Below are 55,331 nucleotides of genomic sequence, written 5' to 3'. Positions count from 1 at the left end.
TGATCAGCGCACAGCCGGCAGAGGCCGGTCCTGCCTGCCTGCCGGCAAAGGTTGTCCACAACGCCCGCGGATCGGCCCAACAGCCGGTGCGCGGGCTTGCTTTCATGGACCGTTTCCTGTCAGTTTGCAGCAGATTCCAGCCTGGGTTCGGCAGCGCGGAAAATGACCGTCGCTGTTTCACTCTCAAGCAATTCGAGCCTTTGTCGTCATGCGTGTAATCCTCGAACGCTCCAATCTCCTGAAGTCCCTCAACCACGTCCATCGCGTGGTCGAACGGCGCAACACCATCCCGATCCTTTCCAACGTCATGCTGGCGACGGAAGGCAACAGCCTGGAGATGAAGGCGACCGACCTCGACCTGGAGATAACCGAGGCGACACCCGCCCAGGTGGAGCGCGCCGGCGGCACCACCGTGCCCGCCCACCTGCTCTACGAGATCGTGCGCAAACTGCCCGAGGGCGCGGAGGTCATGCTGCGCACCGACGACGACGGCAGCGCCATGTCGGTGGTGGCCGGCCGCTCGAGCTTCCGGCTGCAATGCCTGCCGCAGTCCGATTTTCCGCAGCTCACCGCCGGTTCGTTCAGCCACATCTTCCGCATGGATGCCGCCGTGCTGAAGAAGCTCATCGACAAGACGCAGTTCGCCATCTCCACCGAGGAGACGCGCTACTACCTCAACGGCATCTACCTGCATGCGGTCGAGACCGGCGGCAAGCTGAAGCTGCGTTCGGTCGCCACCGACGGCCATCGCCTGGCGCGCGCCGAGATGGACGCACCCGCCGGCACCGAGGGCATGCCCGGCATCATCATCCCGCGCAAGACCGTCAACGAGTTGCAGAAGCTGGTTGATGTGCCGGACGTCGCTGTCGCCGTCGAACTGTCCGACACGAAGATCCGTTTCACCATCGGCGGCGTCATCCTGACGTCCAAGCTGATCGACGGCACGTTCCCGGACTACCAGCGCGTCATCCCGACCGGCAACGACAAGAAGCTGATCATCGACCGCGAGACGTTCGCGCGCGCCGTCGACCGCGTCTCGACCGTGTCGTCGGAGCGCGGCCGCGCGGTAAAACTGTCGATCGCCGACAGCCAGGTGACGCTTGCCGTCAACAATCCGGATTCCGGCAGCGCCACGGAGGAACTGGCCGCCGAGTACGAGGCTGACGCCATGGAGATCGGCTTCAACGCGAAATACCTGCTCGACGTGGCGGCGCAGCTCGGCGGCGAGAACGCCCGCTTCATGTTGGCCGACGCCGGCTCGCCGACGCTGATCTACGATACCGCCGACGAAGACACCTTGTACGTGCTGATGCCGATGCGCGTCTGAGTGCGCGTCGCCCTTGATCCGATGAACGATACTCCGGCGCCGGTCCGCCTCACCAGGCTGCGGCTGACCGATTTCCGCAACTACGCGTCGCTCGACCTCGCGCTGCAGCCCCGGCCGGTGGTGTTTGCGGGCGACAACGGCGCCGGAAAGACAAATCTCCTCGAAGCCATCTCGCTGCTGGCGCCCGGGCGAGGATTGCGGCGCGCCACTTATGAAGAGGTCGCGCGCGCGGGCAGCGAGGGCGGCTTCGCCATCCACGCCGTGCTCGACGGGCCCTTCGGCCTGACCGAGATCGGCACCGGCACGATGGGCTCGGCCGGGTCGGAGGGCGGGCGAAAGATCCGCATCAACGGCGCCGCCGCCAAAGGCGCCGACGCGCTGCTCGAATGGGTGCGGGTGGTCTGGCTGACGCCGGCGATGGACGCCCTCTTCACCGGACCGGCGGCGGATCGCCGACGTTTTCTCGACCGCCTCGTGCTCGCGGTCGATCCCGGCCACGGCCAGCGCGCGCTCGACTACGAGAAGGCGATGCGCGGCCGCAACCGCCTGCTTGCCGAGGACAGCCGCGACCATCGCTGGCTGTCGGCAATCGAGGCACAGATGGCCGAAACCGGCGTGGCCATCGCCGCCGCACGGGTCGAGTTGCTCCGGCTTCTGGCCGCCATGATCGGGCGCATGCCCTCCGACGGGCCGTTCCCGCAGGCCGACATCGCGCTGTCCGGGGCCGTCGAAGGCGCTATCGCGACAAGCTCCGCCACCGAGGTGGAAGAAGGCTACCGCCGCAGCCTCGCCGGCGGCCGCGCCGCTGACCGCGCCGCCGGGCGCACGCTGGAAGGCCCGCACCGTTCCGACCTCCTCGTCCGCCACCGGCCGAAAGACATGGCCGCCGAGTATTGCTCCACCGGCGAGCAGAAGGCGCTTCTGGTCGGCATGGTGCTCTCCCATGCGCGTCTGGCGGGCGAGATTTCCGGCCAGGTGCCGCTGGTGCTGCTCGACGAAATCGCCGCGCATCTCGACATCCGCCGTCGCGCCGCGCTGTTTGCGATCCTCGACGACATCGGCTGCCAGACCTTCATGACCGGCACGGAGGCCTCGCTGTTCTTCAGCCTTGCCGGCAGGGCGCAATTCTTGACGGTGGAGAAGGGCCGAGTGTTCGAGGCGGGGTGACCGCGCGGGGCCTTGCGTCTCGATTGCGCGCACGACAACCTGCGCCCCTTTGGCGTTCGCGCCGCGCGCGCCATGCTGGTAAACCTGCCTTGGGGGTGATTCGCGACGGGGACTGCGCATGGAGCGCCTGGCTGGGCGTATTATGTTGCTGTGGGGGTGGCGCCGCGCTTTTGCCGCGTTCCTGGCCGGCGCTTTCGCGGTGCTGATGCAGGCGCCTTACGATTTCTTCGCCGCCGGCTTCGTCTCGTTCCCGGTGCTGGTCTGGCTGCTCGACGGCGCCACCGCGCCGGCGTCGTCCGGGCTATTGCGCCGCTTCCGGCCGGCCTTCGCCGTCGGCTGGTGGTTCGGCTTCGGCTATTTTCTCGCCGGCCTGTGGTGGATCGGCGGCGCGCTCCTGGTCGAGGCCGAGAACTTCGCCTGGGCCCTGCCCTTCGCAGTGCTCGGCGTGCCGCTGATGCTGGCCTTTTTCTACGGCTTCGCCACCGCCCTGGCGCGGCTGCTCTGGAGCGACGGCATCGGCCGCATCGGCGCGCTCGCCTTCGGCTTCGGCGTCGCCGAATGGCTGCGCACCTTCCTGTTCACCGGCTTTCCGTGGAACGCCATCGGCTACGCGGCGATGCCGGTGCCGCTCTTGATGCAGAGCGTGTCGGTCGTCGGGCTGATCGGCATGAACGCGCTCGCCGTGTTCGTCCTGGCCATGCCGGCGCTGCTTTCGGGCCAGCGCCACCTGCGCTTCGGGCTGTCGCTGGCGTTGCTTCTCGTCCTCGCCCATGCAGGCTTCGGCTCCTGGCGGCTGGCCCAGACCGAGCAAGGCGACCGTAGACTGGTCGTGCGGGTGGTGCAGCCCAATGTCGACATGTCGCGCAAATGGGACGCCGCGGAAGAGGACAAGGTTTTCGGCGACCTGATGCGCATGAGCGCCGAGGCGCCGGCCGAGGGCCGGCCGAAACCGCAACTGATCGTCTGGCCGGAGACCTCGGTGCCCTTCCTGTTCACCGACCGTCCCGACGCGCTCGCCGCCATCGGCGCGATGCTGACGGAGGGCCAGATGCTGCTCGCCGGCGCGGTGCGCTCCGAGGGCGACGGCTCGCAGGGCGCGACGCTTTACTACAATTCAGTGGTCGCCATCGACGCCGGCGGGGAAATCGTGAATGCGATAGACAAGATTCACCTCGTGCCGTTCGGCGAATATCTGCCTTTCGCCGATGTTCTGGAGCGTATCGGCCTCAAGCAGATCGTCGCCGGACCGATGAACTTTGCTGCGGGGACTCTTCGCAAGCCGGTCGCCTTGCCCGGAAACGTGCTGGCTACACCATTTATCTGCTATGAAATCATTTTCCCGAAGCTTGTGGCTATTGACGTTTCATCCAGTGATATTATTGTGAATGTCACGAATGACGCGTGGTTTGGAAATACGCCTGGTCCCTACCAGCATTTCCGTCAGGCGCAGGTCCGGGCCGTAGAGACAGGACTGCCAGTCGTGCGGGCCGCGAATACGGGCATATCCGGTGTGATCGACCGCCGCGGCCGCGTGATCGATGCCTTGGCGATAGATGCCCGGGCCTATTTCGACGTCGATGTTTCGTTGCCGGCGCAGACCGGCCGACCGGCATTGCGGGCCGGGTTTGTCGGGCTCGTCATCGTCGGGCTGTTCGGCCTTATTTCGGCGGGAATCGCCGTTGCACGACGCATCGTGCGGAATTGACAGACTGTATATTAGAAACTCATATTCTACCGGCATTCGGCCATGGTACGACGTGGCGTGCCTGGGCCGGAGGGGAACGATAACAAACCCAACAAGCCGCGAACGGCGAGGGAAAGATGGACGGTAAAGAGAACAAGAAGAAACCCAACCCGACCGATGTGCACGTCGGCAGCCGGATCAGACTTCGCCGAAACATGCTTGGCATGAGCCAAGAAAAACTCGGCGAAACCTTGGGAATCACTTTCCAGCAGATCCAGAAATACGAGAAAGGCACCAACCGCGTCGGCGCCAGCCGGCTGCAGGCGATTTCCGAGATTCTCGGTGTCCCCGTCTCGTTCCTGTTCGAAGATGCGCCGGGGCATGAAAGCGCCGCCAAGGGCTTCGCGGAAGACAGCACGGCAACGCTGGCGCTCGATTTCGCCACCAGCACCGAAGGGCTCCAACTCAATCGCGCCTTCGTGCGCATCAGCGAGCCCAAGGTGCGGCGCAAGATCATCGAACTGGTGAAGGCGCTGGCGGCCGAGGAACACGAGTAGCCGGCGATCCAGGACCGGATCGTCGGCCTTCTTCCCACGTCCGACCGAAAATATCCGTCCGGCTGGAATCCGTCGCCTCCGGCATAGGCCGGCGTCGCGCTGGGGCGTCAGAATCGTTCCTGCGGGGTGTCGCCATGCCACCGTTGCTTGCGGACAATGGACAAAAGGCTTTCCGAACACCTATCCTCCTCGCCTGCAAGCGGCGAGGAGGGGATTTTGAGGATCGCGATGACGCCCTCGGCTTTCAGGCTGATGGTGGTGTTGAATTTTATCGTTCCAATGGCCGGACTGGCCATCGAGATCACGGGGTCGCCGTTCACCCTTGCTATGCCTGTCACGAGGTCCGAGGGTATCCTGTTGGCGATGCTCGTGGCGGTTCTGGCGCTAATCGTGGCCATCACCATCGGCCTCTGTCTTTTCGCCAGATGGTCCAGGCCCGCGGCTCTGGCGCTCACCGCGTTGGGGCTTGCGGCGATCGCTTTCTCCGACCCCTCTGCGAACGATGGATACGTCGAAGCGCTATCGGAACTGTCGTCCTTGCTGACCGGCGCGGTCCTCGCGGCGGCATACTGGTCCCCGGTCGGCAGGCTGTTCGAGCCCGGCAGTGCCGAGGCCGACCTGGAGAGCGTGTTCAGCTAGCGGGCAGCGATTTCGAGTTTTGGAGCATCGGATTTCCAACTCTCGCTGTCGACGCCCTCCGCGAAAACCCGCTAGACAGGCGGCATGACCGATCTGCCACTCCTGCTGACGATCGCCGCAACCTTCTTCGTCGCCGGCACTGTCAAGGGCGTCACCGGCATGGGGCTGCCGGTGGTGGCGATGGGCGTGCTCGGCGCGCTTCTGTCGCCGCTTGCAGCCGCCAGCCTGCTGATCGCGCCGTCCTTCGTCACCAATGTCTGGCAGCTTGTTTCCGGACCGGATTTTTCCGGACTTCTCCGGCGGCTGTGGCCGATGATGCTCGCCATCGTCGCCGGCGCGGCGCTTGGTTCCTCGGTGCTTGCCGGCGGCAGCACGGTGCTCTCCACGGCAGCGCTCGGCGCCACGCTCGTCGTCTACGCGGCCTACACCTTGCTTGCCCGGCAGCTCCGCGTGCCGGCGCGGCTGGAACCAACACTGTCGCCGGCGATCGGCTTCGCCACCGGCCTGGTGACCGGCAGCACCGGCGTCTTCGTCATTCCGGCCGTGCCCTATCTGCAGGCGCTCGGCCTCGAAAAGGAGGATCTCGTCCAGGCGCTCGGGCTTTCCTTCACGGTCTCGACCATCGCGCTTACCTCGGCGCTGGCGCTGCGCGGTGCGCTCGTCGTCGACAATCTGGCGCTCTCGGTGCTGGCGGTCGTCCCGGCTCTGGCCGGCATGGCGGCCGGGCAATTCGTCCGCCGCAAGGTCAGTCCGCAGACCTTCCGGCGCTGGTTCCTGGTCTGCCTGCTGCTGCTCGGCGCCGAAATGTTTTCGCGGCCGCTGCTGTGAGCGGCTCCAGCCACACGACCGCCTTGAACCGGCTTCCACATGGGCGAGTGTGGCGTTCCGGGCAATTCAAGGCATTTAATTCCAAACTGGCCCACCTCCCTTGCCGCTCGCGGGCTTGACGCGTCGTAGCCGTCCCCGCTATCGGGTTGCGGCCCGGCGTCCTGCCGACGCGGCCTTTCAAGAGGGGACACCCGTGACTCGCCAGAACTATCTCTTCACGTCCGAATCCGTGTCCGAAGGACACCCCGACAAGGTATGCGACCGTATCTCCGACGAAATCGTCGATCTGGTCTACCGCGAAGCCAAGAAATCGGGGATGAACCCCTGGGATGTGCGCGTCGCCTGCGAGACGCTCGCCACCACCAACCGCGTGGTCATCGCCGGCGAAGTGCGCGTGCCCAAGTCGCTGCTGAAGCAGGACAAGGAAGGCAACGTCCTTGAGGACGCCAAGGAATTCCCGATCATCAATCCGTCGAAATTCAAGTCGGCCGCCCGCAAAGCCATCCGCGACATCGGCTACGAGCAGAACGGTTTTCACTGGAAGACCGCCAAGATCGACGTGCTGCTGCACGGCCAGTCGGCCGACATCGCCCAGGGCGTCGACAACGCCGCCGACAAGCAGGGCGAGGAGGGCGCCGGCGACCAGGGCATCATGTTCGGCTACGCCTGCAAGGAAACGCCGGACCTGATGCCGGCGCCGATCTATTATTCGCACAAGATTCTCGAACTGCTCGCCGCAGCCCGCCATGCCGGCAAGGGCGAGGTCGGAAAACTCGGCCCCGACGCCAAGAGCCAGGTCACCGTGCGCTACGAGAACGGCACGGCCGCGGAAGTCACCCAGATCGTGCTGTCCACCCAGCATATGGACGGGAGCTGGGATTCGAAAAAGGTGCGCCAGGTCGTGGAGCCCTATATCCGCGAGGCGCTGGGCGATCTGAAGATCGCCGACGACTGCAACTGGTACATCAATCCGACCGGCAAATTCGTCATCGGCGGCCCGGACGGCGACGCCGGCCTCACCGGCCGCAAGATCATCGTCGACACCTATGGCGGCGCGGCTCCGCATGGCGGCGGCGCCTTCTCCGGCAAGGACACCACCAAGGTGGACCGCTCTGCCGCTTATGCGGCGCGCTACCTCGCCAAGAACGTGGTGGCCGCCGGGCTGGCCGACCGCTGCACCATCCAGCTTTCCTACGCCATCGGCGTCGCCCAGCCGCTGTCGATCTATGTCGACCTGCACGGCACCGGCAAGGTCGACGAGGCCAAGCTCGAAAGCGCGCTGCGCACGGTCATGGACCTGTCGCCGTCCGGCATCCGCAAGCATCTCGACTTGAACAAGCCGATCTATGCCAAGACGTCCTCCTACGGCCATTTCGGCCGCAAGCCGGGCCGCGACGGCTCCTTCGCCTGGGAAAAGACCGATCTGGCGAAGGCGCTCAAGCAGGCTGTCGCCGCCTGACACAGGCCTGTATGCGATGAACCAGCCGGAACGGCCGAGCCGCGCCACCGAAGGCTTTTTCGGACGGCGGCGCGGCCGGCCCGTGGGGTCGCAGCAGGCCGTCGCCCTCGAGGAGGGGCTGCGCCGCTACCGCATCGACCTTTCCGTTCCGCCGCCCGCCGATCCGGCCGGTCTCTTCCCGGTCGCGGTTTCGGACATCCGCCTGGAGATCGGTTTCGGCGGCGGCGAGCATCTTCTGCACGCGGCCGCCACTGAGCCCGGCGTCGGTTTCGTCGGCGTCGAGCCCTTCGTCAACGGCATGGCGAAATTTTTGGCGCGGGTCGAGGCCGAGCCGCGCCAAAACCTGCGCGTCTACGACGACGACGCCATCCGGCTGCTCGACTGGCTGCCGCCGGCCTGCATCGGCCGGATCGATCTTTTTTATCCCGATCCCTGGCCGAAGAAAAAACACTGGAAACGGCGTTTCGTCAGCCGCGTCAATCTCGACCGTTTTGCCCGCGTGCTGAGACCCGGCGGCCTGTTCCGCTTCGCCTCCGACATTGACACCTATGTCAACTGGACACTGCAGCACTGCCGGACGCATCCGGATTTTTCCTGGCTGGCGAGCGAAGCCGACGACTGGCGCCTTCCCTATGCCGGCTGGCCCGGCACCCGCTACGAGGCGAAGGCGCTGCGCGAAGATCGCCGGCCGGCGTACCTCAGCTTTCGGCGGCGGTGATTTTCGCGGCTGTCGATCTGACCGCCGCGCCGCCGCTCGCGCGAAGTTCGCGCGCATGAAAACGTCGACGCAGCGAATGCCAAATGCCGGAAAAGAGGCGTGGCCCCGCGTTTTTGAGGGTCAGAATGAAGCCCACCGCGCGCTTTTCGCGTCGCGGTTTCGATAAATCTCTGAAATCGTTGAATCTTCCGGACTTCACGCGGTTCACGGCGCGCATCGGCACGCATAGTCAGACGGCTGCGCCGGGATCGCCGACCGTCATCTCCGATGTCGAAAATGCTTGCGGAAACAACACCTTGACGCTCAGCCCCCTGCGGCCAGCCGCCTGCGACAGGCCGAGCGAACCGCCGAACAGAGTTGCAATCTCCTCGACGATCGGCAGGCCGAGCCCCGCCCCCGGTTTTGCCGTGTCGCCACCGCGCGCGAACCGGCGCCGGACCCTCGAAATTTCTTCCGCGCTCAGTCCCGGACCGTTGTCCTCGACCTCCAGCAGAACCCCGTCCGCGCGGGCGACGCGCACCGTCACCTCGGCGCCGGATCCGGCGTAAGTGATTGCATTATCGATCAGATTCCGGATGAGCTCACCCATCAGCAGCGGCTCGGCCCGCACGAACAGTTCCTCCCCGCCCTCGAAGCCGAGATCGATGCCGGCGACGTTCGCCCGCATGATGTGGTCGGTGGCAATATCTCGCGCCAGCGCCGTAAGATTCAACGTTTCCAACGATTTAAGCTTTTCCGAAGCGGCTGCGTCGATCTTGGCCAGCAGCAAAAGTTGCGCCAGGATGCGCTCGGCATGCGCCACCGCCTCGTCGCCGGCCCGCGCCGCCGCCCTTGCCTCCTCCAGCGAGTTCGCTCTCGAAGAAAGCGCCAGTTGCGTGCGGATGATCGCCATCGGGGTGCGCAACTGGTGGCTGGCGTTTCCGGTGAAATGGCGCATCGCCTCCAAGGCCGAATTCAGTCGTGATATGAAGGAGTTGACCGTATCGACCAGGCCGCGCACCTCCTGCGGAACCACCTGCTCGATCGGCTTCAAATCGTCCGGGCTGCGCTCGGCGATGGCGTCCCGCAGCCGGTAAAGCGGCCGCAGCGAGGCCGTCACCGCGAACCAGACGATCAGCGCCGCGCCCGCGATCAGCACGCCCAGCCTCAGCGCCGAACGGATCAGGATCGCCCGCGCCAACTGGCTGCGCGCAATCGTTGTCTCGGCCACCGTCACCACGAAGGGGATGGAACTGGTTCCGGTCGAGGCCGAACGCGCCAGCACGGCCAGCCGGATCGGTTCGCCCCTGAAAGTGGAGTCCGCGTAAGCCGTTGTTTCCCTTGCAACTCCCTCGATGGTCGGCAAGGTCTCGTAGCCGGTGATGAATGTGCCTGGCGGCCCGTCGACGCGATAAAAGACGCGGTCCTGCGCGGCGGAGGTCAGCATCTCCAGCGCCACATAGGGGATATCCACTTCAAGCGCCGCGCCCTCGCCGACCACCACGCGCTCGGCGATCGCCAGCGCCGAACCGGCCAGAACCCGGTCCGAGACCGTGTTGGCGGTGGCGACCGCCTCGCGATAGGTGTCGGCCAGCGCCAACAAGCCGACCAGCACAAGCGGCGCCAGCAGCCAGGCGAGCAGCCGGCGGCGGAGCGAATAGGCCGCGCCACGCCTCATTCGCCGGGTTTCGATCGTTCGAGGTAATAACCGATGCCCCGCGCCGTCCTGACCGTCAGGCCATGCGGGGCGAGCCGTTTGCGCAGGCGGCTGACATATTGCTCGATGGCGTTGGCGCTGAGATCGTCGTCGAAGCCAGCCAGAGACTCGATAATCGCTTGTTTTGGAACGACTTTTCCCGAACGCAGGAACAGCGTTTCGAGCAGGCTGCGTTCGCGGGCAGGCAAGTCGATGGGCACTCCGCCGGCAGAAAACGAGCGGGCATTGAGGTCGAAGGTCACCTCCCCCACCGAGACCGTCGTCGCCTTCAGCCCGACCCGGCGGCGCAAAAGCATGCGCACCCGCGCCTCCAGCTCGTCCACGTCGAAAGGCTTTGTCATGTAGTCGTCGGCGCCGAGGTCGAGGCCGCGCACCCGCTCGTCCAGTTCGCCCCGCGCCGACAGGATCAGCACGCTGACGCCATCCTGCCTGGCTCGCACTGCGCGCAGAACATCGAGCCCGTCCATGTCCGGCAGGTTCAAGTCGAGCACCACGAGGTCGAAGCGTTCCGCAGCTAGCACAGCAACCGCCGCAGCGCCGTCGGCAACCGCGTCGACGGCATAACCGCCGCCCTTCAACACCGCCGTCAGCCCGCGGGCAAGTGCTGCATTGTCCTCCACGACCAGGATGCGCATCGACCCTCCTCACCTTCACATTAGAGCGGGACGAGTTTGGATTGAAGCATCCAGCCAGCGCGGACATGCTTGTGAACATCGCGCCCGCGAGGCATGTTTGCGTGCCATGCGCATCGCCATAGGCATCGTTGCCTTTATTCTCGGTTGCCTGCCGGCGCTCGCCGACCCGCTGGAGTTTCCGGCGCTCGACGGCAACGCCGACGCGCGCACACTCACCGTCTATTCCTCGCTCGACACGCCGATCGCCAGACCGATGATCGCCGGCTTCCAGAAGGCCAATCCGGGCGTCGCGGTGCACTACGAAGAAATGCTGACCAGCGACATCTACGACCGCATCGTCGCAGAGACCGACGCCGGCCGAAAAACCGCGGATTTCGCCTTTTCGTCGGCCATGGACCTGCAGGTGAAACTCGCCAATGACGGCTACGCCCAGCAGAGCGACCTGCCCGGCAGCGCGCACTGGCCGCGCTGGGCAAACTGGCGCAACACCGCCTATGCGCTGACCTTCGAGCCAGCCGTCTTCGTCTACCACAGACCGAGCTTTCGCGACGCGCCGCCGCCGGCGACGCGCGGCCAGTTCGTCGACTACCTCAAGGCTCAAGGCGACAAGGCTTTCGGGCGCATCGCCACTTACGACATTGAGCGCTCCGGCGTCGGCTTCATGTTCCTGTCGCGCGATCAGGAGCAATTCCCGGACATCTGGTCGGTGGTGCGCGCCATGGGCGGGGCCGGCGTAAAGCTCTATTCGACCAGTTCCGCCATTCTGGAGCGTATCGCCGACGGCCGCTTCGTGCTCGGCTACAACATCCTCGGCTCCTACGCCGCCGACTGGGCGGCGCACAATCCGGACATCGGCATCATGCTGCCGGAGGATTATACGATCGTCATGTCGCGCATCGGGCTTGTGCCGCGCCTCGCCGGGAATCCTGACCTCGGCCGCAAATATCTCGACTATTTCATGTCGGACGAAGGGCAAAGCATCATGGCGCGCGAGTTGCACATCGCTGCCGTCAATCCCGACATTTCCGGCGAAAACACCGCCAGTTCCATGCAGGAGGCGATCGGCGGGCAACTCCGTCCCGTGCCGGTCACGCCGGGCCTGCTGGTCTATCTCGACCAGGTGAAGCGGCAGCGGCTGATCAAGCGCTGGAACGAGGCGCTGCGCGGGCAGTAGAATTGTCCGGCAATGTCGGGCATGATCGGCTGTCGGTGTCAGCTAAATGACAGCTTGGCGCTGTAACGTGGCTCCCCAGTTGCCGTGGAGGCGGCAGGCTGAGGGGCCTGCGCAAACCTTGGACGGCAAAGGGGTTCGGGAGGACTTCGAAACATCTCATCGTGGGCTTTGGCCCAGCGACGCGGAACCGGCGAAAGGCTTCGGTCTTGTTCCGTGACCGTTTGGAGACACTCCACACCGGTCGGGGAACGCAAAAAAATGCCATTTCGGCGCGGCCGCACATCGCGGTTGCGCGCTACCCAAGGAGGAAATTCGGTGAAACATTTCGTCTTCGCAACGCTTCTGACCGGGCTGCTCGCCCTGCCGGCGCAGGCTGCCGACTACAAGATCCTGGCGCCAGCCGCTCCCGGCGGCGGCTGGGACCAGACGGCGCGATCCATGCAGGCGGCGCTCCAGGACGAGGGCATCTCGGGAAGCGTGCAGGTCACCAATGTGCCCGGCGCCGGCGGCACGATCGGGCTCGCCCAGTTCGTCAACCAGGCGAATGGCGACCCGACCCAGTTGATCGTCGGCGGCTACGTCATGGTCGGGGCGATCCTCACCAACGCCTCGCCGGTGACGCTCGAGCAGGTGACGCCGATCGCCCGGCTGACCGGCGAATACGAAGCGCTCGTCGTTCCCGCCGCCTCCGACATCAAGGACATGGCCGGCCTGGTCGAGAAGCTGAAGGCGGACCCCGGATCGGTCTCGTGGGGTGGCGGCTCCGCCGGCGGCACTGACCACATCACCGCCGGCCTGATCGCCAAGGCGATCGGCGTCGACCCCACCAAGGTCAACTACATCGCCTTCTCGGGCGGCGGCGAAGCGTTGGCCGCCATCCTCGGCAACCAGGTCACGGTCGGCATTTCCGGTTACGGCGAATTCGCCGAGCAGATAAAGGCCGGCACGCTGCGCATCATCGGCATCTCCAGCGACGAGCGCATCGCCGCCATCGACGCTCCGACCTTCAAGGAGAGCGGCGTCGACGTGTCGATCCAGAACTGGCGCATGGTCGCCGCTGCACCCGGCATCTCCGCCGAACAGAAGGCCGCCATCCTCGCCGACATCGAAAAGCTCAACGGCTCGGCCGCCTGGACGAAGACACTGGCCGACAAGGGCTGGGCCAACACCTATTTGGCCGGCGACGCCTTCTCCGAGCAGTTGAAGAAGGACACCGAGGCTACCGCCGCCATCCTCAAGGATATCGGCCTGGTGAAATGAGCCTCGGCGACAAACCGACAGCGGAGCGCCGCCCCGACCGGGCGGCGCTGGTCATTGCCGTCGTGCTCATCCTGGCCGGGCTGGGCATGGGTTTCGGGACGTTTACCGCAGGCGGCGTCGCCATGAACACGCCGGTGGGGCCCAAGACGGTGCCCTACATCATCGCCGGCGCGCTGGTCATCCTCGGCCTGTTCACCGTGGTCGGGGCGATGCGCGGCGATTTTCCCGAGCGCGAGAAGCAGGATTTTCCGCCCATGCTGTGGGTGGTCGGCGGGCTCGCCGTGCAGTTGCTGACCATGAAGACCGTTGGTTTCTCCATCGCCACCGGACTGCTGTTTGCCGCGACCGCAAAGGCGTTCGGACGCGGGCCGCTCTGGCTGACGATACCGGTCGGCATCGTGTTTTCCTTCGCCGTCTGGGTGATCTTCGCCAAGGGCCTGCAGCTTAGCCTGCCCGCCGGGCCGCTCGAACAGTTGTTTTAGGGTCTGTTGAGATTCACGCTTTGCGGAGCCGAAAATGGCGTTTTTCGAGAACCGAAGCGCAGTGTACGTGGAAGTACATGAGCATCGGAAGCGCAGAAAAGCGCCATTTGCAGGCCCGCAAAGCGCGAATATCAACAGAGCCTAGAAGCGGATCGACATGAACACGTTCGAGTTGCTTGCGCAGGGACTGCTCACCGCGCTTCAATGGCACAACCTGCTCTACGCCCTGATCGGCGTGACGCTGGGCACTGCGGTCGGCGTGCTGCCCGGCATCGGCCCGGCGCTCACCGTGGCGCTGCTGCTGCCCGTCACCTACAAGCTCGATCCCGCCGGCTCGCTGATCATGTTCGCCGGCATCTATTACGGCGGCATGTATGGCGGCTCGACAACCTCGATCCTGCTCAACACTCCGGGCGAAAGCGCTTCCATCGTCACCGCGCTGGAAGGCAACAAGATGGCGCGGGCCGGGCGCGGCGGGCCGGCGCTGGCGACCGCCGCTATCGGCTCCTTCGTCGCTGGCCTGATCGCCACGCTGGGCCTGGCCTTCATCGCGCCATCGGTGGTGAAGTTCGCGCTGTCCTTCGGGCCGTCCGAATATTTCGCGCTGATGCTGCTCGCCTTCATGACGGTGTCGGCCGCCTTCGGCGATTCCACGCTACGCGGCCTCACCTCGCTCACCATCGGACTGGCGCTCGGCCTGATCGGCATCGACCAGTTGACCGGCCAGGCGCGGCTGACCATGGGCCTGCCCAACCTCTTCGACGGCATTTCCGTCACCACGCTGGCCGTTGCGCTGTTCGCCATCGGCGAGACGCTGGCCGTCGTCGCCACCCACGCGTTCGGCGGCGAGAAGGTGGAGGCGATCAAGGGCTCGGTGATGATGACGAGGCAAGACTGGAAGCGCTCCTGGGCGCCCTGGCTGCGCGGCACGGCGATCGGTTTCCCCATCGGCGCCATGCCGGCCGGCGGCGCGGACGTGTCGAGCTTCCTCTCCTACTCCGCGGAAAAGACCTTTTCGAAACATCCGGAAGAGTTCGGCCGGGGCGCCATCGAGGGCGTCGCCGGGCCGGAGGCCGCCAACAACGCCTCGGCCGCCGGCACGCTGGTGCCGTTGCTGACGCTAGGTCTGCCTACGACGGCGACGGCGGCGATCATGCTGGCCGGCTTCCAGCAGTTCGGGCTTCAGCCCGGCCCGCTGCTGTTCATGACCAACGCGCCGCTGGTCTGGGGCCTGATCGCCAGCCTGCTGGTCGCCAATTTCATGCTGCTGGTGCTGAACCTGCCGCTGATCGGGCTATGGGTGAAGCTGCTCACCATCCCGCGCCCGTGGCTCTACGCCGGCATCCTGGTGTTCGCGACGCTGGGCACCATCGGCGCCGACGGCTCGACATCCTATATCGGGCCGGTGCCGGTCTCGTTCGGGCTCGGGCTGTTGCTCGCCTTCGGCGTGCTCGGCTACCTGCTGCGGAGGTTCGGTTATCCGATCGCGCCGGTCGTGGTCGGCCTCATCCTCGGGCCGATGGCCGAGAAGAGCCTGAGGCAGGCGTTGCAGATCAGCCAGGGCGACCCGATGACGCTGTTCCATTCCTGGATCGCCATCGTGCTGTGGGTGCTGGCGCTGACGGCCGTGCTTCTGCCGCTCTACCTGAGATATCGCGGCAAGGGCAAAGTGCTGACGCAATTCGGCACGGACGAGGATTGATTTCCCGTCCGGGCCAGGCGGAGACGTCAGTTACCGGCGGATCTGGCGAAAACGCTCGGGATCGATGCCCAGCGTGCGCAGGTCGCGCGCCTTGGGCTGACGGCCGGCGTCAACAGCCGAGGCGGCGGCGATGGCGCTGCCGAAGATGTCAAACAGTTCGCCGATCTTGGTACGGGTCGACATGGTATTTTTCCTTTCGCATTGTGCGATGCAGCAAAGATGGGATTGCGCGTGCGAAAGCGGTAGGGGTGCAACCGCAAGGCTGGTATGCGTAGGCGGCGCAACTGTATGAAGACGCAGGACGCTCCGTCTTCCGCCGATGGGGAGCGGACCCCCCGCCGCTACAGGGCGATGGCTGAACCCTTGACCGGACCCGGAACGGCCTCGGGGCGTGAAATCCGCAATTGTCGACGCCCACTGGTGACTGGACAGCATGGATCGCCGCCAGACCACGGAAAACCCGCGCTGGCCATCGATCCTTGGCTTTTTCCTGTCTAGGGCCGCGCCGTCATGACGTGTCGATGCGTCCCGCCGCGCAAAAGGCCATTGCGCGCCGCGTCTTCATTACTTGGCCCCGCCACTTAATCGCCGGCGCGCGGTGCGCGAGACGCGCGTCCGGCCCGCCGCGAAACAGCCTGGCGGCCTGCAAGCCGCCGAAGACGGAGGCCAACGCGCGGAAGCAGCGGGCGAGCCGCACGGCCTCAGCGCAGCCATCATCATTTGCCCCGGGAACCGGAGCCGGGGGCAAGGCAAGCGCGCCGCCGGCCCGTTCGGAGGCAAACGCCCGCGCGACAGCCTCGGCCGGCCGCAGGAGCGACAGCACCAGAATGCGCACCCGGAACGGCAGAACACAAAGGAACTCGGCCAGAATGGCCAACGAAAGCAGCGTCACTGCTATGCCGTTCAGCGTCTCCCACTCATCTTTGCCCTCGGCGCGGTCCATTCCTCCTCCGTCTGGAACGAACAATAGCAAAGAGTCGGAGAAGGTCAAGGAATTTTTTCCTATATCGATCTGGATTTGTGTGTTGCCGGCTGAGTCCAGCCGACCGTGCTTTGGTTCCGAACCAGATGCTCGGCTGATGAGGCGTCCCGCTTCCGGAAACTGATAGGTTCGGCTATACTTGTTCGGCGTGAATGAACTTGGATCGTCCGATGTCCCGCATCACCTACGACGCCGATATCTGTGGTGGCCGACCGCGTATTGTCGGAACGCGTGTGCGCGTGAGCGATATCGTCGAGATGATTGCGGAGGGGGCCGAGCGCTCCGAAATACTGGCTGACTTTCCTTATCTCAAGGATGAGGACATTTCAGCGGCGCTTCGCTATGCCGCCGATGCAGTGGATCATCGACTGCTACGCGCCGGTTGATGGCGATATTCCTGATAGACGCACAACTGCCGCCAGGTCTCGCCAGAAATCTCGAGGCCGCAGGTCATTCGGCCAGCCATGTCTATGACATAGGGATGGGAGCGGCGACAGATCATCAAGTCGCCGCTGCGGCGGTGGAGCGCCATGCGATACTTGTCTCAAAGGACGAGGATTTTTTCGTGATGTGCCAATTGGGCCAGCTTGCCTGCCCTTTTCTTTGGGTTCGCGTCGGGAACACTACGAACCGGGCTCTGTGGAAAATTGTCGAACCAGTGCTGGATTCCGCGCTCAAGGCTTTTGCCGCGGGCGACCAAGTCGTTGAGCTACGCTAAGCCGCATCTTGCAATCCAGGCCGGATCGCTTTATATCGACCTCAAATTCTTGGTCGGTATGACGAAGAGTGGGTCCACCCGGTCCCGCTCTTTTTTATTACCCGGACCACCGGAGACCCAATGACGGCCGAAGAAGGCACACAGGACGACCGCATCATCCGCGAGAGCGGCACGGAAGCGCGCGTGGCCGCGATCATCGCGCCGGTGCTGCGCGCCACCGGATTTCGGCTCGTGCGGGTGCGCCTGCTGGGTCAGAACGGCCTCACCTTGCAGATCATGGCCGAACGCGAGGACGGCAGCATGACCGTCGAGGATTGCGAAGAGGTCAGCCGGGCGATTTCGCCGGCGCTGGACGTGGATGATCCGATCGACAAGGCGTATCATCTGGAAGTGTCGTCGCCGGGCATCGACCGGCCGCTGGTGCGCAAGTCGGACTTCTTCGCCTGGACCGGGCATGTGGTGAAGATGGAAACATCCATCATGGTCGCCGAGCGCAAGCGCTTCAAAGGCAAGATCGCCGAGGCCGGCGAGACCGACGTGCTGATCGAGCGCGACATGCCGGCCTATGGCGTCGAGCCGACGGTGCGCGTGCCTTACGAGACGATTGCCGAAGCGCGGCTGGTGCTGACCGACGATCTGATCCGCGACGCGCTGTCGAAGGACAACCGGGCCCGCAAGGAGGCGCGCAAGCGCCGCGGCGAGACCGACGAAGAAGACACAACGGAAAGCGAATAGACGCCGGCCCGCCCGGCGAAGTTCAGGGAGACCAAAATGGTAGTCAGTGCGAACAGGCTCGAGCTGCTGCAGATCGCCGACGCGGTCGCGCGCGAGAAGTCGATCGACAAGTCAATCGTGATCGCCGCCATGGCCGACGCGATCCAGAAGGCGGCGCGCTCGCGCTACGGCCAGGAGACCAACATCCGCGCCGACATCAACCCGAACACCGGCGAGATGAAGTTGCAGCGGCTGATGGAAGTGGTCGAGACCGTCGAGGACTATGCGACGCAGATCGCGCTCTCGTCGGCGCGCGAGCGTAACCCCGATGCCGAGATCGGCGACTTCATCGCCGAGCAGCTTCCGCCCATGGATTTCGGCCGCATCGCTGCCCAGTCGGCCAAGCAGGTCATCGTGCAGAAGGTGCGCGAGGCCGAGCGCGACCGCCAGTACGACGAATACAAGGACCGCATCGGCGAGATCGTCAACGGCACGGTCAAGCGCGTCGAATACGGCAACGTCATCGTCGATCTCGGCCGCGGCGAGGCGATCATCCGCCGCGACGAACTGATCCCGCGCGAGAACTACAAGTATGGTGACCGCGTGCGCGCCTATGTCTACGACGTGCGCCGGGAGCAGCGCGGTCCGCAGATCTTCCTCAGCCGCACCCATCCGCAGTTCATGGCGAAACTGTTCACCATGGAAGTGCCGGAGATCTATGACGGCATCATCGAGATCAAGTCGGTCGCCCGCGACCCGGGCAGCCGCGCCAAGATCGCTGTGATCTCGCGCGACAGCTCCATCGATCCGGTCGGCGCCTGCGTCGGCATGCGCGGTTCGCGCGTGCAGGCCGTGGTGGCCGAGTTGCAGGGCGAGAAGATCGATATCATCCCGTGGTCGCCATCGGCCGCCTCCTTCATCGTCAACGCCTTGCAGCCTGCGGAAGTCGCCAAGGTGGTGCTCGACGAGGACGCCGAGCGTATCGAGGTAGTGGTGCCCGACGACCAGTTGTCGCTGGCCATCGGCCGCCGCGGCCAGAACGTGCGCCTCGCCTCGCAGTTGACCGGCTGGGACATCGATATCCTGACCGAGCAGGAAGAGAGCGAGCGCCGCCAGAAGGAATTCGTCGAGCGTTCGACCCTGTTCATGCAGGCACTCAACGTCGACGAGATGGTTGGCCAGGTGCTCGCCTCCGAAGGTTTCACCAGCGTCGAAGAAGTCGCCTATGTCGACGCCGACGAGATCTCCTCGATCGACGGATTCGACGAAGATACGGCGACCGAGATCCAGTCGCGCGCTCGCGATTATCTGGAGAAGATCGAGGCCGAGCACGACGCCAAGCGCAAGGAACTCGGCGTCCAGGACGAGTTGCGCGAGATTCCCGGCATGACCACCGCGATGATGGTGACGCTGGGCGAGGACGGCGTGAAGACGATCGAGGATTTCGCCGGCTACGCGGTCGACGACCTCGTCGGCTGGAAAGAGCGCAAGGACGGCGAAACAAAGATGTTCCCCGGCGTGCTGGCCAGCCACGAGGTGTCGCGCGCCGACGCCGAGCAGATGGTTCTGGCGGCGCGCCTCAAGGCAGGATGGATCAGCGAGGAAGAACTGGCACCCGAGGAAGCCGCCGAAGAGCCGGCGGATGCGTGAGGTGACCCATCGCCAGGCACCCCCTCCTCGACGAGATGAACGATCGCACCTGCATCGTTTCGCGCGAGCGGCGCGAACCGGATGAACTGATCCGGTTCGTCGTCGGTCCCGACGGCGCGATCGTTCCAGACCTCAAGAGAAACCTGCCCGGACGCGGTTGCTGGGTGAGCGCCGAACGCCTACATGTGGAGAAGGCGGCGGCGAAGAACCTTTTCGCGCGCGCCTTCAAGCGTCAGGTCGACGTTCCGCCGGACCTTGCCGACCAGATCGACAGGATCATGGTCCGCTCGGCGCTCGGCGCCGTCGGTCTCGCGCGCAAGGCCGGAGCGGTTGCATTGGGCGCCGCGAAGGTCGAGAATGCGGTGCGGGGCGGCGAGGCCTCCTGCGTGCTGCATGCCACGGATGCCTCCCCGGACGGCGTTCGCAAGATTACCCAGGCCAGACGGGCGACAGCCTATCTCGGCGGCCCTGAAATCCGTGCCTACAAACTTTTCGCGGAAGCCGAATTGAGTTTGGCATTGGGCGGGACAAATGTGATACATGCTGCCGTCCTCGCGCAGGAAGCGGGGAAAGCGGCAGAAAAGCGCCTTGCGGCGCTCGACCGCTACCGGGGCGGCTCCCCGGACGATGAGGCGATGTTTGCGGCGATCGCCGAGGACGAGACAGTCGCAGAGGATATGGAATGACCGATACGAAATCCGGCGACGACAATACGTTGACCGTCAATACCAAGAAGACGCTGAGCCTCAAGCCGGCCGGCGTCACGCAGGGCACCGTGCGCCAGAATTTCTCGCACGGGCGCACCAAGCAGGTCGTCGTCGAGACCAAGAAGCGCAAGTTCTCGATGCCGGGGGACCGCGCCGAAAGCGGACCCGCGCCGCAGGTTTTTGCACCGCGGCCGCAGCAGGCCCAGCCGCTGGCGCCGAAGCCGGCGCAGCAGGCTCCCGCTCCGACCCCGCCCCAGCCGCAGGCTCCGGTGGCGCGCCCCGTGGCGCCGCCCGTCACGGCAGCGCCGCCGCCGCAACCGCAGCCCACGGTTGAACCGCAGCCGCAGCAGCCCCCGGTCGTCGCCGCCCCGCAGCAACCCGCCGCCGATATCCGTCCGCAGCCGCCGGTAGCGACCCCGCGTCCACAGCAGCCGGCCGCGACGGCGCGCCCGCAACAGCCGACCGCGCAGCCGCGTCCGCAGACGCAGCGCGACGCTTCGCGCCCGCAACAGTCGCCGGCGGCCGCGCGTCCGCAGCCGTCGCGCCCCGATCGCGGCGGCGTGGTGTTGAATGAACTCTCCCGCGGCGAGATCGAGGCACGCCGCCGCGCGCTCGAGGGCTCGCATGCGCGTGAGCAGGAGGACCGCGCCCGCGCGGTCGTCGAGGCCAGGCGCCGTCAGGAAGACGAGGAACAGCGCAAACGCGAGCGCGAGGCTTCCGCACGCCGCCAGGCCGAGGAAGAGGCCAGGCTCCAGAAGGAAGCCGAAGCCCGCCGCCGCTCCGAGGAAGAAGCAAGGCGCCGCGCGCCCCAACTCGAGACCGGCGGCGAGGACGATTCGGAATCGCCCCGTCCGCGCAGCGCCGGCGCTGGCGCCGGCCTGAGGAGCGGTCCCGCCCGGAGACTTGTCACACCCGAGGTCGCCAAGCCGACGCGCACACGCGGCGAGGATGACCGTCGCCGCGGCAAACTCACCGTCAGCTCGGCCACGGGCGACGAGGATTCGCGCTCCCGCTCGCTGTCGGCGATGCGCCGGCGGCAGGAGAAGTTCAAGCGCGCCATGCACCAGGAACCGCGCGAGAAGATTTCGCGCGAGGTGGTACTGCCGGAGACGATCACCATCCAGGAACTGGCGCAGCGCATGTCCGAACGCGCCGTGGATGTCGTGAAATACTTCATGAAGCAGGGCCAGATCCTCAAGCCCGGCGACGTGCTCGACGCCGATACGGCCGAGCTGGTGGCATCGGAATTCGGCCACACGGTGCGCCGCGTCGCCGAGTCCGACATCGAGGAAGGTTTCTTCGGCGGGCCGGACAATCCCGAGGATCTGCAGCCGCGTCCGCCGGTGGTCACCATCATGGGCCACGTCGACCACGGCAAGACCTCGCTGCTCGACGCCATCCGGCACGCCAACGTCGTTTCAGGCGAGGCAGGCGGCATCACCCAGCATATCGGCGCCTATCAGATCGAGAAGAACGGCCAGAAGATCACGTTCATCGACACGCCCGGCCACGCCGCGTTCACGGCGATGCGCGCCCGCGGCGCGAACATCACCGACATCGCGGTGCTGGTGGTGGCGGCAGACGACGCCGTCATGCCGCAGACCATCGAGTCGATCAGCCATGCCAAGGCGGCCGGCGTGCCGATCATCGTGGCGATCAACAAGATCGACAAGCACGAGGCGAACCCGCAGAAGGTGCGCACGGAACTGCTGCGACACGAAGTGGTGGTCGAATCGATGGGCGGCGAGACGCTCGACGTCGAGGTTTCCGCCAAGACGGGAGCAGGCCTCGACAGGCTGCTGGAAGCCATCCTGCTGCAAGCCGAAGTGCTCGACCTCAAGGCCAATCCGGACCGCACCGCCGAAGGCGTGGTCATCGAGGCCAAGCTCGACAAGGGCCGCGGCGCGGTTGCGACGGTGCTGGTGCAGACCGGCGACCTGCTGGTGGGCGACATCATCGTGGCCGGCAACGAATGGGGCCGTGTGCGCGCGCTGCTCGACGATCGCGGCGAGACGCTGGAGGGCGCCCTGCCCTCGCAGCCGGTCGAGATTCTCGGCCTGCAAGGCACGCCGATGGCCGGCGACCGCTTCGCGGTGGTCGACTCGGAAGCCCGCGCCCGCGAGATCACCGAATACCGCCAGCGCAAGGCGCGCGACAAGGCTGCGGCCCGGCATGTCAGCCAGCGAGGCTCGCTGGAGCAGATGATGTCGCAGTTGCAGGCGACCGGCGTGAAGGAATTCCCGCTGGTCATCAAGGGCGACGTGCAGGGCTCGGTCGAGGCGATCATCGTCGCGCTCGAAAAGCTCGGCACCGACGAGGTGCGGGCCCGCATCGTCCATGGCGGCGCCGGCGCGATCACCGAGAGCGACATCACGCTGGCCGAGACGTCGGGGGCGGCGGTCATCGGCTTCAACGTGCGCGCCAATCCGCAGGCCCGGCAGGCTGCCGAACAGGCCGGCATCGAGATCCGCTACTACAACATCATCTACAACCTCGTGGATGACGTGAAGGCAGCGATGTCGGGTCTGCTCTCGCCGGAGCGCCGCGAGACCTTCATCGGCAACGCCGAGATCCTGGAGGTGTTCAACATCACCAAGGTCGGCAAGGTGGCGGGCTGCCGCGTCACCGAGGGCAAGGTTGAGCGGGGCGCGGGCGTGCGCCTGATCCGCGACAACGTGGTCATCCACGAGGGCACGCTGAAGACGCTGAAGCGCTTCAAGGACGAGGTCGCGGAGGTTCCCGTCGGTCAGGAATGCGGCATGGCGTTCCAGAATTACGAGGCCATCCAGGCTGGCGACATCATCGAGTGCTTCCGCGTGGAGATGGTGACCAGGACGCTGTAACACGATGCAGTTGGGTTATACGCCTGACTATGCTGAAACGATTACGGCGAGCCGCATTGCGGCTCGCCGTATTTTCAGCCCATGGCAGCGCTACTGGTGCTGGCCGTACTATATTCTTGCAGCGGTAGCCGCTTACACGATCGGATTTTCCGCTGCCAACTGGTTTCGACCTGCAATCGGCAACCAAAATGCAAATATCCTAGCAATCTGCGTGTTGGTCGTCGTCTATGTCATATGCGCAGTGATTGGCATCCGCCTTGGTCGCTACCTGACTGCACGCTGGCTTCGACAAAACAGCCCCGAGCGTCCGACACTGTTCTCTCTTGAACCGGACGGCCTCCAATGGCGCAAAAGCCGAACCTTTGTCCAACTTGGCTTCTCGGACATCGATAGAATCGTTCTGACACCCAATCTTGTCGGGTTCCTTTCAGGTGCCGGCGTTTCGTATGTTCCTCATCGAGCATTCGACAACGCCGACCAAGTCAGGACGCTTGTAAAGGCTGTTTTCGAACGACTATCCGAGGATGCCAAACTACGCTCTGTGGAAGACGCCCAGATCAGATCCATGGTTACCGTCTGATCCTGTTTCCCGCACGACTCCGGGCCGGCGCAACCGCGGCAACAGAAGCCCGCCAAGCCGTTCTGCGCATCGACGACACCGTCGGATCTTTCTGCCGAGACCGCGACCACGACGCCGTGAACCGTCCCGAAAACCTGCAGCCATGTACGATACCGTTCACTAGCAGCTTCGTGCGCGATACAGAGAGCCCTTATGGGGTAGCCAAGCCGGCACAACATCGCTATGGAGCGGCTTGGCGCGGTTCGAACCCGCATGTAGACAAGAGTTTTCCATGTCCAAGACACCCTCGGCTGGCCCCTCCCAGCGCATGCTGCGCGTCGGCGAGCAGGTACGCCACGCGCTATCCGACGTTCTCGCACGCGGCGAAGTGCGCGATGACGTGATCGAGAACACCGTGATCTCGATTTCCGAGGTGCGCATGTCGCCCGACCTCAAGATCGCCACCGCCTTCGTGTCGCCGCTGGGCGCCGCCGACAACGACGCGGTGATCAAGGCGCTGGCGCGCAACGCGAAATTCATCCGCGGCCGCGTCTCGGGCGCGCTGCGCCAGATGCGCTCGATGCCGGAGTTCCGCTTCCGGCTCGACACCAGCTACGACAACATGGCCCGCATCGACGAGCTTCTGCGCTCGCCGGAGGTGGCGCGCGATCTGGCAAAAGACGAGGAAGACAAGTGATGGCCGGCCGGAACTGGCTCCCCACCTCCCCCTTGTGGGGAGGTCGCGCCGAAGGCGCGGGTGGGGGTATGACACGCGAAATATCGCACGTTGGAACCCCCACCCCGACGCTGCGCGTCGACCCTCCCCACAAGGGGGAGGGTGCCTGATGTCCCGTCGCGGCAAGAAGAAGGGCCGGCCGGTTTCCGGCTGGCTGATCCTCGACAAGCCGGTCGGCATGGGCTCGACCGAGGCAGTCTCCAAGATCAAGTGGCTGTTCCAGGCCGAGAAGGCGGGGCACGCCGGCACGCTCGACCCGCTGGCGTCGGGCATGCTGCCGATCGCATTGGGCGAGGCGACAAAAACCGTGCCCTATGTGCAGGACGGCGCGAAGGTCTACCGCTTCACAGTCGCCTGGGGCGAGGAACGCTCCACCGACGACCTTGAAGGTCCGGTGACGAAGTCTTCGGACAAGCGCCCGACGGAAGCCGAGATCACCGCCCTGCTGCCGAAATACACCGGCGTGATAATGCAGACGCCGCCGCAGTTCTCCGCCATCAAGATCGCCGGCGAGCGCGCCTACGATCTTGCCCGCGAGGGCGAGACGATCGACATACCGGCGCGCGAGGTGGAGATCGGCCGGCTCGACATCATCGAGCATTCCGTCGATCGCACGGTGTTCGAGACCGAATGCGGCAAGGGCACCTATGTGCGCAGCCTGGCGCGCGATTTAGGCCGCGATCTCGGCTGCTACGGCCACATCGCCGAACTGCGCCGCACCGAGGTCGACCCGTTCACGCCGGAAGATTTTGTACTCCTGACCGATCTGGAAGCGGCCGCGCCAAAGCGCGAGGAAGCTGACGGCGAAGGCGCCCGCCCCTTCGTCGCGCAGGCAGAGCGCTTCGCGGCGATCGACGCCTTCCTGGTCGATACGGGTGCCGCTCTCGACTGCCTGCCGCAGGTCGCCGTCACCGACGACGCGGCGGCAAAACTCAGGCTCGGCAATTCGATTATCCTGCGCGGCCGCGACGCGCCTGTGCAGGCGGAAGAAGCCTGCGCCACGTCACGCGGCAGGCTGGTGGCGATCGGAGCGATCGAGGCCGGCATGTTCAAGCCGAAGCGGGTTTTCGCCGGCTGAACGCAGCAGCTCATTTGAAGCGCGGCCGAGGCGCGCCAATTCATCGTTGTCGTTGTCCTGCCTTCGGCGAAAGCGACGCTGAACCCGGCGCGGGTCGCGCAGCGGACGCTGGCGGCTCATTCCGCCTGTTCGGTCGTTTCCGGCCTGGGGACGCGGCGCTTGCGCTCGGCTTTGGTCTCGACGATGCGCACGCGCTTGACCCGCCGCGGGTCGGCATCGAGCACGTGGAACTCGAAACCGGGAATGGCCTGCACGACCTCGCCGCGGGCCGGCACGCGGCCGAGCGCGTTGAAGATCAGTCCGCCGATCGTGTCGACATAGTCGGCATGCTCGCCGGGCGAGAAATCCCCTCCGATCATCTTGGCGACGTCGTCGATCTCGGCCTTGGCGTCGACGATATAGACGCCTTCGCCTGCCTGGGTGATCAGCGGCTCTTCCTCGTCGTGTTCGTCCTCGATATCGCCGACGACCATCTCGACAATGTCCTCCAGCGAGGCCAGTCCGTCGGTTCCGCCATATTCGTCGATGACCAGCGCCATCTGGGTGCGCGAAGCCTGCATGCGCGCCATCAGGTCGGAGGCGAGCATGGAGGGAGGCACGAACAGCACGGTGCGGATCAGGGCGAGTTCGCCGATCGAGCGCATGAGATCGACATTGGCCAGATCGAGCGGCGACGCAGCGGCCGGCGGTTTTCGCGGCGTGCGGCCCTTTTTGACACGACCGGCACGGGTGATGTGAGCCAGCACATCGCGGATGTGGACCATGCCGCGCGGATCGTCGAGCGTGCCCGCATAAACCGGCATGCGCGAGTGGCCGGACTGTTCGAAAACGTTCAGCAGGTCACCGAGCGTCGTCGATATCTCGACGGCCTCGATGTCGGCGCGCGGCACCATCACGTCCTCGACGCGCACCTCGCGCAGGCGCAATATGTTGTTGAGCATGGCGCGCTCGGCCGGCGAGAAAGCCTCGGCGCCGGTGTCGCTCTCGGCCAGCGCGTCGGTCAGGTTCTCGCGCAGGCTGCTGCCGTTGCGTTGCCTGAACAGCGTCGCCAGCCAGTCGATGAAGGATGAGCGTTCGGGGGCCGCCGTCGCGGCGGTACTCGGACTGGGACCTTCGTCGGCCTGGTCCGCAGTCTTCCTGACGCTGCCCGTATCGGGGCCGGCGGCAGTCTCGGGGGTGTCGTTCATCTCGTTCCGGTCGTTGGACACTTGCTGTTACGCGTAAGGATCGGGAATGGCAAGCCTTGCCAGCGCGCGGCGCTCCAGCGCTTCCATCACCTCTGCTTCCACGTCCGTCTCATGGTCGTGGCCGATCAGATGCAGCAGGCCATGGACCATGAGATGGCTGATATGGTGCTCGAAGGGCTTTCCTTCCAGTTCGGCCTCGCTTTTCACCGTCTCGAACGCCAGCACGATGTCGCCCAACATCGGCGGCAGCGGCGCGCCGATCTTTGTCGGGAAAGCCGGGAAGGAGAGCACGTTGGTGGGCTTGTCCTTGCCTCGCCATTCGGCGTTGAGCACGCGGATATGAGCGTCGTCGGTGAACAGCAGGCTGAGTTCCACCGGCTGGGCAGCCCGGCCGAGGGCCTCGGCGACCGCCGCCTCAACCGCATGAGCCGCAAGCGTGCCCAGCGCTTCCTCGGACGGCCAATCACCAGCCTCGACGGAAATGTCGATGGTCACGGCGACTTCCGTCCGCTTGTTCTTGGCAGTCCTTGGCATAGAGCTATCGCGTTCGGCTCAGTTCTCGCCCGCGCCCAGGCCGCGCGAGAGTTTCGCGTCGCGGTCGTAGGCGCGGACGATCTCGGCGACGAGCGGATGGCGCACGATGTCGACGTCGCCAAACCGGACGATCACGGCTCCTGAGACGCCGTCCAATATGCGCAGCGCCTCGACCAGCCCGGATTTCGTCTGCGGCGGCAGGTCGATCTGCGTCGGGTCCCCGGTGACGATCATGCGCGAATTCTCGCCGAGACGCGTCAGGAACATCTTCATCTGCATAGGCGTGGTGTTTTGGGCCTCGTCGAGGATGACGGCGGAATGGGCCAGCGTGCGGCCGCGCATGAAGGCCAGCGGCGCGATCTCGATGACGCCGGCAGTCAGCGCCCGTTCGACCTTGTCGGCCGGCATCATGTCGTAGAGCGCGTCGTAGAGCGGCCGCAGATACGGATCGACCTTCTCCTTCATGTCGCCCGGCAGGAAGCCGAGGCGCTCACCCGCCTCCACCGCCGGCCGCGACAGGATGATGCGCTCTACCATGCCGCGCTCCAGCAGCATTGCCGCATGCGCCACCGCCAGATAGGTTTTTCCAGTGCCCGCCGGGCCGATGCCGAACACCAGTTCGGAGCGCTCCAGGGCGCGCATATAGGCGTCCTGGTTGAGCGAGCGCGCATAGATGGTGCGCTTGCGTGTGGCGATCTGCGCGGCCGCCATCTTGCCCTTGCGCTCCAGCGTCGGCAGCGTCAACTGATCGTCCGCTGCAATCGCCATGCGGATCGCGCCATCGACATCCGACTGGGCGATGTTGGCACCTTTCTGCAGGATGCCGTAGAGATGATCCAGCGCCCGCTGCGCCTGCTCGGCCGCCCCCGCGTTGCCCTTTATCGCCACCTGGTTGCCGCGCGAGCGGATGTCGACGCCGAGCTTCTGCTCCAGCCGGGCGAGGTTCTCGTCGAACTGGCCGTAAAGCGCGCTGGCAAGCTTGTTGTTGTCGAAGGTCAGGACGATGTGCGCCATATCCGACGCCCCGGAGGGGGCCTGCTTCAGATCCGCATTGGCGACCAAACGTCTCTCCTTCTCGAAAAGCTAAGCCGTCTCGGCAAACAGGGTAGTGCCTTCCACCCGTGCGATTCGCACCGGAACAATGTCGCCGATTTCGCCGGCGGTTTCATCAACAATGACCGGCTGCAGCCACGGCGACCTTCCGGCCCGCTGGCCGGGCCGCCGGCCGGGTTTTTCGATGAGCACGTCGAAGCGCATGCCGACGCGGCTTTGCGTGAAATCATGCTGGTGTTCTGCAAGCAGCGCCTGCAACTGCTGCAGCCGCTCGTCCTTCACCTGCTCCGGCAGATGGCCCTTCATGTCGGCACCCGGCGTGCCGGGGCGCGGCGAATATTTGAACGAAAACGCCTGAGCGTAGCGGACCTGCCGGACGAGGTCCAGCGTGGCCTCGAAATCCGCATCGGTCTCGCCGGGGAAGCCTACGATGAAGTCGCCCGACATGGCGATATCGGGCTGCACGGCGCGGATGCGCTCGATCAGCGCAAGGTAGTCGGCGGCCTTGTGGCGGCGGTTCATGGCCTTCAGAATGCGGTCCGAGCCAGATTGCACAGGCAGATGCAGATAGGGCATCAGCTCGGCCAGATCGCGATGCGCGGCGATCAGCTCGTCATCCATGTCGCGCGGATGGCTGGTCGTGTAGCGCAGCCGCGCCACGCCGGATATCTCGGCCAATCGGAAGAGCAGGCGGCCAAGCCCCCATTCCGCGCCATCCAGTCCCTCACCATGCCAGGCGTTGACGTTCTGGCCGAGCAGCGTGATCTCGCGCACGCCCGCCCCAGCCAGCTTTTCGGCCTCGGCCAATATCTGCGAAACCGGCCGCGAGACCTCCGAACCGCGCGTATAGGGCACCACGCAGAAGGTGCAGAACTTGTCGCAGCCTTCCTGCACCGACAGGAAAGCGGTCACGCCGCGCCTGGCGATCTCGGTACGGCGCGGCTGCGGCAGGTGCTCGAACTTGTCCTCGACGGCGTATTCGGTTTCGACCACCTTCTCGCCCGAGCGTGCCTTCCTTAGAGCGTCGGGCAGTCGATGATAGGTCTGCGGGCCGATCACCAGGTCGACCACCGGCGCACGGCGAAGAATCTCGCGCCCCTCCGCCTGGGCGACGCAACCGGCGACGCCGATCATCATCTCGCCGCCGGCCTTTTCCCGCTCGCGCTTGACCTCGCGAATGCGGCCGAGTTCGGAATAGACCTTTTCGGCCGCCTTCTCGCGGATGTGGCAGGTGTTGAGCAGCACGAGGTCGGCTTCTTCCATCCGCTCGGTCGCGGAATAGCCATCGACTCCCAGCGCATCGGTCATGCGCTGGGAATCGTAGACATTCATCTGGCAGCCATAGGTCTTGACGAAGACCTTCTTGCCGCCCTGCGGTTGCGTGCCGGGCCCGATCACCGGTTCGGCCGCGCGGTCGATCTCGATATGCTCCATTGCCGGGCTTCTAGCGCCTTTTCGTGACAAAGGACAGACGGGAAGCGAACGTACGGCATTCAAGAATGCGGCGCGGGATTGGCGAGCGCCGCCCCAAGCAGGTCGCGCACGCGTGCCTCGGCGAGGCGGGCGATCGCCTTGCGGTTGCTTTTGGCGGTGAAGACGACAGGCTCGCCGAAATGCACCTCGACGTCGATCGCCCCTTCGCGCAGGACCTGCCGCAGATGCGGGACAAGGTCCTCGTCGCCGATCCAGGCGGCGATGCCGCGATACTGGCGGCCCATCGGCAGGCCCTGCAGCCGGGTGTATGCTATCGCCACCGGCTGGATCCACATCTCGTCGTGGTGGCTTTCCGACAGCATCATCGAGGCAGCCCCGAACAGCGTCGTCTTGAACGGCAGCAGCATGTTGCCGTCACCGGTCGTGCCTTCCGCGAACAGCACCATGACATCACCATCGGCGAGGCGGCCGGCGATCTCCCCGGCCTGGTCGCCGGACTTGCGGCGGCGCTCGCGCTCGACGAAGACCGAGCGCTGCATCTTGGCCAGCCAGCCGAAGACCGGCCAGTTGGACATTTCCGATTTTGCGATAAACGAGACTTCCGCCACCGCACCGAGCACCGTGATGTCCAGCCAGGACACATGGTTCGACGCGATCAGCAGCGGGCGCCCCTGGGCAATCGTGCCGAAAGTCCTGATCCGAATGCCGAGCATGCGGGTGGCGAGCCTGTGCCACAGCAGCGGCACCCGCCGGCCCTGCCCGAGCCCCGTCTTGAGGCTGAAAACCTGCCAGGGCGCCAACACGACCGTTGCGCCCGCAACGACGGTCAGCGCAAGGATCGACCGGACCGTTGCGATCATCGACGCGCCGTCACTTCGGGAACAACCAGGCCGGCCGGAAACTAGAGCAGTTTGCATTCAGGTTGACCCATTCTGCCGGCGATGGTTTGGGCCAAGGTCGAGGGCTTTGTCGCAGGCCGGGCTGGCGGCCCGGACAAGACGAAGCCCGACGGATTTGACCCAAACCGGCCCGGCCCTTCGGGTTTCCGTTTGGCGGGCGCCCACTTCGTCAGGCCGCTCGGCCGATGAACCACATCGACCTTCGCGACCTTCCTTGTGGATCGCCTCGCCAAACGAGAAACAGAATGAGTCAACCTGAGTGCAAACTGCTCTAGGGACCAGATCGGACGCAATTGGAAAACCGAAGCCGGGAAAACGGCGACGCGGAAGATGCAAAGGCCTGGCCGGAGCCATGGTCAAACCGACCGCGAAGCAGAAAACCCGACGAAAGTGAACGTTGCCGTCATATTCGATGTCGACGGGAATGATGGCTTCGGCCTTGAACACGAGGGATTTGCGGCAGGAGCCAAAATTTCCGACGAGACCAGAATACGAAAGAATTGCGCCCGATCTGGCGGGAAAAGGCTTAACGAAGATCGCGCCGCATGACAAGCGCGCCGGCGGCGCTGCCCTTTTCGCCGGCATAGTATTTTTCGCGCCGCCCGACCTGGATGAAGCCCAGCCGCCGATAGAGGCCTATGGCACCGCCGTTGGCCTCGTCGACCTCCAGGAACAGGGCTTCCGCGCGGCGCGCGTGCAATTCGCGCAAGACGGCGTCCATCAGTTGCCAGCCAAGGCCGAGACGCCGATGCGAGCGCGCCACGGCGACAGTCAATATCTCGCCTTCACCGGCGGCCAGCCGCGCCAGCACGAAGCCGACCGGCGCTTCCGCACCGTGCCCGACCTCGCGCGCCACAAAACCGAAACTCGTATCCTGCGCCAGCAGTCCGGCGAACTCGCCGCCGCTCCATGGCCGCGAAAAATCCTCGCGATGGATCGCGGCCACCGCCTCGGCATCGGCGGTGGTCAATTGCTCGACGACGAATTCACGCTGGCGCGGCGGCAGGAATGGAAAACGCATCAGCCGCTCCGTCTCGGCAGGATGAAACCGGCCTGCGGTTTCGCATCGGGCTCGCGCAGATAAAGCGGCGACGGCTTTGTGCCGGCCGGCCCTTTTGCCGCCGCGAGCCGGGCGTAGACGGCGATGTCGGCCGTGGCGCTTGTCGACGCGACCATCAGCGGAAATGCGGAAACGGCTGCGACGGCCTCGGCGCCGCCGCCGGCAAGCACCGCACCACTGTCCCTCGCCAGATTTGCAGCTTCCCCCGCACGCATGATCGAGGGAGCATACAACTCGTGTCCGAATTCATCGTAAACGGCCGTCTGCACCGATGCTTCCGCATCGGCCGCGTTTCCCAGCACGCTCATGACCTTGCGAGCACTAAGAGCGCCGCGCGCCTCGGCGGCAATCGCCTCCAGCGTGCCGACGCCGATCGCCGGAACGTTCAGCGCCAGCGCCAGACCGCGCGCCGCCGACACGGCGACGCGGATGCCGGTGAAGGAGCCCGGGCCGATGGAGACGGCGATCGCCTGGAGATCGGCATAGGTTTTCCCGGCTTGCGCCAGCGCAGCGTCTATCACCGCGATCAGGCGCTCGGCATGGCCTTTGCCGAGGTCCAGCACCGAGCGCCCGAGTTCGCGACCTTCGCGGGCGTCAAAGACGCAGGCGGCGCACAGGCTGGCCGAGCAGTCTATGGCGAGGAGGATCATGGCACGCCGTTACCCTCCCCCTCGAGGGGAGGGTCGGCAAGCCATCGGAGCGAAGCGAAGTGAGCGAGCCGGGGTGGGGTCGCTTCAGGTCGGAGCGCCTCGTCACCGACCCCACCCCGCGTCAAAAACCTCGCGTTCCGCTCGGTTTTCTCCGCGTCTCTCCCCTCAAGGGGGAGGGTAAATGGCGCAGCCTTCACCCCTGCCGATCCTTCGCCTTCAACTCCAGCCTTCGCGCATGCAGCACCGGCTCGGTATAGCCGTTCGGCTGTTCGATGCCCTTGAACACCAGGTCGCAGGCGGCGAGGAAGGCGATGGACTCGTCGTACCGCGGCGCCATCGGCCGGTAGAGCGGATCGTGCGCGTTCTGGCGGTCGACCACGCCGGCCATGCGTTTCATCGTCTCCATCACCTGCGTCCGCGTGCAGACGCCGTGATGCAGCCAGTTGGCGATGTGCTGCGAGGAAATGCGCAGCGTCGCTCGGTCCTCCATCAGCCCGACATCGTTGATGTCGGGAACTTTCGAGCACCCCACGCCCTGGTCGATCCAGCGCACGACGTAGCCCAAAATGCCCTGGGCATTGTTGTCCAGTTCGTGCTGGATTTCCTCGGGCGTCCAGTTCGGGCGAGCCGCCACCGGAATGGAGAGAATATCGTCCAAGCTGGCCTGCGGCCGGCTCTTGAGGCGCCCCTGCACGGCGTGCACATCGACCTTGTGGTAGTGCGTCGCATGCAGCGTGGCCGCGGTCGGCGACGGCACCCAGGCAGTATTTGCGCCGGCTTGGGGGTGCGCTATTTTCTGCTCCAGCATCGCTGCCATCTTGTCCGGCATCGCCCACATGCCCTTGCCGATCTGGGCGCGTCCCGACAGCCCGCAGGCAAGGCCGATGTCGACGTTCCGGTTCTCGTAGGCGGAAATCCAAGCAGCCTGCTTCATGTCGCCCTTGCGGATCATCGGCCCGGCTTCCATGGACGTGTGGATCTCGTCGCCGGTGCGGTCGAGGAAGCCTGTGTTGATGAACACGACGCGCTCCTTCGCAGCGCGGATCGCCTCCTTGAGGTTGACGGTGGTGCGCCGCTCCTCGTCCATGATCCCCATCTTGATGGTGTTTTCGGCCATGCCAAGCAGCTTTTCGACCCGCGAAAAGATCTCGACGGCGAAGGCGACTTCCTCCGGCCCATGCATCTTGGGCTTCACGACATACATCGAGCCGAAACGCGAATTGGCGCGCCGACCGTTTTGACCGATGTCGTGCAGGGCGGCGAGCGCGGTGACGGCCGCATCCATCATGCCTTCCGGGACCTCGCTGCCGTCGGAAAGCAGGATCGCCGGATTGGTCATCAGGTGGCCGACATTGCGCACCAGCATCAGCGAGCGGCATCTTACCAAGAAGGTCGAGCCGTCGGGTGCGGTATAGTCGAGGTCCGGATTGAGCTTGCGGGTGAAGGCCTTGCCGCCCTTGGTCACCTCTTCCGCAAGATCTCCCTTCATCAGGCCGAGCCAGTTGCGGTAGACTAGGACCTTGTCCTCGGCATCGACGGCGGCGACCGAGTCCTCGCCATCCATGATGGTGCTGATCGCCGACTCGACCCAGACGTCGGAAATATGCGCCGGGTCGTCCTTGCCGATCGGCGAGGTCGCGTCGACCAGCACTTCTATCAGCAGGCCGTTGTTTTTAAGCAGGAATTGGCCGGGCGCGCCCGGTTCGCCGAGATAACCGGCGAATTTTTCCGCATTCTTCAGTCCGGTCGTGCCGCCGTCGAGCAGCGCCACGGCGAGCTTGTCGCCGGCGACCCGGAACGCCTTGGCGTCGCTCCAGCTCGCGCCGGTGAGCGGCACGCTGTCATCGAGGAATTTCCGCGCCCAGGCGACGACCTTGGCCCCGCGCTTGGGATTGTACCCCTTGCCCTTCTCGGCGCCATCCGTCTCTGGGATCGCGTCGGTGCCGTAGAGCGCGTCGTAGAGTGAGCCCCAGCGGGCGTTGGCGGCGTTGAGCGCATAGCGCGCATTCATCACCGGCACGACGAGCTGCGGCCCGGCGATAGTAGCGATCTCCGAATCGACGTTTTCGGTCGCAATGCTGAAATCCGGTCCCTCCGGCAGGAGATAACCGATCCCGGTCAGGAAGGCGCGATAGGCGGCGAGGTCTGCCGGCGCGCCGTTGTCGCGATGCCAGGCGTCGATCTTGTGCTGGAGTTCGTGACGGCGCGCCAGCAGCGCCCGGTTTTTCGGCGCGAGATCATGGACCAGCGCGGAAAATCCGTCCCAGAACGCGCCTGCCTCGACGCCGGTGCCCGGCAGCGCCTCGGCGACCACGAAATCATGCAGAATGCGGTCGACACGCAGTCCGGCAACGGACGTCCATTCCGTCATCTCAAAGTCCTCGCAGTCCGTATCGTCTCGGGTTTTGGCGCTTTGACACGCCGCAACCGGCGGGTCAATTCGCCAAGGGATTTAGAGGAGGAGGCGTGCAGGCCAACGTTCCCGATCGCGTGGCGACACGTCAAGCCGCGATGCGCGGCCTGCCCGTCGCCACGGCGACGATGCGCGCTTCGATGAACATGCGCTGGCCCTCTATGGTGGACGTGCGCACGTCGCGCGACACCGCCACTTCCGCCATGTCTGTGCCGGCAGCGCGGGCGCGTTCCTCCGCCAGTTCGCGCACCTTTGCCTCGGCGCTGGCGACGGCGGCTCCCTCCTCGGTGAAGTCTCGCAGAATGTCGCCTGCCGACAGGCGGAACAGCCCCTCCTTGGGCTGGCTGACCAGCGCTTCGGCAGAAACGCGAACCTGGCCGACCACGGCGCCCAGCGCATTGGCGACGTCGGTGTCTTCCGGCACCACGCAGCGGTTGCCGACCAGCACCGGCAGGCCGGCATAGTGCAGCGGCGCGGAGGCCCCGAGACCGATCACCGGCCGGTCGAGCGCCACCGTAAACCGGGCGATGCCTTCCTGTCCGCCCACCGCGCGCTGCACCAGCGCATGCGCCACCGTAGCCGCGCCGTCCAGCCCGTCCTCGGCGAAGGCCGTCTCCAGGATGACTTCGGCGGAAAGCCGCGTCACACCCGCCAGCACGCGCTCCGAAAACGCCTCCGGCGTCTCGGCGATCGGCTGGCCGCGTCCATCGCGGCGGCGGGCGAAAAGTTCGGCACCAAGACGCGCGGCTACCGCATCCCAGTTCGCCTGCCGGCCCAGCGTGTGCGCAGCGTCGGACGGCGTGAAGCCGCAGACATGCACCAGCCCGCGCGACACCAGCCGGTTCAGCGTTGCCGTCTGCGCCGTCGAGTTCAGCAATTGGTCGAGCGGCAGCGGAACGGAACCGACCGCGTCGAAAAGCTTCTGCTCCGGCGCCGTCAGGCCGGCCGCCAGCCGCTCCGGCACGCCGGTACGCATGGCGAACCGGCCGTCCATGCGGCCGGGATTGGGCGCGCGCAACTGCCGCTCCAGATGTGTTGTCACGGCCTCGCCATGCGCCTGTCCGGCCAGCGCCAGCGGTACGAGGCGGCGCGGTCCGAGCAGGATTCTTGGGGTGAGCGCGCCCTCTTCCAGGCGCACCTCCGAGTCGCCGCCGAGGCCGAAGGTGCGCATGGCGACAGCCTCGACCATGGTGCGAAAACCGCCGACAGTGGCGCCCTCGGGGTCAAGCCGCGGCCGGCCACGGTCGAGCACCGCCACATCGGTGGTGGTGCCGCCGATGTCGGAGATGACGGCATTGTCCAGCCCGGTCATGTGGCGCGCGCCGACGAGGCTCGCCGCCGGCCCCGAAAGAATCGTCTCGATCGGCCGCTGGCGCGCGAATGCCGCCGACACCAGCGCGCCGTCGCCGCGCACCACCATCAGCGGCGCGGCGATGCCGCGCGCCTCCAGAAAGCCCTCGGTCGCGGCGACCAGCCGGTCGATCATCGAGATCAGCCGCGCATTGAGCAGCGTCGTCAGCGCCCGGCGCGGCCCGCCGAGTTTTGCCGACAGTTCATGGCTGGCGGTCACCGGCAGGCCGGTCCGCTCGCGGATCAGGTCGCGCGCGAGAATCTCATGGGCCGGGTTGCGAGTCGCGAAATAGGCACAGACGGCGAAGCCGGATACCGAGCCGGCCAGCGCCGGCAACGCCGCTTCGAGCGGTGTCAGGTCGAGTGTGCGGGCGTTGCCATGCACATCATGGCCGCCGTCGCAAATGATCACCGGGTCGCCGCCGAGCGCCTTCTCCAACCCGTCGCGCGCCAGGTCTTGCGGCGCAAAACCGATCATCACCAGCGCGACGCGCCCGCCCTGTCCCTCGACCAGCGCGTTGGTGGCGAGCGTCGTCGACATGGAGACGAGCTTGATCGCCTTGGGATCGGTCCCGGATTTTTCCAGCACGGCGTCGACCGCGCCGGAAATGCCGACGGCGAGGTCATGGCGGGTGGTCAGCGCCTTGGCCTTGGCGGCGACGCCCGTCGCCTCCGACCAGAGCACGGCGTCGGTATAGGTGCCGCCGGTGTCGATGCCGAGATAGAGGGCCGTGCCGGATGTCATTGCGCGATCATTTCTTCCTGCTCGACCGTCAGCGGTTTCATACCGGGCGGCAGCGGTTCGGGTTTTTCGTCGGCTGCCAAGTCACCTTGCGGGATGAGCACATTGCCGGTCGGCTTTGTGGCGGGCGCCCGGCCGGCGCAGCCGGATGCCAGCGCTGCCAGCAAGACAACGACGAAGGCCAGGGCAAAACGGGGAAATACAGGCATCAGACGCGGTCGATAGGGGATTGGAAAGCAGCGGCCTCGCCGCGAGAAGGTTTGTAGCGCGGCTTCTAACCCATCGGCGGCCGCGCCGCCAGCCCGGCAATTCTCGAAGCAGCAGCCCGGCCTGTGCGTGCACAACCCCTTCGCACATGCTATGTTAGCGCTAACCGTCCGCCTGCCCGGCGCGCGGCCTGAGGAGGAACAATCTCGATGAGGAGCCGGTCGCGCCGGAGCGGCGGACGCCCGACCATCGCCGACGTCGCGAAGCTTGCCGGCGTCAGCGCCATCAGCGTCTCGCGCGCGCTGCGCGAGCCCGGCCGCGTTTCCGACGAGCTGCGCCGTCAGATCGAGGCGGCGGTCGAGTCGCTCGGCTATGTGCCGGATCCCAATGCGCGGGCGCTCGCCTCGGCGCGCGCCGACGTCATCGGCGTGCTGGTGCCGTCGCTCACCAACAACGTCTTCGCCGACGTGGTGCGCGGCATCTACGACGGCGTGGGCGACCGCAGTTTCCAGATCCAGATGGGCAATACCCATTATTCCGGCCTGGAGGAGGAGCGGCTGTTGCAGGTCTTTTTGGGCCAGCGGCCGGCGGCGCTGATCGTCTCCGGGCTCGACCAGACCCCGGGCGCGCGAAAACTCCTGGAAGGCGCCGGCTGCCCGGTCGTGCAGATCATGGAGATCGGCGACGATCCCGTCGACATGATGCTCGGGTTCTCGCATTTCGAGGGCGGCCGCGCCGCCACCCAGCACATGATCGACCGGGGTTATAGCAAGGTTGGCTTCATCGGCGCGCGCATGGACCCGCGCTCGCAGCGGCGTCTTGCCGGATACCGGGCGGCGGTGGAGGCCGCCGGCCTCTACGATCCGCGCCTGGTCACCACCACGCCGCTGCCTTCCAGCGTGTCGCTCGGCTGCGAGTTGCTGCGGGAGGCGATGGCGCGCATGCCGACGCTCGACGCCATCTTCTGCAACAATGACGATCTGGCGCTCGGCGCTCTGTTCGAATGCCACCGGGCGGCCATCGACGTGCCGCGACAACTCGGCATTTGCGGTTTCAACGATCTCGAGATGATGCATGTGGCGTTTCCGTCGATCACCACGATCCGCACCCACCGCTACGAGATCGGCCGGCGCGCCGTCACCATGGCGCTCGAAAAGCTGAGTGGAAACAACATCGGGCCGGCCGTGCTCGATCTCGGCTTCGAACTCAAGATACGCGAAAGCACTGCCGGGCCGCGGTGAGACGGGCATGCTCAAGAAGCCGCTTTACAGGGGCTTTTGGTAGCGCTAACATCTTCATCGATGCTGGCTTCGGGAGGAACGGTAAGCCGGCGTCCGACCATGGAATCGTCGACGACCCCGACGCAAGCAGGCGACGCGTGTGCGGCAAGGCATTCGGGTCTGCGGAACGCGTGGCACGCAGGCGTTTTCCGTCGCCGCTGTTTCACAAGAATCTTGGGAGGACTACCATGATCAAGTCAATCGTCGGCGGCATCATTGCCGCCACTGCGCTTACACTTGCCTCGACCACAGCGTTCGCCGAGCCGGAGGTCGTTTCCGGCCCCGCCGCCGACGCGGGATGCTTCGTGCCATGGGCGGCCGAGACCAAATTCTTCAAGTTCCCGAAGAAGGAAGGGCCCTATCGCATCGCTCTGGCCAACGGCTACATCGCCAACACCTGGCGCATCCAGATGATCCAGACCGCCAAGGCCTATGCGGCACAACCGGACGTCGCCGCAAAACTCAAGGAATTCAAGGTCGTGTCGACCGGCGAGGACGTGCCGGCGCAGATTTCCGCGATCAACAATTTCATCGATTCCGGCTATGACGCCATCGTCGTCAACGCGCAGAACCCGACCGCCTTCGCGCCGGTGATCAAACGCGCCAAGGATGCCGGCGTCGTGCTGGTGGCCTTCGACAACATTCTCGACACCGAGGACGCCATCAACGTCAATGTCGACCAGAAGGGCCTTGGCGTGCTGTGGGCCAACTGGCTGGCCAAACACCTGCCGGAAGGCGGAAAGATCCTCGAAGTGCGCGGCGTCGCCGGCACCTCGGTCGACACCGACCGCCACAACGGCATCCACGAGACGTTCGCCGCCACCGGCAAGAAGTGGGAGGTGGTCGAGGTGCTCGGCAAGTGGGACGATCCGACCGCCCAGAAGGCAACTGCGGACGCCATCGCTGTGCACAAGAAATTCGACGGCATCACCGCACAGGGCGGCGATACCGGCGTCGTGCAGGCGATGATCGACGCCAAGCACGCCTTCGTGCCGTTCGGCGGCGAGACCGAAAACGGTTTCCGCAAGTTCTGCGCGAAATTTGCGGGCGAGGGGCTGAAGTGCTCGTCGGCCGGCACCGGCCCGGCACAGGTCGCCGTCGCCATCAAGACGGCGATCACCGCGCTGGAAGGCGAAGTGGTGCCGCAGTCGGTAAAACTGCCGCTGGCGATCGTCGAGGATCCGAACTTCAAGGAAGGCCAGGATTTTTATCCCGACCAGTCCGATAACTTCTTCGTCGGCAACGCCTTCCCCACCTGCGGCATCAATTTCACCGCGCAGGAGATCATGGGGCAGTCGAAGGAAAACCAGTAAGCTTTTCGGAGCGGTCACGCCGCGGGAGATTTCCCGCGGCGTTCTTTCCGGCTGGAACATCGGGGCGCATATGGAAGCCGAGTCTGAAGGCAGGACCGGACTGCTCTTCCGCATGGAAGGCATTTCAAAACGTTATGGCGGCGTGCGGGCGCTGGAGAACGCCGACCTGCCGGTCACGGCCGGCCGCATCCATGCCATCCTCGGCGAGAACGGCGCCGGAAAATCGACGCTGATCAAGGTCATGGCCGGCGTCGTCGCACCGGACGAGGGGCGCATGCTGATGGACGGGCGCGAGGTGCGCTTCTCCTCGCCCGCCGACGCCAACGCCGCCGGTATCGCCTGCATCTTCCAGGAACTGTCGCTGATCCCCGATCTCAGCGTCGCCGACAACATCGCCATTTCCGACCCGCCGCGCCGCTTCGGCCTGATCGACCGCCGCGCCCAGCGGCGCATCGCCGAGGAAGCCCTGGCGCGGGCCGGCGCCTCCGACATCCATCCGCGTACGCTGGTGAAAGACCTGCCGCTGTCGCGCCGCCAGATGGTCGAGATCGCCAAGGCGCTGGCGCGCAACCCGCGCATTCTGATCCTCGACGAGGCGACATCGGCGCTCACCGCGACTGACGTGACAAAGGTTTTTTCCGTGCTAAAGCGGCTGCGCGCCGAGGGGCTGGCGTTGCTCTACATCTCGCACCGCATGCATGAGATCGCCGAACTCGCCGACGAATGCACCGTGTTCCGCAACGGCCGCAAAGTTGCCACCTACCAGGCCGGCACCAGGACCGACACCGAAGTCATCGAGATGATGATCGGCCGAGAATACAGCAACGTCTTCCCGCCGAAGCCTGCGCGCGCCGCAACTGCCGAGACGCCGCCGCTCGAACTCAAAAAACTCGGCTGGACGGGCCGGCTGCGCGACATCTCGCTCACCGTCGGGCGCGGCGAGGTGGTGGGGCTGGGCGGGCTCGACGGCCAGGGCCAGCGCGAATTGCTGCTGGCGCTGTTCGGCGTGCTGCGCGGCTGCACCGGCGAGGTGCTGGTCGACGGCAAGCCCGTATCGATTTCCAGCCCGGCGGCAGCGCGCAAGCGCGGCGTCGGCATGGCGCTCATCCCCGAGGATCGCAAGACCGAGGGACTGATGCTGCCGATGACGGTGCGCGAAAACCTGTCCTTCGCCGTGCTTGACCGCATCTCGCGCGCCGGCATCATCGACCATGCCGAGGAAAACCGGCTGATCGACGAGATGGTGAAACTGCTCGCCATCAAGACCGCCGGGGTCGACATTCCGGTCGGGGCGCTGTCGGGCGGCAACCAGCAGAAGGTGGTGATCGCCAAATGGCTGATGCGCCAGCCCCGCATCATCCTGCTCAACGATCCGACGCGCGGCATCGACGTCGGCACCAAGCAGGAACTCTACCAGCTGCTGCGCCGCCTCGCCGACGCCGGCGCGTCGATCCTGTTCTATTCCACCGACTATGACGAACTGATCGGCTGCTGCGACCGCGTGCTGGTGCTTTATGACGGACGTGTGGTGCGTACGCTCGAAGGCGACGGCATCACCGAACATGCGCTGATCGCCAGTGCGCTCAACATCGACGGTCCCACGAGCAAGGGAGAGGCGGCGTGAAGGAATGGCGCTATCTCATCGCCGAGCAGCGCAGCACGCTGCTGGCCATCGGCATTTTTGCGCTGATGTTCTTCATCTATCTGGTCAATCACCCCGCCATCGAGGGCAACGGCTTTACCGCGACCGCCGTCTCCAATGTCAGCCAGACCGCCGCCAACAAGGCCGTGCTGCTCGCCTTCGTGGCGATGGCGCAGACACTGGTGGTGATCACCGCCGGCATCGACCTTTCCGTCGGCATGATCTTCATCCTCACCAACTGCCTCGCCTCCTGGCTGGTGGTCGGAACGCCGCTGGAAACCGCCTTCGGCGTCGTCGTGGTGCTCGGTGTCGGGCTCCTGTGCGGGGCGCTCAATGGGCTGATCGTCATCGTCGGCCGGTTGCAGCCGATCGTCGCGACGATCGCCACCGGCTCAATCTATTTCGGCCTGGCGCTGATGCTGCGGCCCTATCCCGGCGGCTCGGTCAACGAGGATCTGGCCGACGCATTGACGGGAAGGTTGTTCGGTTTCATCCCATCCAGCCTCGTGGCGCTCGCCGTGGTCGTGCTGGTGATCTGGGTGCCGTTCAGCCGCTCGCTGCTCGGGCGCACCGCCTATGCGTCGGGTTCGTCCGAGGCGGCGGCCTACATGTCCGGCGTTCCGATCGGCAAGGCGAAATTCCTCGCCTACACACTCGCCGGCCTGCTCGCCTCGATCGGCGGGCTGTTTCTCACCTTCTTCACCTATACGGGCGAGGCTGCGCTCGCCAGCGGCAACGCCTACACGCTATTCTCCATTGCCGCCGTCGTGCTGGGCGGCGTGTCGCTGTTCGGCGGCAAGGGCAGCGCCATCGGCGCGATCTTCGGCGCGCTCGCCTTCCGCACCATCGGCGACCTGTTGTTCGTCTTCGACTTCGACCCGCTGTGGCAGCCGCTTTTCCAGGGCGTGGTGCTGCTGGTGGCCGTCAGCCTCGGCGCCTTCGCGCTGTTCAGGGTGCGCAACCGGCTGGAGTGGTTCCAATGAGCGAGATGACCAGGCCGGCCATGCTGCGCTTTCCGAAGCTTTTCCGCCGCGTCGACCCGGCGGTCGCCACCGCCTTTGCCTGCATCGTGCTGCTGCTGATCTTCGGCAGCCTGAACGAGCCGAACTTCCTGTCGCCCGATTACCTGCTCCAGCAGCTCAAGGTCGCCTCTTTCCTGGGTGTCATCGCCACCGGCATGATGATCGTTATCCTGTTGGGACAAATCGATCTTTCGGTGCCGTGGTGCGTGGCAATGGGTGGCATGATGGCCTGCGCGGCTGCCGCCTTCGGCCCCGTCGGCGAGGCGCTCGCCATCCCCTTCGGCATCTTTTGCGGCATGCTGATCGGCCTGGTGAACGGTGTCGGCGTCGCCTATCTGCGCATCCCGTCGATGATCATCACGCTAGCCACCAATGCGGTCGCGCAGGGGCTGATGGTGGTCTACACGGGCGGGTTCTCGCCACAGGATTCCGCCACGGCGGCGATGCGGATCATCGCCACCGGCGAACTGATCCCCGGCGTGCCGAACGCCGTCATCATCTGGGCAATCATCGGCGCCGGCGCGGTGTTCCTGCTCACCAGAACCACCTTCGGCCGCGCCGTCTATGCCATCGGCAACCGCGAGCGCGCCGCCTACCTGTCAGGCGTCGACACCAGGCGCATCGTCTTGATCGCATTCGCTATTTCCGGCGCGCTCAGCGCCTTCGGCGGGGTGCTGCTCGCCGGCTACGCCTCCAAGGCGGCGCAGTCGATGGGCGACACCTACCTGCTGCCGTCGATCGCGGCGGTGGTGCTCGGCGGCACCTCGATCCTGGGCGGCCGCGGCTCCTATCTCGGCACCATCGCCGGCGTCATTTTGATCACGCTGCTGCAATCGATCCTGTCGGTCATGCAGATGCCGGAGGCAGGCCGGCAAGTGATCTATGGCATTGTAATCATTGGCATGTTGCTGCTATACGGCCGCAGCCCGGCGAGCCGCTGAGCGATGACGATGCAGAATTTTCAGGCCGGCCGCACAGGACCGGAGCGGCGGGTCGCGGCAATCGTCGTGATGGGGGTTTCCGGCTGCGGCAAGACCTTGGTTGGCGAAGCGATTGCTGCGCGGCTGGGCTGGCGGTTCGTCGAAGGCGACCGGCTGCATCCACCTGAAAACGTTGCGAAAATGGCGAGCGGCCAGCCCCTGGACGACGCCGACCGGGAGGGCTGGCTGGACGCGATCGGTGCGGCGGTCGCGGCCGGCATCGCGGATGGAAACGGCGTCGTCGCGGCCTGTTCGGCGCTGAAACGAAAGTACCGCGACCGGCTGAGGGTGTTTGCGCCGGACATTCTTTTCGTTCACCTGACGATCGACCGGGAAACGGCGGGGCAGCGGGTCGGTAGCCGCAAGGGGCACTTCATGCCGGCGAGCCTGGTCGACAGCCAGTTCGCCGCGCTGGAGTCGCCGCAGGGCGACGAATTCGCCATTAGTTTGAATGGCTTGGAGCCGGTCGAGGTGCTGGCGGCGACGGCGGTGGAACGGGTTTCAATCGACCGGCGCCGACGGATATGACGTGTTTCCGGCACCCCTGATGACTGTCGGACAGCATGTCAAAAGCGGCCCGCGACCTCTCGCAAAATACCGGCCGTGGAGTGTGGCCAAAATAATGTCATGCTTGCAAAATCCAGGCAGATCAATGGGATAGCCGGCACGCTGGACGTTTCCGGCGAAACAAGCATGACCTACTCCCTTACAAGCATGACATTCCGCTAGAAAACGCCGTTTCGGCCCGACCGAGGGTGGATTTTCGGTCGACAAGCCGAAACCTGCGCGCGCGAGGAAAATAATCCTTGACAGCGTGACGCCGGGCTGGGATGATTCCGCTATCGTCGAGAAACTGCGGCTGCGGGAACAGCCGTCCAGCTTCTCGATCCGATGGGCTTTCTTTTGCGGTATCGTGGCGCCGTCACCCCTAAACCCCAACCAAAAGCGTTGGTGTATGCTCTGAGGTATGAGTGACGACACGAGTTGCCGACCGTCGCTTCGCGCGCGCCGCGCATCGTCCTTTTATATCGTGGCGAGTTGCGCCAGTTCCTTCGCTAGTCGTTGAAGGAACACGGCCCCTCAACGTCGCGCGAGCTTGACGAGCGACTTTTCCAGTTGGAAGGCAAGGACGTCCGCCACCGACGAATGATAACGATATCGTCAAGCGGATGGGCAAGGCGCAGCGGCAGATGCGGGATGTCGGCATTATTGTCAGAACCAGCACGAAGATAGGAGGCGAGTTCGTGTGGTCGGCCGTTTAGGTGTGGCATTTTGACCGCGAAGACGAGCGCGTGTTACATAAATTTAAACAACGCGACTCGGAATTTTGTTGACTTGAATGGCAACAATCGCCACCTTGGAGAGGCAAAGGAAACTGGTCCCCATCGAGGTCCATCTCGATCGGGGTGAGAAGGCGTGGCGAGTCCTCTATGGAACACCCGATTTCATAGCATGGCTGGACAGCGATTTGGTTTCCCTGAAAACCACAATCATCGGCTGCGAAATCGAGCCAATTGAACAAGTGGATGCGGTTTTCCATGAGTATGTTTCAGGTCTGTATATGCATCCCGATGACCGATTCAAAAAGCTCTCATGCCGACCTGACCATTTTGTCTGGGAATTCAAGACATTGGATATAAGAATCTTTGGCTGGATCCCGAGGAAAGATCATTTCATATGCACATTTGGCGATATGAAAGATCGGATCGAGCTTATGCGCAGTTACGGAACCTATATCGCCAAAACGGTTTATATCCGAACGCAAATGGCCCTCCAGCCAACCCATATCGCAAGCGCGGAGTATCATAATGTCCTATCAAATGCGCATTAGCCCCCGCTCGCGGACGGCTGGTCGTTTCATAGCGCGCGTCCACGCTGAGATTCAGAAGGCCTTTGTTGCGTCGGGGCTAAAGCAGAACGATTTGGCGAAGAAGCTGGGCGTCGACCGTTCAGCAGTCAACAAGCAGCTTCTAGGGCAGTCAAATTTGACGCTGAGGTCAATTGCTGATCTCGCGTGGGCACTAGACGCGCCCATTTCCTTTTCGATCGGTCACGATGAGGTTGCTCACGATGTGAAGCGCAATTTCTGTGACGGCCTTTCTGATACACGGACTGAGGACTCCGGGGAGTTGTCACGCCTCGGCGTCAAAACAATTACGCCCGACACGGCAAGAGAACCTGAATATGTTTGAGCCGTATGGCGTCACCATCTTCTGTGACGACATTAGAAGCGAGATAGGAGGGAAACATACCCTCGTGGGGGTTTATGGCTCAAACTTGATTATCAAGAAAGCTAAACCGGCGATTCTCCCTCTTATTTCTGTGGCAGCAACGATCGTTATTCCAAATGAGTTCAAGGCAACTACAATGATATACCGCTTGAAGCGGTATAAGACTGAAGATGACCTTGGTTCTGACGACTATGAGATACTTGTCGAGTCGAAACGTGAGTTGAAAAACAAACCGATCACGCCGGGGAGAGTCTCTCGAGAGGTCGAGATGTTTTCATTGTCTCAGCTTCAGGTTGAGGATGATTGTCTTTTAGCGTCAAGAGCCTATTTTGAAGACCTAGAGGTCAAGCTAGGCGTTCTTATAGTTAAATTTCGTCCCGATAAGTCCAACGCTGCCAGTAGCCCTTCTAAACGCGCGAAACCGGGTGATTAAGGGCGCCGCCGGTAACGGCTAACTACTGCTCGCCATTGCTAATTCGGCGGTTGTCCTCCCGCCAAGCCATCCCTGATGCGTAGGCGTGCAGGTACTTGCCGCTGCCGCTGATATGGTGATGAATGCCGATCTCCGCGCGGCGGAGGCGAGAAAAAGCAGCTTCGGCCTGATTGGTGCACGCTTCGCCGGTCGAATAGGCTTCCTGATGGTTGATGCGCTTCGTCAGGAAACGGGCGTGCAGAGCATCCAAATGGGTGGCTTCGTCGGCGGATATGGCCGCCGAAATAGGCGCCATCAACTTCAACGTGGCCGGACAGCTTGTCCTTGGCGGCGTGACCGGCGGCAATAGCCTCGCGTAGCTTGTGAGAGAGAACGAAAGCGGCCTTGTAAGAACAATCCAGGTCGCGGCTCAACCGCAAGCGGGATGGCCCTTCGCACCGTTGACGAAGATGGCAATGGCGAGAAGATAGTCACGGATCGGCATTTTGCGATTGGCAAAAATGGTGCTGGAAACAAAAAGAATAAGGTCAGCTATTCTAGGTGTGACAGCTCCAGGAAAGAAGGTCCCCGAGGGTCCGATGGGCGGCGCGGGCGGTCGAAAGGACCTTGCATCAGCTCCCCGTCAACGCCAGTGGCGGAGACTCTTCCGGCTGATGGCGGACGATGCCGGAATGGCTTTCGCCATGGCCGTCCGGGAAAACCTTCCAGCGGCGCGGGCGGAAGGCGACGCGGCTCTTGCTGGCGGCCGGATGCTCGATCGGCAACTCGACCTCGACGCGGTGACGCTCGCCGCCGACCTCCAGCTCGACGCGGCGCGTACCCGCGACCCGGCGGCTGGCGGCAACCGTGCCGGCTATGCAGCCGCCGCAGCCGTCGAGCAGCTCAATCTCATGCGGCCGGAAGAACAGCGTCGCCGGACCGTCCGGCACATTGGCTGCCGTTAGCCCAAGCGCGCGGTCCTGCTGCCACACCTGGCCACCTTCGACGCGCACCGGCAGCGCGCTGGAATCGCCGATGAAGCCGTAGACGAAGGGCGAGTTCGGCGTGTCGTAGACCTCGTCGGCGGTGCCGACCTGCTCGATACGGCCCTGGCTCATCACCACGACGCGGTCGGCAAGCTCCAGCGCCTCCTCCTGGTCGTGGGTGACGAACACGGTGGTGTGGCCGGTCGTGTCATGGATCTCGCGCAGCCAGCGCCGCAGCTCACGCCTGACCTGCGCATCCAGCGCGCCGAACGGCTCGTCGAGCAGCAGAACCTTCGGCTCGATGGCCAGCGCGCGCGCCAGCGCCACGCGCTGCCGCTGGCCGCCCGAAAGCTGGTTGGGATAACGCTTCTCCAACCCCGAAAGCTGGACGAGGTCGAGCAGTTCGCTGGCGCGGCGGCTGATCTCCGCCTTGGGTGGCCGCGACGCGCCAGGCCGCACCTTCAGCCCGAAGCCGATATTGTCGGCGACCGTCATGTAGCGGAACAGCGCATAATGCTGGAACACGAAGCCGACATTGCGCTCCTGCACCGACCTGTGCGAGGCGTCCTCGTCGCCGAAGAAGATCGCACCTTCCGTCGGCCGCTCCAGCCCGGCAATCAAGCGCAGCAGCGTCGTCTTGCCCGAGCCGGACGGCCCGAGCAGCGCGATCAGCTCGCCCGAGCGGATGTCGAGCGAAACGTCGCGCAGCGCCGGGAATCGGTCGAATTCCTTTCGGACATGGCGGATCGATACTTCCATAGGCTCCAACTAGTGTTTGGCGGCCGCGGCGATCTCGTCGCCGTACCGGTATTCGAGAACGGATTTAAGAACCAGCGTCACCAGCGCAAGGGCCGCGAGCAGCGTCGACACCGCGAAGGCCGCGACGAAATTATACTCGTTGTAGAGGATTTCGACATGCAGCGGCATGGTGTTGGTGAGGCCGCGTATGTGGCCCGAAACCACCGACACGGCGCCGAACTCGCCCATGGCGCGCGCGTTGCAGAGCAGCACGCCGTAGAGCAGGCCCCATTTGATGTTGGGCAACGTCACGTACCAGAAGGTCTGCCAGCCGCTGGCGCCGAGCGAGATCGCCGCCTCCTCGTCACCGGAGCCCTGGTCCTGCATCAGCGGGATCAGCTCGCGCGCCACAAAAGGGAAGGTGACGAAGATGGTGGCCAGAACGATGCCGGGCACCGCGAACAGGATCTCGATGCCATGGCTTTTCAGCCACGGTCCGAGCACACTGCCGGCGCCGAACAGAAGCACATAGACGAGGCCCGAAATCACCGGCGAGACGGAAAACGGCAGGTCGATCAGCGTGGTCAGGAACGCCTTGCCCTTGAACTCGAACTTGGCGATCGCCCAGGCGGCGGCCACGCCGAAGATCAGGTTGCAGGGCACGGCGATGGCCGCGACCAGCAGCGTCAGCCGGATGGCGGCCAGCGTATCCGGCTCGTTCAGCGCCAGGAAGAACTCGCCCGAGCCCTTGCGGAAGGCTTCGAAGAACACCGAGATCAGCGGCAGGATCAGGAACAGAGCCAGGAACAGCAAGGCGAGGCCGATCAGCACCGCCTTGGTCAGGGTCGATTCCGTCGTCGCGCGTACCGGCCTGCTCACCGCGTCTACGCTACCAGCCTTGGCGCGTTCCGGCAAAGGGCCGGTGAGGGCTTCAACCGCCATAACCGTACCTCCTGCGGCTCCACGCCTGGATGAGATTGATGACGAACAGCATGGCGAAGGAGATGACCAGCATCAGCGCGGCAATCGCGGTGGCGCCGGCATAGTGGAATTCTTCCAGCCTGATGACGATGAGCAGCGGCGCGATCTCCGAGACGTAGGGAATGTTGCCGGCGATGAAGATCACCGAGCCGTATTCGCCGACGGCGCGTGCAAAGGCCAGTGCAAAACCGGTCAGCACTGCCGGCGCCAGGCCGGGCAGGATGACCCGCGAGATGGTCTGGAAGCGCGTGGCGCCGAGCGTGGCCGCCACCTCCTCGACCTCCTTGTCGATTTCCTCCATCACCGGCTGCACGGTGCGCACGACGAAAGGCAGGCCGATGAAGATCAGCGCGACGACGATGCCGAGCGGCGTGAACGCCACCTTGACGCCGAGCGGGGCGAGCAGTTGGCCGATCCAGCCATTCGGCGCATAGATGGCGGCGAGCGCGATGCCGGCCACCGCGGTCGGCAGGGCGAAAGGCAGGTCCACCGCCGCGTCGACGATGCGCCGGCCGGGGAAACGGTAGCGCACCAGCACCCAGGCGACGATGACGCCGAAAACGACATTGACCAGCGCGGCGATGAAGGCTGTGCCGAACGAGATTCTCAGCGCGTTGAGAGTGCGCCCGTCGGTGGCGATCTCCCAGAAGCCGGACCAGCCGAGTTCTGTCGTGCGCCACACCACGCCGGCCAGCGGGATGAGCACGATCAGCGTGAGGTAGGCAATCGTAAAACCGAGCGTCAGCCCGAATCCCGGGATGACGCTCGGTCTGCGAAACTGCCACCCCGACCTTGTCGCGGTGGTTATCGTCATCAGTTGGACGACGCCGGCTTGTAGACCTGATCGAAGATGCCGCCGTCACCGAAGTGATAGGGCTGTGCCTTGGCCCAGCCGCCGAACTGCGGGTCGTCGATGGTCACGAGGTTGAGTTTCGGAAAGCGCTCCAGTTCGGCCGCCGGCACCAGCTCCGGCTTGGACGGGCGATAGAAATTGCGGGCGGCGATCTGCTGGCCTTCCTCCGAATAGAGATATTGCAGGTAAGCCTCCGCGACCTTGCGGGTGCCCTTGGCGTCGACATTGGCGTCGACCACCGCCACCGGCGGCTCGGCCAGGATCGACTGCGGCGGCACGATGATGTCGAACTGGTCCGCACCGAACTCCTTGCCGACCAGGAACGCCTCGTTCTCCCAGGCGAGCAGCACGTCGCCGAGCTGGCGCTGGGCGAAGGTGGTGGTCGAGCCGCGCGCGCCGGTATCCAGCACCGGCACGTGGCGGAACAGCTCGGCGATGTATTCCTTCACCTTGGCCTCGTCGCCCCCAAACTCCTTGTTGGCCCAGGCCCAGGCGGCGAGATAGTTCCAGCGGGCGCCGCCGGAGGTTTTCGGGTTCGGCGTTATCACCTCGACACCGTCCTTCACAAGGTCGCCCCAGTCGGCAATGCCCTTCGGGTTGCCCTTGCGGACCAGGAAGACGATGGTCGAGGTGTAGGGCGAGGAATTGTGCTCGAATTTCGTGCGCCAGTCGGCATTGATCTTGCCGCCGTTCTTGACAATGGCGTTGATGTCGCTTTCCAGCGCCAGCGTGACGACGTCGGCGTCGAGCCCGTCGATCACCGCGCGGGCCTGCTTGCCGGAGCCGCCATGCGAGGTCTGGATGGTGACGGCCTCGCCGGCCTCCTTCTGCCAGTGCGCGGCGAAAGCGGCGTTGTATTCCTTGTAGAATTCACGCGTCGGGTCGTACGAGACGTTGAGAATGGTCGTGTCGGCGAAGGCGAAGCCAAGCCCACCGAACTGGACCGAACCCGCGACGAGCGCCGACAGAAGAATGGATCTGCGATTGAGGGTCATTTGGTGCCTCCGTTCCGAATACGGACTTACTCTATCTGTTGAGTAGAGATTACGGGCGTAGCAAAATCCCCAAACTTGGATTTCGTTCCGCATTTTTCGCGCTTGCGGCTGGCTTTCACGGAAATTTTTTTCTCCAAGCGCCGATGCAGCCGAGCCGGAAGGAGACATCGACGGCCACTGCCGGCCGCCACCGGTGGGCATCGCTGGCGACTGGTTCTGCCAGTTCGGACCGAACCGGACCTAGCGACGGAACCTGCCCGCTGCCAGTCTCCCGCATGGCCGGCGGCAGACCGCGCCAGGGAGGCGTCGCGGCGTGCGCAATCATGGGCGTCAGGATCGGCATCAATCCCATCACCTGGACGAACGACGATGTGCCTGAACTCGGCGGCGACACGCCGCTGGAGACCTGCCTGTCGGAAACCGCGCTTGCCGGTTATCGGGGCACCGAACTCGGCGGCAAGTTTCCACGCACGGCCGCGGAACTCGGGCCGCTGCTCGCCGCCCACGGTCTCGACCTGGTCTCCGGCTGGTATGACGGGCGCATCCTCGACCGCGAGATTGAGGAAGAATTCGAGGCGATCCTGCCGCATCTGATGTTGCTGCGCGATCTCGGCGCTAGCCATGTCGTCTATGCCGACACTTCGCGCGGCCGCCACGACGGCATCTTCGCGCCGATCTCGCAGCGGCCAAAACTGGCGGACGGCGAATGGCGGACCTATGGCCGCAAGGTGACGGCGCTCAGCGAAAGCATGGCCGAGTTCGGCGTCGGCATGGCCTTCCATCACCACATGGGCACCATCGTCGAGACCGATGCCGAGGTGGACAGCTTCATGAACGCGACGGGCGAGGCGGTCGGCCTTTTGTTCGACACCGGCCATTGCCTGTTTTCCGGCGGCGACCCCGCTTCGCTGCTCAAGCGCCACATCGGCCGCGTCGTGCATTTCCACTGCAAGGACGTGCGCCGGCCGGTGCTGGAAAAGGCGCGGCGCGACGACATGAGTTTCATGGCGGCGGTGCTGGAGGGAATCTTCACCGTTCCGGGTGACGGCTCGGTCGACTTCCTGTCGCTGCTGAAACCGCTGGCCGAGCGCGGCTACCAGGGCTGGCTGGTGGTCGAGGCCGAGCAGGACCCCGCGAAGGCCCATCCGCTCACCTTTGCCACGAAGGGTTACCGATCGCTCGCCGCGACGGCGCGGGAGGCGGGGTTCGAAGTGATCGAGCGGGCGGCCCAGTGATATCCGGCATGCGCAACCTTTCGGCACGTTGCCGCTCCAGCAACCCGCCGCCTCCCCGAAACATTCTGTCCAACTCAAGCAACGCAACCGCTTGCATTACTTGTTGTACAGCCTATCTCCAGTGATCTGAAAAACCCTTGCAAGCGATTACGTAACCCCTTATCGTAAGGGAAATCGTCGGCCTTCGCATCCGGCGTGCCGCTGGCGGCGAGGCCCTGCTGGAGGGAAACCCATGCCGTTCGAGTCCGCGCTCGGCGCCGAGCGTCTCTGCACCATCAAAGAAATCGCCGCCCGCGCGGGCCTGGGCACCGGCACGGTGCACCGCGCGCTGAAGGGGGGCCAGTTCGTCCACGACGACACCTGCCGGCGGGTCATCGACACCTTGCGACAGCTCAACGAGGAAAAGATCCTGCGCGCGGCCCGCCTCGCCGCGGAGTGAGCCGTGGGCGACCACATGCGCCTGTCCCTCGACATCATGTCGGTGGACCGGCTGTCGGACGAGCCGATGCACCGACAGATCTACGGGGCTCTGCGCCGCTACATCCTCGATGGGCAGATCCGGCCCCAGACGCTGCTGCCGTCCACCCGATCCCTGGCGGAAGACCTGAGCGTCGGGCGCAACACGGTGATCGCCGCCTACGACCAGTTGCTGGCGGAGGGTTTCATCGAGGCGCGCGGCGGCTCCGGCACCTGGGTAGCGCCGATCCAGCAGAACCGCGGCTCCGCCGCGCCGATCAGGCTGCCGTGCAATTCGCGGCGCCTGTCGCGGCGCGGCCAGACCATCGTCAACGGGCCGCAGCCGCCGCGCAACGCCGGCGTCATCAATTTTCACCCCGGCGTGCCGGAAACCGCCTCCTTCCCTTTCTCGATCTGGAGCAGCCTGCTGGTGCGCAATGCGCGCAGCCGCGACGAGAACCTGCTCGGCTACCTCTCCTTCGCCGGCCACCCCGGACTGCGCCAGACGATCGCCAGCAACATCAGCCTGTCGCGCGGCATAAGCTGCGCGGCCGATCAGGTGATCGTCGTCACCGGCGCGCAGGCGGCGCTCGACCTGGTGTCGCGGGTGCTGACCGACGAAGGCGACCATGTCTGGATGGAGGAGCCGGGTTATCTCGGCGCGAAAAGCGCCTTCCTCGCCGCCGGCGCGCAACTGGCACCGCTGAGGGTCGACCGGCGCGGCTGGAACCTGTCCGATCCCGGCCTGCCGCGCCCGCGGCTGATCTACGTCACGCCGTCGTGCCAGTGGCCGTTCGGCACCATCATGCGCATAGAGGAGCGCCTGCAACTGCTCGACATCGCCGAGCGCAGCGGCGCCTGGATCGTCGAGGACGACTATGACGGCGAATACCGGTTTCGCGGCCGGCCGGTGCCGGCGCTGCGCGGCCTCGATCACGCCGACCGCGTCGTCTATATCGGCAGCTTCGGCAAGACGCTGCTGCCGGCGCTGCGCATCGGCTACCTGATCGTGCCGCGCGAGCTCGCCGAAGCCTTCGACCGCGCCATCTCGATCACCGGCCAGTTCGCGCCGCTGCTGCTGCAGGCCACCGTCAACGACTTCATCAAGCAGGGCTATTTCGCCACACATCTGAAGCGCATGCGCCGGCTCTACGCCCGGCGGCAGGCGAACTTCGTAAGACTGTGCGAGGAGCATCTGGGCGAATGGGTCAGCATTCGCGAAAACGATTCCGGCATGCAGTTGCTGGCCAGCTTCCGCCGCCCGCTCAGGGACAGCGACGTGGTCGCCGCGGCGCTGCGCGAGGGGCTGGACGTGCAGGGCATCTCCATCAACTACCATTCGACCGAGCCCGAGCACGGGCTGCTGCTCGGCTACGCGGCGATGGACGAGCGCCAGATCTTGCGCGCGGTGCTGGCGCTGCGCGCGGCGTTCATGCGGCTGGAGCGGTAGGTTTTGCCCGAAGGTGCGTCCTTCGAGGCTCGCCCTCACCCCGCGCTGTCGAACTTCTGAAGGTCCACCGGCGCGGCAGTGCGCAGTTGCACCTCGTCAAGCGCTGCGTCCTCCAGCGCCACGCGCGCGGCAGCGTCGATATTGTGGATGGTGTCCTCGATCACCTCGTCGCCGTGCAGCGGGTTGGTCGCCACCATCACCGTGCGGTTGAGGATGTCCAGCGACGCCTTGCACATCCCGTCCGGATAACTCATGCGCAGCCCCTTGTTCTGCGGCAGTGCATAGGGATTGACGGCGGGGTGGTGCGCGCCCTCATGCATCAGCACCTGGTCCCACTGGGTAAAGGTGTGCCGCCCGGTCTTGCCGGCGATCACCGCCGGCATGGTTTTGACGAAGACCTGTGCCGCCTCCTCGCTGGGCAGCGTATACATCACCTGCGTCGCGCAATCGTGGTCGGCGCTGTTCATCGGAGTGGCGCGCAGGCCGAGATTGCCAAGATGTTTCGTGCCGGCGAGGATTTTTTTCTTTTCGGCGCGCATCGAGCGGATCATGCCGTCGAGCCGGTCGAGCTGCACGTTGAGCATGGCGCCCAAAAGTTCCGAGGCGCGCGCGCCGACGCCGGCGAAAGGTTTGGTGTCGTCGTTGCGGCCCTGCCAGTAGAAATGGCAGGGGTCGATGTAGCAGCGGGCGCGTTCGGCCACCTTCGGATCGCTGGTGGCGATGCCGCCGCCCTCGCCACCGCTCATATTCTTGAAGAAATTGAAGCTGAAGGCGCCGGCATGGCCGATCGAGCCGAGCTTGCGGCCTTCGTAGGAGCCGCCGATGCCCTGGCAGACGTCCTCCAGCACCATCAGACCATGCTCTTCGGCGATGTCCATGATGGCGTCCATGTCGCAGGCCGCCCCCCACATGTGGACGGGAATGACCGCGCGGGTGTGCGGACCGACGGCGTCGCGGATGGCGTCGGGGCTGATGGTGATCGTCTCGTCTATGTCGACGATGACCGGGATGGCGCCGACCGCCAGCACGGCGGTCGCGGTGGCCATGTAGGTGTGCGCCGGCACCAGCACCTCGTCGCCGGGTCCGATGCCGAGACCCACAAGGCCGGCGGCCAGCCCGTAGGTGCCGCTGACGCCAAGCGCGAACTCGCCAACGCCGAGATGTTTGGCATAACGCTTCTCGAAGCGTTCGCATTCGCTGTCGTCGCGGTAGCGGAACAGTTTTCCGGAACGGATGACCTTAGCGATCGCTTCGATCTCTTCCTCGCCCGCCATGTACATGGAATGCCTCCAGCGTCTTTTTGACCGGTTGGAGTGATGCGCCATTCGCCCCGCGTTTTGAAAGAACCAATCCCGCCCTATCGGACGAAACCACCGCGAAGCCCGCCGCCGATCCGTCGCCCGCCCGGCCGCCCTTGGACCCGCATCGCCGCCTCGGATCCCTTGCGAGCTGCAAAATCGTACCCATCCGAATCCGCAGAAGTGGCTCTGTCGGAACCGGCCGTTCCGTCGTTCCATTCGATCCGGTTGGGCAACGCCTCCGGCTGAATGCCGTTGGCTAAACGGTTGGTTCCATGCGACCCGGAACAGACTTTGGACGACCCGCTTCGCGAGCGTGCTTGCAGGACGGCCGCGAATGAGCGTGGCAGGCTCCAGACGCCGCGTCGTGCTCCACGAGGACGATGTCGGCATGTGCCAGGGGGCCAATCTCGCCTTCCTCGAGCTTTGCCGGCTCGGCGTTTGCAGCTCCGGGGCGGTGATGGTGCCCTGCCCCTGGTTCCTGGAGATCGCCGAAGCGGCCGCCGCCGATGCCTCGCTCGACCTCGGCGTGCATCTGACGCTGAACAGCGAGAAGCGCCACTACAAATGGCGGCCGCTGACCGCGCCGCCGCACTCGGCCGGGCTCACCGACGA

At 65.0% G+C, this 55,331-nt stretch carries 57 protein-coding genes and 1 pseudogene (2 of these 58 only partly in view); 35 read left to right on the top strand and 23 right to left on the bottom strand.

Annotated features, from left to right (window positions below; translation table 11 throughout):
• From dnaA to RB623_RS16065, 5 genes are all read left to right on the top strand, one after another.
• Positions 1 to 3: the end of a chromosomal replication initiator protein DnaA gene (dnaA, locus tag RB623_RS16085; RefSeq protein WP_374121689.1), read on the top strand. 1,536 nt of this gene lie to the left of the window's left edge; 3 of the gene's 1,539 nt are visible here — the last part of the coding sequence; its start codon lies off the left edge, out of view; its stop codon occupies positions 1 to 3.
• 205 nt (positions 4 to 208) lie between these two features.
• Complete coding sequence (gene dnaN / locus RB623_RS16080; RefSeq protein WP_308057905.1) at positions 209 to 1,327, top strand: DNA polymerase III subunit beta; 1,119 nt, start codon at positions 209 to 211, stop codon at positions 1,325 to 1,327.
• Positions 1,328 to 1,348: 21 nt separating this feature from the next.
• Positions 1,349 to 2,494 carry a DNA replication/repair protein RecF gene (gene recF, locus RB623_RS16075; protein ID WP_308057904.1) on the top strand — a complete coding sequence of 382 codons (1,146 nt, stop codon included), beginning with the start codon at positions 1,349 to 1,351 and terminating at the stop codon, positions 2,492 to 2,494.
• Positions 2,495 to 2,612: 118 nt separating this feature from the next.
• Complete coding sequence (lnt, locus tag RB623_RS16070; RefSeq protein WP_308057903.1) at positions 2,613 to 4,199, top strand: apolipoprotein N-acyltransferase; 1,587 nt, start codon at positions 2,613 to 2,615, stop codon at positions 4,197 to 4,199.
• Positions 4,200 to 4,315: 116 nt separating this feature from the next.
• Positions 4,316 to 4,735, top strand: coding sequence for a helix-turn-helix transcriptional regulator (locus RB623_RS16065; protein ID WP_308057902.1), 420 nt, complete (start codon positions 4,316 to 4,318; stop codon positions 4,733 to 4,735).
• A 107-nt stretch (positions 4,736 to 4,842) separates the two neighbouring features.
• On the opposite strand, the gene RB623_RS16060 is transcribed toward RB623_RS16065, so the two are convergent.
• A complete protein-coding gene (locus tag RB623_RS16060) occupies positions 4,843 to 5,055 on the bottom strand; it encodes a hypothetical protein (RefSeq protein ID WP_308057901.1) in 213 nt (70 codons plus the stop codon).
• A gap of 37 nt (positions 5,056 to 5,092) precedes the next feature.
• Here RB623_RS16060 and RB623_RS16055 point away from each other — a divergent pair, with 37 nt between their 5' ends.
• The 4 genes from RB623_RS16055 (at position 5,093) to RB623_RS16040 (ending at position 8,379) form a co-directional block, all read left to right on the top strand.
• Complete coding sequence (locus RB623_RS16055; protein WP_308057900.1) at positions 5,093 to 5,374, top strand: hypothetical protein; 282 nt, start codon at positions 5,093 to 5,095, stop codon at positions 5,372 to 5,374.
• Between the two features lie 84 nt (positions 5,375 to 5,458).
• Positions 5,459 to 6,202, top strand: coding sequence for a sulfite exporter TauE/SafE family protein (locus tag RB623_RS16050; RefSeq protein WP_308057899.1), 744 nt, complete (start codon positions 5,459 to 5,461; stop codon positions 6,200 to 6,202).
• A gap of 193 nt (positions 6,203 to 6,395) precedes the next feature.
• A complete protein-coding gene (gene metK / locus RB623_RS16045) occupies positions 6,396 to 7,661 on the top strand; it encodes a methionine adenosyltransferase (RefSeq protein WP_308057898.1) in 1,266 nt (421 codons plus the stop codon).
• A gap of 16 nt (positions 7,662 to 7,677) precedes the next feature.
• Positions 7,678 to 8,379 carry a tRNA (guanine(46)-N(7))-methyltransferase TrmB gene (locus RB623_RS16040; protein ID WP_308057897.1) on the top strand — a complete coding sequence of 234 codons (702 nt, stop codon included), beginning with the start codon at positions 7,678 to 7,680 and terminating at the stop codon, positions 8,377 to 8,379.
• Here the strand turns inward: RB623_RS16040 and RB623_RS16035 are convergent.
• From RB623_RS16035 to RB623_RS16025, 3 genes are read right to left on the bottom strand one after another with little or no spacing between them, the layout of a single operon-like run.
• The gene (locus tag RB623_RS16035) at positions 8,360 to 8,587 is read right to left on the bottom strand and encodes a hypothetical protein (protein ID WP_308057896.1); all 228 of its coding nucleotides are present in this window, start codon (positions 8,585 to 8,587) and stop codon (positions 8,360 to 8,362) included. The genes RB623_RS16040 and RB623_RS16035 overlap by 20 nt on opposite strands.
• Positions 8,588 to 8,608: 21 nt before the next feature.
• Entirely contained in the window at positions 8,609 to 10,036 is a 1,428-nt protein-coding gene (locus tag RB623_RS16030) for a sensor histidine kinase N-terminal domain-containing protein (RefSeq protein WP_308057895.1), read from the bottom strand.
• A complete protein-coding gene (locus tag RB623_RS16025) occupies positions 10,033 to 10,710 on the bottom strand; it encodes a response regulator transcription factor (protein ID WP_308057894.1) in 678 nt (225 codons plus the stop codon). The genes RB623_RS16030 and RB623_RS16025 overlap by 4 nt, the downstream gene beginning before the upstream one ends.
• Before the next feature lie 106 nt (positions 10,711 to 10,816).
• On the opposite strand from RB623_RS16025, the gene RB623_RS16020 reads away from it, so the two are divergent.
• The 4 genes from RB623_RS16020 (at position 10,817) to RB623_RS16005 (ending at position 15,328) form a co-directional block, all read left to right on the top strand.
• The gene (locus RB623_RS16020) at positions 10,817 to 11,884 is read left to right on the top strand and encodes an ABC transporter substrate-binding protein (protein ID WP_308057893.1); all 1,068 of its coding nucleotides are present in this window, start codon (positions 10,817 to 10,819) and stop codon (positions 11,882 to 11,884) included.
• A 315-nt stretch (positions 11,885 to 12,199) separates the two neighbouring features.
• Entirely contained in the window at positions 12,200 to 13,144 is a 945-nt protein-coding gene (locus tag RB623_RS16015; RefSeq protein ID WP_308057892.1) for a tripartite tricarboxylate transporter substrate-binding protein, read from the top strand.
• Entirely contained in the window at positions 13,141 to 13,626 is a 486-nt protein-coding gene (locus RB623_RS16010) for a tripartite tricarboxylate transporter TctB family protein (RefSeq protein WP_308057891.1), read from the top strand. Before RB623_RS16015 ends, RB623_RS16010 begins: the two co-directional genes overlap by 4 nt.
• Positions 13,627 to 13,783: 157 nt before the next feature.
• Positions 13,784 to 15,328, top strand: coding sequence for a tripartite tricarboxylate transporter permease (locus RB623_RS16005; RefSeq protein WP_308057890.1), 1,545 nt, complete (start codon positions 13,784 to 13,786; stop codon positions 15,326 to 15,328).
• Positions 15,329 to 15,358: 30 nt separating this feature from the next.
• On the opposite strand, the gene RB623_RS16000 is transcribed toward RB623_RS16005, so the two are convergent.
• Entirely contained in the window at positions 15,359 to 15,511 is a 153-nt protein-coding gene (locus RB623_RS16000; RefSeq protein ID WP_308057889.1) for a hypothetical protein, read from the bottom strand.
• Between the two features lie 325 nt (positions 15,512 to 15,836).
• Entirely contained in the window at positions 15,837 to 16,271 is a 435-nt protein-coding gene (locus RB623_RS15995) for a hypothetical protein (protein WP_308057888.1), read from the bottom strand.
• A gap of 209 nt (positions 16,272 to 16,480) precedes the next feature.
• Between RB623_RS15995 and RB623_RS15990 the strand changes: the two genes are divergently transcribed.
• The 9 genes from RB623_RS15990 (at position 16,481) to truB (ending at position 25,315) form a co-directional block, all read left to right on the top strand.
• The gene (locus RB623_RS15990; protein ID WP_308057887.1) at positions 16,481 to 16,696 is read left to right on the top strand and encodes a DUF433 domain-containing protein; all 216 of its coding nucleotides are present in this window, start codon (positions 16,481 to 16,483) and stop codon (positions 16,694 to 16,696) included.
• The gene (locus RB623_RS15985) at positions 16,696 to 17,028 is read left to right on the top strand and encodes a DUF5615 family PIN-like protein (RefSeq protein WP_308057886.1); all 333 of its coding nucleotides are present in this window, start codon (positions 16,696 to 16,698) and stop codon (positions 17,026 to 17,028) included. Before RB623_RS15990 ends, RB623_RS15985 begins: the two co-directional genes overlap by 1 nt.
• A 120-nt stretch (positions 17,029 to 17,148) precedes the next feature.
• Positions 17,149 to 17,763, top strand: coding sequence for a ribosome maturation factor RimP (gene rimP / locus RB623_RS15980; RefSeq protein WP_308057885.1), 615 nt, complete (start codon positions 17,149 to 17,151; stop codon positions 17,761 to 17,763).
• A 36-nt stretch (positions 17,764 to 17,799) separates the two neighbouring features.
• Positions 17,800 to 19,392, top strand: a complete 1,593-nt coding sequence (nusA, locus tag RB623_RS15975) for a transcription termination factor NusA (protein ID WP_308057884.1) — start codon at positions 17,800 to 17,802, stop codon at positions 19,390 to 19,392.
• Between the two features lie 35 nt (positions 19,393 to 19,427).
• Complete coding sequence (locus RB623_RS15970; RefSeq protein WP_308057883.1) at positions 19,428 to 20,078, top strand: RNA-binding protein; 651 nt, start codon at positions 19,428 to 19,430, stop codon at positions 20,076 to 20,078.
• The gene (infB, locus tag RB623_RS15965) at positions 20,075 to 22,942 is read left to right on the top strand and encodes a translation initiation factor IF-2 (RefSeq protein WP_308057882.1); all 2,868 of its coding nucleotides are present in this window, start codon (positions 20,075 to 20,077) and stop codon (positions 22,940 to 22,942) included. Before RB623_RS15970 ends, infB begins: the two co-directional genes overlap by 4 nt.
• 4 nt (positions 22,943 to 22,946) lie before the next feature.
• Positions 22,947 to 23,522 carry a hypothetical protein gene (locus tag RB623_RS15960; RefSeq protein ID WP_308057881.1) on the top strand — a complete coding sequence of 192 codons (576 nt, stop codon included), beginning with the start codon at positions 22,947 to 22,949 and terminating at the stop codon, positions 23,520 to 23,522.
• Positions 23,523 to 23,793: 271 nt separating this feature from the next.
• Complete coding sequence (rbfA, locus tag RB623_RS15955; RefSeq protein WP_308057880.1) at positions 23,794 to 24,198, top strand: 30S ribosome-binding factor RbfA; 405 nt, start codon at positions 23,794 to 23,796, stop codon at positions 24,196 to 24,198.
• A gap of 148 nt (positions 24,199 to 24,346) precedes the next feature.
• Positions 24,347 to 25,315: a tRNA pseudouridine(55) synthase TruB gene (truB, locus tag RB623_RS15950; protein WP_308057879.1), complete on the top strand. Its 969-nt coding sequence runs from the start codon at positions 24,347 to 24,349 to the stop codon at positions 25,313 to 25,315.
• Between the two features lie 116 nt (positions 25,316 to 25,431).
• Here truB and RB623_RS15945 read toward each other — a convergent pair whose 3' ends face one another.
• From RB623_RS15945 to RB623_RS15895, 11 genes are all read right to left on the bottom strand, one after another.
• Positions 25,432 to 26,502, bottom strand: a complete 1,071-nt coding sequence (locus tag RB623_RS15945) for a hemolysin family protein (protein ID WP_308057878.1) — start codon at positions 26,500 to 26,502, stop codon at positions 25,432 to 25,434.
• 27 nt (positions 26,503 to 26,529) lie between these two features.
• Entirely contained in the window at positions 26,530 to 27,036 is a 507-nt protein-coding gene (gene ybeY / locus RB623_RS15940) for an rRNA maturation RNase YbeY (protein ID WP_308057877.1), read from the bottom strand.
• An 18-nt stretch (positions 27,037 to 27,054) separates the two neighbouring features.
• Positions 27,055 to 28,050: a PhoH family protein gene (locus RB623_RS15935; RefSeq protein WP_308057876.1), complete on the bottom strand. Its 996-nt coding sequence runs from the start codon at positions 28,048 to 28,050 to the stop codon at positions 27,055 to 27,057.
• A gap of 69 nt (positions 28,051 to 28,119) precedes the next feature.
• The gene (gene miaB / locus RB623_RS15930) at positions 28,120 to 29,523 is read right to left on the bottom strand and encodes a tRNA (N6-isopentenyl adenosine(37)-C2)-methylthiotransferase MiaB (RefSeq protein ID WP_308057875.1); all 1,404 of its coding nucleotides are present in this window, start codon (positions 29,521 to 29,523) and stop codon (positions 28,120 to 28,122) included.
• Positions 29,524 to 29,582: 59 nt separating this feature from the next.
• Positions 29,583 to 30,383: a lysophospholipid acyltransferase family protein gene (locus tag RB623_RS15925; protein WP_308057874.1), complete on the bottom strand. Its 801-nt coding sequence runs from the start codon at positions 30,381 to 30,383 to the stop codon at positions 29,583 to 29,585.
• Between the two features lie 57 nt (positions 30,384 to 30,440).
• Entirely contained in the window at positions 30,441 to 31,007 is a 567-nt protein-coding gene (locus tag RB623_RS15920) for a hypothetical protein (RefSeq protein ID WP_308057873.1), read from the bottom strand.
• Positions 30,949 to 31,443 (bottom strand): N-acetyltransferase, encoded by a 495-nt coding sequence (locus tag RB623_RS15915; RefSeq protein WP_308057872.1) that lies wholly within the window; start codon positions 31,441 to 31,443, stop codon positions 30,949 to 30,951. The genes RB623_RS15920 and RB623_RS15915 overlap by 59 nt, the downstream gene beginning before the upstream one ends.
• On the bottom strand, positions 31,443 to 32,132 hold the full coding sequence (gene tsaB, locus RB623_RS15910; protein ID WP_308057871.1) for a tRNA (adenosine(37)-N6)-threonylcarbamoyltransferase complex dimerization subunit type 1 TsaB: 690 nt from the start codon (positions 32,130 to 32,132) through the stop codon (positions 31,443 to 31,445). The genes RB623_RS15915 and tsaB overlap by 1 nt, the downstream gene beginning before the upstream one ends.
• A gap of 193 nt (positions 32,133 to 32,325) precedes the next feature.
• Positions 32,326 to 34,503, bottom strand: coding sequence for a malate synthase G (locus RB623_RS15905; RefSeq protein WP_308057870.1), 2,178 nt, complete (start codon positions 34,501 to 34,503; stop codon positions 32,326 to 32,328).
• A gap of 130 nt (positions 34,504 to 34,633) precedes the next feature.
• Positions 34,634 to 36,640 (bottom strand): hydantoinase/oxoprolinase family protein, encoded by a 2,007-nt coding sequence (locus RB623_RS15900; RefSeq protein ID WP_308057869.1) that lies wholly within the window; start codon positions 36,638 to 36,640, stop codon positions 34,634 to 34,636.
• Complete coding sequence (locus tag RB623_RS15895) at positions 36,637 to 36,846, bottom strand: hypothetical protein (protein WP_308057868.1); 210 nt, start codon at positions 36,844 to 36,846, stop codon at positions 36,637 to 36,639. The genes RB623_RS15900 and RB623_RS15895 overlap by 4 nt, the downstream gene beginning before the upstream one ends.
• Positions 36,847 to 37,053: 207 nt before the next feature.
• On the opposite strand from RB623_RS15895, the gene RB623_RS15890 reads away from it, so the two are divergent.
• The 9 genes from RB623_RS15890 (at position 37,054) to RB623_RS15850 (ending at position 45,745) form a co-directional block, all read left to right on the top strand.
• A complete protein-coding gene (locus RB623_RS15890) occupies positions 37,054 to 38,085 on the top strand; it encodes a LacI family DNA-binding transcriptional regulator (RefSeq protein WP_308057867.1) in 1,032 nt (343 codons plus the stop codon).
• Between the two features lie 227 nt (positions 38,086 to 38,312).
• Positions 38,313 to 39,437, top strand: a complete 1,125-nt coding sequence (locus tag RB623_RS15885) for a sugar ABC transporter substrate-binding protein (RefSeq protein WP_308057866.1) — start codon at positions 38,313 to 38,315, stop codon at positions 39,435 to 39,437.
• 70 nt (positions 39,438 to 39,507) lie between these two features.
• On the top strand, positions 39,508 to 41,061 hold the full coding sequence (locus tag RB623_RS15880; protein ID WP_308057865.1) for a sugar ABC transporter ATP-binding protein: 1,554 nt from the start codon (positions 39,508 to 39,510) through the stop codon (positions 41,059 to 41,061).
• On the top strand, positions 41,058 to 42,062 hold the full coding sequence (locus tag RB623_RS15875) for an ABC transporter permease (RefSeq protein ID WP_308057864.1): 1,005 nt from the start codon (positions 41,058 to 41,060) through the stop codon (positions 42,060 to 42,062). The genes RB623_RS15880 and RB623_RS15875 overlap by 4 nt, the downstream gene beginning before the upstream one ends.
• Positions 42,059 to 43,042 (top strand): ABC transporter permease, encoded by a 984-nt coding sequence (locus RB623_RS15870; protein WP_308057863.1) that lies wholly within the window; start codon positions 42,059 to 42,061, stop codon positions 43,040 to 43,042. The genes RB623_RS15875 and RB623_RS15870 overlap by 4 nt, the downstream gene beginning before the upstream one ends.
• A 9-nt stretch (positions 43,043 to 43,051) precedes the next feature.
• Positions 43,052 to 43,609: a gluconokinase gene (locus tag RB623_RS15865; protein ID WP_308057991.1), complete on the top strand. Its 558-nt coding sequence runs from the start codon at positions 43,052 to 43,054 to the stop codon at positions 43,607 to 43,609.
• A gap of 811 nt (positions 43,610 to 44,420) precedes the next feature.
• A complete protein-coding gene (locus RB623_RS15860; protein ID WP_308057862.1) occupies positions 44,421 to 44,912 on the top strand; it encodes a hypothetical protein in 492 nt (163 codons plus the stop codon).
• Positions 44,890 to 45,273, top strand: a complete 384-nt coding sequence (locus RB623_RS15855) for a helix-turn-helix transcriptional regulator (RefSeq protein WP_308057861.1) — start codon at positions 44,890 to 44,892, stop codon at positions 45,271 to 45,273. The genes RB623_RS15860 and RB623_RS15855 overlap by 23 nt, the downstream gene beginning before the upstream one ends.
• Positions 45,266 to 45,745 carry a hypothetical protein gene (locus RB623_RS15850; RefSeq protein ID WP_308057860.1) on the top strand — a complete coding sequence of 160 codons (480 nt, stop codon included), beginning with the start codon at positions 45,266 to 45,268 and terminating at the stop codon, positions 45,743 to 45,745. The genes RB623_RS15855 and RB623_RS15850 overlap by 8 nt, the downstream gene beginning before the upstream one ends.
• Here the strand turns inward: RB623_RS15850 and RB623_RS15845 are convergent.
• The 5 genes and pseudogenes from RB623_RS15845 to RB623_RS15825 all read right to left on the bottom strand — a co-directional run.
• Positions 45,720 to 46,256: pseudogene (locus tag RB623_RS15845) on the bottom strand (transposase); the annotation flags it as partial. The gene RB623_RS15850 and the pseudogene RB623_RS15845 overlap by 26 nt on opposite strands.
• Positions 46,257 to 46,356: 100 nt before the next feature.
• Positions 46,357 to 47,469, bottom strand: coding sequence for a sulfate/molybdate ABC transporter ATP-binding protein (locus RB623_RS15840; RefSeq protein ID WP_308057859.1), 1,113 nt, complete (start codon positions 47,467 to 47,469; stop codon positions 46,357 to 46,359).
• 9 nt (positions 47,470 to 47,478) lie between these two features.
• Entirely contained in the window at positions 47,479 to 48,390 is a 912-nt protein-coding gene (cysW, locus tag RB623_RS15835; RefSeq protein ID WP_308057858.1) for a sulfate ABC transporter permease subunit CysW, read from the bottom strand.
• Complete coding sequence (gene cysT, locus RB623_RS15830) at positions 48,380 to 49,243, bottom strand: sulfate ABC transporter permease subunit CysT (protein ID WP_308057857.1); 864 nt, start codon at positions 49,241 to 49,243, stop codon at positions 48,380 to 48,382. Before cysT ends, cysW begins: the two co-directional genes overlap by 11 nt.
• On the bottom strand, positions 49,243 to 50,277 hold the full coding sequence (locus RB623_RS15825) for a sulfate ABC transporter substrate-binding protein (RefSeq protein ID WP_308057856.1): 1,035 nt from the start codon (positions 50,275 to 50,277) through the stop codon (positions 49,243 to 49,245). Before RB623_RS15825 ends, cysT begins: the two co-directional genes overlap by 1 nt.
• Before the next feature lie 323 nt (positions 50,278 to 50,600).
• Here RB623_RS15825 and iolE point away from each other — a divergent pair, with 323 nt between their 5' ends.
• From iolE to RB623_RS15810, 3 genes are all read left to right on the top strand, one after another.
• Positions 50,601 to 51,512, top strand: coding sequence for a myo-inosose-2 dehydratase (gene iolE / locus RB623_RS15820; protein ID WP_308057855.1), 912 nt, complete (start codon positions 50,601 to 50,603; stop codon positions 51,510 to 51,512).
• Positions 51,513 to 51,744: 232 nt separating this feature from the next.
• Positions 51,745 to 51,951, top strand: a complete 207-nt coding sequence (locus RB623_RS15815; protein WP_308057854.1) for a LacI family DNA-binding transcriptional regulator — start codon at positions 51,745 to 51,747, stop codon at positions 51,949 to 51,951.
• 3 nt (positions 51,952 to 51,954) lie between these two features.
• Positions 51,955 to 53,418, top strand: a complete 1,464-nt coding sequence (locus RB623_RS15810) for a PLP-dependent aminotransferase family protein (RefSeq protein ID WP_308057853.1) — start codon at positions 51,955 to 51,957, stop codon at positions 53,416 to 53,418.
• A gap of 35 nt (positions 53,419 to 53,453) precedes the next feature.
• Here RB623_RS15810 and RB623_RS15805 read toward each other — a convergent pair whose 3' ends face one another.
• Positions 53,454 to 54,698, bottom strand: a complete 1,245-nt coding sequence (locus RB623_RS15805; RefSeq protein WP_308057852.1) for an aminotransferase class I/II-fold pyridoxal phosphate-dependent enzyme — start codon at positions 54,696 to 54,698, stop codon at positions 53,454 to 53,456.
• Between the two features lie 355 nt (positions 54,699 to 55,053).
• Here RB623_RS15805 and RB623_RS15800 point away from each other — a divergent pair, with 355 nt between their 5' ends.
• Positions 55,054 to 55,331, top strand: the 5' end (the start) of a protein-coding gene (locus RB623_RS15800) for a ChbG/HpnK family deacetylase (protein ID WP_308057851.1). It continues 613 nt past the right edge of the window; 278 of the gene's 891 nt are visible here — the first part of the coding sequence; it begins with the start codon at positions 55,054 to 55,056; the stop codon falls past the right edge of the window.

Source organism: Mesorhizobium sp. LHD-90 (genome assembly GCF_030929505.1).
Classification (GTDB): Bacteria; Pseudomonadota; Alphaproteobacteria; order Rhizobiales; family Rhizobiaceae; genus Kumtagia.
Note: the sequence above shows the minus strand (reverse complement) of the source record. Positions and strands in the feature narration are given on the sequence as shown.

What these genes read in the sequence shown, in the direction of transcription:
- dnaN (WP_308057905.1), top strand. Translation starts at nt 209, where the DNA reads ATGCGTGTAATCCTCGAACGCTCCAATCTCCTGAAGTCCCTCAACCAC.
- recF (WP_308057904.1), top strand. Translation starts at nt 1,349, where the DNA reads ATGAACGATACTCCGGCGCCGGTCCGCCTCACCAGGCTGCGGCTGACC.
- lnt (WP_308057903.1), top strand. Translation starts at nt 2,613, where the DNA reads ATGGAGCGCCTGGCTGGGCGTATTATGTTGCTGTGGGGGTGGCGCCGC.
- RB623_RS16065 (WP_308057902.1), top strand. Translation starts at nt 4,316, where the DNA reads ATGGACGGTAAAGAGAACAAGAAGAAACCCAACCCGACCGATGTGCAC.
- RB623_RS16050 (WP_308057899.1), top strand. Translation starts at nt 5,459, where the DNA reads ATGACCGATCTGCCACTCCTGCTGACGATCGCCGCAACCTTCTTCGTC.
- RB623_RS16040 (WP_308057897.1), top strand. Translation starts at nt 7,678, where the DNA reads ATGAACCAGCCGGAACGGCCGAGCCGCGCCACCGAAGGCTTTTTCGGA.
- RB623_RS16030 (WP_308057895.1), bottom strand. Translation starts at nt 10,036, where the DNA reads ATGAGGCGTGGCGCGGCCTATTCGCTCCGCCGCCGGCTGCTCGCCTGG.
- RB623_RS16025 (WP_308057894.1), bottom strand. Translation starts at nt 10,710, where the DNA reads ATGCGCATCCTGGTCGTGGAGGACAATGCAGCACTTGCCCGCGGGCTG.
- RB623_RS16020 (WP_308057893.1), top strand. Translation starts at nt 10,817, where the DNA reads ATGCGCATCGCCATAGGCATCGTTGCCTTTATTCTCGGTTGCCTGCCG.
- RB623_RS16010 (WP_308057891.1), top strand. Translation starts at nt 13,141, where the DNA reads ATGAGCCTCGGCGACAAACCGACAGCGGAGCGCCGCCCCGACCGGGCG.
- RB623_RS16005 (WP_308057890.1), top strand. Translation starts at nt 13,784, where the DNA reads ATGAACACGTTCGAGTTGCTTGCGCAGGGACTGCTCACCGCGCTTCAA.
- RB623_RS16000 (WP_308057889.1), bottom strand. Translation starts at nt 15,511, where the DNA reads ATGTCGACCCGTACCAAGATCGGCGAACTGTTTGACATCTTCGGCAGC.
- RB623_RS15995 (WP_308057888.1), bottom strand. Translation starts at nt 16,271, where the DNA reads ATGGACCGCGCCGAGGGCAAAGATGAGTGGGAGACGCTGAACGGCATA.
- RB623_RS15990 (WP_308057887.1), top strand. Translation starts at nt 16,481, where the DNA reads ATGTCCCGCATCACCTACGACGCCGATATCTGTGGTGGCCGACCGCGT.
- RB623_RS15985 (WP_308057886.1), top strand. Translation starts at nt 16,696, where the DNA reads ATGGCGATATTCCTGATAGACGCACAACTGCCGCCAGGTCTCGCCAGA.
- rimP (WP_308057885.1), top strand. Translation starts at nt 17,149, where the DNA reads ATGACGGCCGAAGAAGGCACACAGGACGACCGCATCATCCGCGAGAGC.
- nusA (WP_308057884.1), top strand. Translation starts at nt 17,800, where the DNA reads ATGGTAGTCAGTGCGAACAGGCTCGAGCTGCTGCAGATCGCCGACGCG.
- RB623_RS15970 (WP_308057883.1), top strand. Translation starts at nt 19,428, where the DNA reads ATGAACGATCGCACCTGCATCGTTTCGCGCGAGCGGCGCGAACCGGAT.
- infB (WP_308057882.1), top strand. Translation starts at nt 20,075, where the DNA reads ATGACCGATACGAAATCCGGCGACGACAATACGTTGACCGTCAATACC.
- RB623_RS15960 (WP_308057881.1), top strand. Translation starts at nt 22,947, where the DNA reads ATGCAGTTGGGTTATACGCCTGACTATGCTGAAACGATTACGGCGAGC.
- rbfA (WP_308057880.1), top strand. Translation starts at nt 23,794, where the DNA reads ATGTCCAAGACACCCTCGGCTGGCCCCTCCCAGCGCATGCTGCGCGTC.
- truB (WP_308057879.1), top strand. Translation starts at nt 24,347, where the DNA reads ATGTCCCGTCGCGGCAAGAAGAAGGGCCGGCCGGTTTCCGGCTGGCTG.
- RB623_RS15945 (WP_308057878.1), bottom strand. Translation starts at nt 26,502, where the DNA reads ATGAACGACACCCCCGAGACTGCCGCCGGCCCCGATACGGGCAGCGTC.
- ybeY (WP_308057877.1), bottom strand. Translation starts at nt 27,036, where the DNA reads ATGCCAAGGACTGCCAAGAACAAGCGGACGGAAGTCGCCGTGACCATC.
- RB623_RS15935 (WP_308057876.1), bottom strand. Translation starts at nt 28,050, where the DNA reads ATGGCGCACATCGTCCTGACCTTCGACAACAACAAGCTTGCCAGCGCG.
- miaB (WP_308057875.1), bottom strand. Translation starts at nt 29,523, where the DNA reads ATGGAGCATATCGAGATCGACCGCGCGGCCGAACCGGTGATCGGGCCC.
- RB623_RS15925 (WP_308057874.1), bottom strand. Translation starts at nt 30,383, where the DNA reads ATGATCGCAACGGTCCGGTCGATCCTTGCGCTGACCGTCGTTGCGGGC.
- RB623_RS15920 (WP_308057873.1), bottom strand. Translation starts at nt 31,007, where the DNA reads ATGCCGGCGAAAAGGGCAGCGCCGCCGGCGCGCTTGTCATGCGGCGCG.
- RB623_RS15915 (WP_308057872.1), bottom strand. Translation starts at nt 31,443, where the DNA reads ATGCGTTTTCCATTCCTGCCGCCGCGCCAGCGTGAATTCGTCGTCGAG.
- tsaB (WP_308057871.1), bottom strand. Translation starts at nt 32,132, where the DNA reads ATGATCCTCCTCGCCATAGACTGCTCGGCCAGCCTGTGCGCCGCCTGC.
- RB623_RS15905 (WP_308057870.1), bottom strand. Translation starts at nt 34,503, where the DNA reads ATGACGGAATGGACGTCCGTTGCCGGACTGCGTGTCGACCGCATTCTG.
- RB623_RS15900 (WP_308057869.1), bottom strand. Translation starts at nt 36,640, where the DNA reads ATGACATCCGGCACGGCCCTCTATCTCGGCATCGACACCGGCGGCACC.
- RB623_RS15895 (WP_308057868.1), bottom strand. Translation starts at nt 36,846, where the DNA reads ATGCCTGTATTTCCCCGTTTTGCCCTGGCCTTCGTCGTTGTCTTGCTG.
- RB623_RS15890 (WP_308057867.1), top strand. Translation starts at nt 37,054, where the DNA reads ATGAGGAGCCGGTCGCGCCGGAGCGGCGGACGCCCGACCATCGCCGAC.
- RB623_RS15885 (WP_308057866.1), top strand. Translation starts at nt 38,313, where the DNA reads ATGATCAAGTCAATCGTCGGCGGCATCATTGCCGCCACTGCGCTTACA.
- RB623_RS15880 (WP_308057865.1), top strand. Translation starts at nt 39,508, where the DNA reads ATGGAAGCCGAGTCTGAAGGCAGGACCGGACTGCTCTTCCGCATGGAA.
- RB623_RS15870 (WP_308057863.1), top strand. Translation starts at nt 42,059, where the DNA reads ATGAGCGAGATGACCAGGCCGGCCATGCTGCGCTTTCCGAAGCTTTTC.
- RB623_RS15865 (WP_308057991.1), top strand. Translation starts at nt 43,052, where the DNA reads ATGCAGAATTTTCAGGCCGGCCGCACAGGACCGGAGCGGCGGGTCGCG.
- RB623_RS15860 (WP_308057862.1), top strand. Translation starts at nt 44,421, where the DNA reads ATGGCAACAATCGCCACCTTGGAGAGGCAAAGGAAACTGGTCCCCATC.
- RB623_RS15855 (WP_308057861.1), top strand. Translation starts at nt 44,890, where the DNA reads ATGTCCTATCAAATGCGCATTAGCCCCCGCTCGCGGACGGCTGGTCGT.
- RB623_RS15850 (WP_308057860.1), top strand. Translation starts at nt 45,266, where the DNA reads ATGTTTGAGCCGTATGGCGTCACCATCTTCTGTGACGACATTAGAAGC.
- RB623_RS15840 (WP_308057859.1), bottom strand. Translation starts at nt 47,469, where the DNA reads ATGGAAGTATCGATCCGCCATGTCCGAAAGGAATTCGACCGATTCCCG.
- cysW (WP_308057858.1), bottom strand. Translation starts at nt 48,390, where the DNA reads ATGGCGGTTGAAGCCCTCACCGGCCCTTTGCCGGAACGCGCCAAGGCT.
- cysT (WP_308057857.1), bottom strand. Translation starts at nt 49,243, where the DNA reads ATGACGATAACCACCGCGACAAGGTCGGGGTGGCAGTTTCGCAGACCG.
- RB623_RS15825 (WP_308057856.1), bottom strand. Translation starts at nt 50,277, where the DNA reads ATGACCCTCAATCGCAGATCCATTCTTCTGTCGGCGCTCGTCGCGGGT.
- iolE (WP_308057855.1), top strand. Translation starts at nt 50,601, where the DNA reads ATGGGCGTCAGGATCGGCATCAATCCCATCACCTGGACGAACGACGAT.
- RB623_RS15815 (WP_308057854.1), top strand. Translation starts at nt 51,745, where the DNA reads ATGCCGTTCGAGTCCGCGCTCGGCGCCGAGCGTCTCTGCACCATCAAA.
- RB623_RS15805 (WP_308057852.1), bottom strand. Translation starts at nt 54,698, where the DNA reads ATGTACATGGCGGGCGAGGAAGAGATCGAAGCGATCGCTAAGGTCATC.